Origin of the sequence: Curtobacterium luteum (assembly GCF_014646995.1) — a bacterium.
GTDB classification, from domain to species: Bacteria; Actinomycetota; Actinomycetes; order Actinomycetales; family Microbacteriaceae; genus Curtobacterium; species Curtobacterium luteum.
In genome coordinates this window covers 1-49,503 of record NZ_BMOI01000020.1, presented here as the reverse complement: position 1 = coordinate 49,503, position 49,503 = coordinate 1, and the positions used below count along the sequence as shown (strand labels likewise).

The window sequence follows — 49,503 nt, the reverse complement described above, 5'->3', positions numbered from 1 at the left end:
CCGCCGCCTGCGCGAGGCCCGGTCCCTGGTCCGCGACCACCACCGCCTGCCCTCCGTCCGCCGCAACGCCCACGTGGCGTAGCGGCCGACGTCAGTGGTCGCGGAGGGCGGCGATCAGCTCGCTCTTCCGCTTCGACGAGTAGCCGGTGAGTCCGAGTTCCTTCGCGCGCTTCCGCAGGTCGGCGACGGTCCAGTCGTCGTAGGAGCCGGACTCACCGCCCTTCTTCCCGACGGCCTTCGTCCCTCGGGCAGCCGCGGCGTTGCTGATGCGCGCGGCCTTCTCCTTCGAGGCGCCCTCCTCGCGGAGTTCCTCGTACATGTCCGGTTTCTTCAGCTGGTTCGGCATGGCCCGGAGGCTACGCCGGGGTGGGCCGGGGTCTCGCAGCCGGCTCAGTCCTTCTCGGGGTCGTTGCCCCAGTTCATCAGCGACCACCGCCACTTGGTGTCGTGCACGTCGCCCTTCGGCCGCTGCTTCGAGTGCCGCGCCACGTACCCGACGACCTTCTTCATGTGGGCGTAGTCGTCGTCGGTGTAGTCGCCCTGCTTCTTCTCGAGGATCCGCACGATGTGCCGGCCGCTCTCGTGCCCGGTCGACTCCCCGCCGCCGTCGGACTTCTGCCCGACCTCCTTCGACTCGTCGGTGTCGAGCCACTGCTTCAGCTCCGAGGCGGTCATGTTCACGGCGTCCGCGAAGTCGTCGCGGATCTCCTTCTGGTCGTCGCTCATGCCCCGACCCAACCCGGTCCGCCTGACCACCGGCTCCCGGTGCGCCGAGCGGACTGACGCTCCGGGTCTTCGGAGCCGGTGCCGCGTTGAGTGGTCCGCGCAACCCACGACGGAAGAGGAACACATGCGCGCAGTCGTCTGGCACGGCATCGGGGACATCCGCCTCGACGAGGTCCCGGAACCGACCATCCAGCACCCCGAGGACGCGATCGTCCGCATCACGCGGAGCGCGATCTGCGGGACCGACCTGCACTTCGTCCGCGGCACGATGGCGCCGATGCACGAGGGCACGATCCTGGGGCACGAGGCCGTCGGCGTCGTCACCGAGGTCGGAGACGCCGTGCGCGGGTTCAGCCCCGGCGACCGGGTCGTCATCAACTCGACCATCTCGTGCGGCGCATGCCGGTACTGCCGGATGGGCAAGACCGCGCAGTGCGACGTCGCGAACCCGAACGGGCCGCAGGCCGGCACCAGCTTCTTCGGCGGCCCGCAGTCGACCGGTCCGGTGAACGGCCTCCAGGCGGAGTACGTCCGGGTGCCGTGGGCGCGGAACACGATGCACCCGCTGCCCGAGAACGTCAGCGACGAGCAGGCGATCCTGCTGTCGGACATCTTCCCGACCGGCTGGTTCGGCGCCGAGCTCGCCGGGGTCACCCGCGGTGACGTCGTGGTCGTCTTCGGTGCCGGGATCGTCGGGCAGTTCGCGGCGGCATCGGCGTACAAGCTGGGTGCCGCACGGGTCATCGTCGTCGACGGCGAGGAGACCCGTCTGGCAGCGGCGCTCGCGCAGCACTGCGAGGTCGTGGACTACAACCGTGAGGACCCGGTGCAGACGATCCTGGACCTGACGAACGGCATCGGCGCGGACTGCGTCATCGACGCCGTCGGGGTCGACGCCGAACGTCCGAAGCACGGGCCGGCCGCCGTGTCCGACGAGGACGCCGCGGCGTTCGACGCCGAGGTGCAGCAGGTCGCCCCGGACGCGTCCCCGGACGGCTTCGGCGACCAGCAGCAGTGGAAGCCCGGCGACGGCCCCTCGCAGGTCGCGCAATGGGCGGTGGCCGCGGTCGCGAAGTACGGCCGGATCGGCATCATCGGCGTCTACGGGCCGACCGCCCAGCAGTACCCGATCGGCGAGGCCATGAACAAGAACCTCACGATCCGGATGGGCAACTGCGACCACCACTCGGTCACGCCGCCGCTCATCGACATGGTCGCCGCCGGGCAGTTCGACCCGACTGCGCTCATCACGGAGCACGAGCCGATCGGCTCCGCGATCGAGGCGTACGAGGCCTTCGACCGCCGCGAGCCGGGCTGGATCAAGGTCGAGCTGGAGCCGGCCCGATGAGCGCCCCCGAGGACCAGTACGCCTTCGGCGACCCGCGGAGCCGGTACCCCGACGTCTCCCCCGAACCGCAGACCCAGGAGGAACCGGGGCTGCAGTCGCAGATGGACCCGGTCCCCGACCTCGGCGAGTCGAGCTACCGCGGGACCGGTCGGCTGGCGGGCCGGAAGGCCCTCGTCACCGGCGCGGACTCGGGCATCGGCGCAGCCGTCGCGATCGCGTTCGCCCGGGAGGGCGCGGACGTCGCGCTCGCGTACCTGCCCGACGAGCAGTCGGACGCCGACCACGTCATCGAGCAGGTCGAGGCGGCCGGACGCACCGCCGTCGCGATCCCGGGCGACCTCCGCGACCGGGCCTACGCGAACGATCTCGTCGAGCGGGCGGTCGCGGGACTCGGCGGGCTCGACGCGCTCGTCAGCGTCGCCGGCAAGCAGCGGTGGCAGCCGGACCTGCTCGACATCACCGACGAGCAGTTCGAGGCGACGTTCGACGTCAACGTGTTCGGCCTGTTCCGGCTCGTGAAGGCGGCACTCCCCCACCTGCGCCCGGGCTCGACGATCACGACCACGGCCTCCATGGAGGCGTACAAGCCCGCACCCGACCGCCTCGACTACGCCGCGTCGAAGGGCGCGATCAACAACTTCTCGAAGGGGTTGTCGCAGCTGCTCGTCGAGCGGGGCATCCGCGTGAACGTCGTCGCCCCCGGGCCGACGTGGACGGTGCTGCAGCCGAGCGGCGGGGTGGACCCGTCGACGCTGCCGGAGTTCGGGTCGAGCGAGTCACCCATGGGCCGGGCCGCGCAGCCGGCCGAGCTGGCGCCCGCGTACGTCTTCCTCGCGTCGCAGGAGTCGAGCTACGTCGCCGGCGAGACGCTCAACGTGAACGGCGGCATGGTCACGCCCTGACGCGGAGCGCTCCTCGATTCCGCAGCGGGCAGTCCCGGTGCACGATCCTCGACGTTCGTGCACCGGGACTGCCACGTGGCCTCTCAGGAACCGCCGCGCGCCGCCGACGACCGCCCTCCGCTGAGCACGACCGCCGCCCCGTCGGTAGCGTCGGTGCGGTGACGACGGGGTCCGGCCCGTTCCACCGCCCACGACCCCGAGGACGTCATGCCCTTCCTGCACCGCTCCCCCGCTCCGATCGACGGCCGGGGGTCGGTGTGGTCCGACGGCTTCGGGCGGCTGGCCGTGCGCTGCCTGCAGGTGTCGGTCGTCCTCGTCGTGGCGGCCGTGGTGGTCCTCGCAACGGTGCGCCTGAGCCTCGTGTCGATCCCGGTGCTGCTCGCGCTCATCGTGGCGTCGGCGCTGTACCCGCTGGTGTCGTGGCTCCGCCGGCACGGGGTGCCCTCGGCCCTCGCGACGATCGCGTGCTTCCTCGCCGTGCTGGCCGTGATGGCCGGCGTCACGTGGCTGCTCATCGCGGCGGTCGCGAACCAGTGGTCGAGCCTCCAGTCCTCCGCGGTCGACGGCCTGCAGCAGCTGCAGGACGTGCTGCACGACCTCCCGGTGCACGTCACGGACGGCCAGATCGACGACGCGGTCGACGGCGTGGTGTCCTTCGTGACGAGCCCGCAGTTCGGCTCCGGTGCCATCGCCGGCATCTCCGCCGTGACGAACTTCGCGACCGGGGCCGTGCTGATGGCGGTGATCCTGTTCTTCTTCCTCAAGGACGGTCCGGCACTCTGGGAGTTCCTGCTCCGACCCTTCACCGGCGCGCAGTACGCCCGCGCTCGTCGCGTCGGGGACCGCGTCGTGCAGACACTCGGCGGCTACGTCCGCGGGACCGCCGCGATCGCCGCGTTCGACGCGCTCGCCATCGGCACCGGTCTGGCGATCCTCGGGGTGCCGCTGACGATCCCGCTGGCGGTCGTCGCGTTCGTCACCTCGTTCATCCCGATGATCGGCGCGCCCATCGCCGGCACCCTCGCCGCGCTCGTCACCCTGGTGTCCGTCGGGCCGGTGCAGGCGGTCGTCGTCGTCGGCATCGTCGTGCTGGTGAACCAGGTCGAGGGCAACCTGCTCCAGCCGGTGCTGATGGGCAAGACCCTGAGCCTGCACGGGCTGGTCATCCTCGTCGGCCTCACCGCCGGGACCGTCCTCGGTGGCGTGTTCGGCGCGATCATCTCGGTGCCGCTCCTCGCCGCGGTGTGGGGCGTCGTGCAGGTGTGGAACGGGCCCGACCAGCCTGCGGAGCCGTGGCGGCAGAAGCGCCGCGAGGACGTGCCCGTCGGCTGAACGCAGCGGGACCACGGGGATCCGGGTCCGCGACCTCGCGCAGGGCGCCGCTCCGACGGCGGCGACCGCCCGTCATCGCGACCAGCAGCCAGGAGGCGCGGTGCACGTCGGACGCGCACCGCGCCTCCAGGCCGTGGCCGCTCTGGTCAGGACCGCGCCGGCCGCGCGACGGGCGCGACCACCAGGAGCACCAGCGCGACCCCGATGCACGCGAGTCCCGCCCATCCGGGGGCGGTGAGCCGCTCCCCCACGACGAGCACCGCGAGGACCGTCGCGACCGCCGGTTCGAGGAGCGTCACCGTCGTGGCCGTGCTCGGGCGGATCGTCGCGAGGCCGATGCCGAAGAGCAGGTAGCCGAGGAACATCGGGACGAGCGCCAGGTACAGTCCCGCCAGCACGTTCGTCCACGAGGTCAGGAACGCGCCGCCCGTCAGGACCAGGACCGGCAGCAGCAGGACGCCACCCGTGCCGAAGACCGCCCCCATCGACGCCGCACGGCCCGCGCCGACGACCATCAGCCGGTGGGCCGCCCACGAGTACACCGCGTACGTGACGCCGGCGACGAGTCCGAGGAGGATCCCGAGGACCGTGCCGCCCGACCCGATGTCGGTGCCGGCGGGCGCGTCGGTCGGGGCCTGCCCGCTGTCGACGCCGGACAGGCAGAGCACGGTGCTGCCGAGGACCCCGAGCGCCGCGGCGGCCACCCACGCACGTCCGAGCGGTCGGCGGTCGACCACGCGTTCGAGCACGCCCGACGCCAGCGGGGCGGATGCGAGCGAGACCACGGAGCCGATCGCGACGCCCGCGGTGTGCATGGAGCTGTAGAACGCGAGCGGGTACACCGCGACCGCGATGCCGCCCAGCAGGACCAGCCCGAGGTGGCGGCGGAGCACCGGCCGCGCCCTCTGGAGCGGCCCGACGGCGACGGCGGCCTGGAGGAGTCCGCCGATCCCCAGTGCGGCCGCACCGATGGCGAGCGGGCCGACCGCGGCGGTCGCGGCGGCGGTGCCGGTGGTGCCCCAGAGGACCGCGGTGACGACGACGGCGACCAGGCCGGTCCGGGGCGACGGGGTGGTGCGCACCGGTCGCACCTCCGCTCGCTGGGGTGGTCTCTGGCTCTGGCTCTGGCTCTGCGGAGCGGTCCCCGCGGGGTGGGCCCTGACGGACTCGAACCGCCGACATCTTCGGTGTAAACGAAGCGCTCTACCAACTGAGCTAAGAGCCCCTGTTCGACCATCCTAGGGGGCCGCCGCGGACCCTTCGTTCGACACTCCATCTGAAGAGTCGTTCAGTGATCGGGGCGGTGCGTCTCGCTGACCAGGGCTTTCTCGACTCCCCCCTCGAACGTGTGGCACGGACCGGAGCCCCGAGGACCCCTATGCTTCGCGAACGGACAGCAACGCCTGGTGTCCGATGACCGAGGGGGACTCCCGTTGCCGAACCGCACTCCGAACCGTCGTCGCGCCTGCACGGCGGGGACACTCGTCGCCGTCATCACGCTCGGTGGCCTGCTCGGGGTGGCGGGCCCCGCTGCCGCAGTCGCCGCAGACACGACCTCCGGGACTGACGCGGACGTCGCGGTGGTCGGGCAGCAGGCGGACCCGGCTGCCGCGGACACGGGGAGCTCCGGCGGAACAGCGGCAGACGCAGGAGCGGCGAGCGACACCGGCGCCGCTGGCTCGGGCGCCGCCGACTCGGGTGCTGCCGGCACGGGTGCCGCCGGCTCGGGTGCCGCCGGCTCGGGTGCCGCCGGCCCGGATGCAGCGACGCCTGCGGATGCCGGGACCGCGGCCGGCACTCCCGCGACCTCGGACCCGACCACACCCGCGGCCTCGTCGTCCCCGGACCCGTCCGACACCGCGTCCCCCTCGGCCGACGCGACCGCCGTGACGATCGACGGCGCGCCGACGGTCGGCGCCACGCTGACCGCGCGTGCGACGGGGTTCACCGGCCCCGTCACGTACTCCTGGCGCGCCGGGGACACCACCCTCGCGGCCGACGGAGACTCCTACACGCCGACCCGCGCGGACGCGGGCCAGGTCATCACGGTCACCGTCGACTCCCTCACCGACGACCCACGGTCGGCGAGCACCACCCGGGTGACGGCGCCGCCCGCGTTCGACGACCAGTCGACCCCGGACGACCCGGTCACGCTGACCACCGGCGCCGGCGAACGGTTCCGCCACGCGTTCGCCACCACCGGGTTCCCTGCTCCGACGTACTCCGTGCAGTACTGGGACGCCGACGCGTCGCCCGAGGAGTCCGACGGCGACGACTCGTCCTTCCTGCCGTACGGGATCACCCTCGACCACACGACCGGCGTCCTGTCCGGCACCTCGGACTACGCCGGGACGTACGCCTTCCGGATCGTCGCGACCGACGGCACCACGAGCGTGTCGCAGTACGTCCACCTCACGACCACCCCTGGGGCACCGCTCGGCATCGAGGTCACCGCCGAGGACCGGTCCACCGTCCTCACCGCACACTCGACCAGCTGGGTCATCGAGCGCGACGGCACCGTGTGGACGTTCCAGAACGAGACGACCCGTGACGGCGACGGCTACATCACGTTCGGGTCCGGTTTCGAGGGCGGCCAGCCGACGATCGACCAGGGCGGCACCCTCCTCGTCGGCGGCGACCTCGTCGACCGGTTCGGCAACGCCGTGCACGCCGACGACTGGACGCCCACGCCGGTGACCGTGACCTCCGACCACGCCTCGGACGTCATCGCGCCGGACGAGGAGTGGACCGGCCGGGCCGACGTGACGTTCCCGCAGGCGTCGACCCACCGACTGACGGTGTCGGCGCAGGACTTCGCGACGGCGTTCAACGTCGCCGTGCGACCCACCGCGGTCACGACCGTGCGGACCGTCCCGACGACGACCCGCACCGAGCTCGCCTACACCGGTTCGGACGCGCTGGGCCTGCTGCCCTGGGCAGCAGGCCTGCTCCTCGGTGGCGCCGCGATCACCGCCGTGCGCGGAGGCGTCCGCCGCCGGCGCTGACGAGACAGCCGCATCCGCGGTAGCGGCGTCACCGGTGTTCTGCGGCGCTCCGGTGTCGTGACCGGCCTTGCCGCCGGTGCTGCCCGGTGGCAGGGTCGGTTCCATGACGCTGCCCGCCGACGCGCACGTGCACAGCGAGTTCTCATGGGACGCCGGATCGGACCCGTCGTCCGTCGGCTCGATGCGGCGGACCTGCGAGCGGGCGGTGCGCATCGGACTGCCGGCCCTCGTGTTCACCGAGCACCTCGACCTCGAGGACCACTGGGTGGCCGGGCCGGAGGACCTCGGATCGCACGCCCACACCCTCGTGGGCGTGGACGGCCGGGTGCGATTGCCGCCGCTCGACCTCGACGGGTACCTCGCCGCCATCGACCGCTGTCGGTACGACTTCCCGGAGCTCACGATCCTGACCGGCGTCGAGTTCGGGCAACCGCACCTGTGGGACGCTGCGGCGGCCGACGTCGTCCGCCGGGTCGACCGGGTCAACGGGTCGCTGCACATGCTGCCGTTCGAAGAGGGTGACGCGGGTGCAGGATCGGGCGCGGACGGCGCTGCTCGAGGTGCCGCACACGATGCCGGGGCCCGGACCGAACCGTCGACGCTCTACCGGTACCGGCCGCCTGCCGACGTCATGTGGGCGTACCTCGCCGAGATCCCGCGCATGGTCGCCGGCTCGGTCTCCTTCGCGGTCTTCACCCACATCGACTACGCCGTCCGTTCCTGGCCGAGCGCCACCGCCGGCCCGTTCGACCCCCGCGAGTTCGAGGAGGGGTTCCGCTCGGGGATGCGCGCGATAGCATCGTCCGGTCGGGCCCTCGAGATGAACACCCGACGGCTCTGGTCGTGGGTCCCGCAGTGGTGGGCGGAGGAAGGCGGCCGGGCGGTCACGTTCGGGAGCGATGCGCACACCGCGGACGCCCTCGCCACCGGGTTCCCCGAGGCGACGGCGATGCTCGAGTCGTTCGGGTTCCGGGCGGGGCGTCGGCCCGAGGAGTTCTGGACGCGGTGACCCGGGGCTCACGGGGAACGCGGCGTCGCGGAGCGAGCTCGAGGACCGCTCCTCCCCACGCAGCCCTCGCGCACCTGACCATGAACCGTTCGTTCGGTCTCCTGTGGATCGCCCAGGCGCTGTCGTCCATCGTCAACGCTCCCGACCCGGCATCGTCACCGCGCCCTGCCACACCCACACCCGGTACCGCGATCCGTCCCGCCGGATGACCTCCACCTGCACCGCCCGGTCCGTGTACGCGACGACGACCGCCCGCTCCTGCACGCGCACCTCGACGAACCGCAGCCAGACGTCGACGGTGTCCCCGTCCGAGACCGGGACGGGTGCATCCGGGCCGATCTCCTCGCGCGTGAGGCTCACCGGGTACGGACGGGTCAGGAACTCGTTGACCGCAGCCCGCGAGACATCTGCCGGCACTGTGCGGTATTCGCCTGTGCGGAGTTCGCTGCTCGGCCAGCGGTCGGCGCGGCGTCGACTCATGGCATCTCCAATCGAACGTGTGTTCGAATGATAGACCGAGCCGGAACTGAGTCGTCACGACCACCCGCGCTCGCACGGCCCCAGGGCTCCCCGTTGAACTCCCGGGCCTGGCTCCCCATCTCCATCCGAGTCGGGTTCGGCTCGGGCAGGTCCTCGGGAAGGAATCGCCCGTCCTTCGGATGCAGGAAGAGCCATTTGCTCGCGAATCCCACGGTGTGTTCGTTGAAGAAGCGCTCCATCTGAGTGCTCCCGAGCGGGAGTGTCATGTCGAGCTCGCCAGCTGCCACGCGATCGACCGAGATGTGCTCGGCGAAGACCATCGGGTCCCCCATCACCAGGCCGAGCTCGCGCGTCAGCGGCATGATGATGCCTGCTGCAGTGGCGTAGCCGACACCTTCCCAGGGGGACGCATCGGCTGGCGTGACGAGGGACACGGGATGATCAGAGGTCACGAGCGATCTGCGATCGAACCGGACGAGCGTCCACGGACGTCCGAGGATGTACGGGAGGATCTGGGTCGCGCTGGAGAGCATCTGGTCGGCGAACTCGATGCTGCTCACCCGCAAGGGCGGCCCTTCGGGGCGTATCGCTTCGGCCCACATCCGATCGACGGTGTCGTTCGTGACTTGCGGGTCCGCTCGTTGGAGCTGCTGCGTGAAGAGCTCGCGTCCGCCGACACCGATTTGCAGACGCGCCAGCTGTGCTTCGAGTGAATCCACGGTGCGGCGCTGCGTCTGTGTGCGAGTGCTTTGCAACGCGATGAAGAAGGCGAGCGCCTGACGGTCCGCCGATGGGAGCGGCCACACGCCTGACGCGATCTGCGCGATGATCGCAGCCGTCGGGGCCTCGACTTCCGCAAGCGCCCGCTCGAGGACGTCATCGCCACCGTCATGCCCCGGCAGGGCGTAGAAGTCGGTCTCAACGGCAGCACTGTTCACGGACTGCTTGTACCGCCGTTCCCCGGGCAGCGGGACCGTCAGGAGCGTGTCACCGTCCGCGAAGCCGCGCAGGTAGAACTTCGGCACGGTGTGATGCCGTCGAGACGTTTGCCGACCTCCGTCAGTCATGAACTCAGCATGAACGAACCGGCCGACACGCTACGTCGCTCTACCGAACGGTCGAGACTCCCCCGATGAGCGCACCGACCGATTCGAGGGCGCCGGGGACGAGGGAGAAGTAGGCCCAGGTGCCCCGCTTCTCGCGGTGCAGGATGCCGGCATCGACGAGCACCTTGAGATGATGCGACACGGTCGGCTGGGACAGCCCGAGCGGTTCCTGCAGGTCACAGACACAGGCTTCGGCGCCGTCATGCGCGGCCACCATCGAGATCAGTCGCAGGCGAGCGGGGTCTGCGATCGCTTTCAACGACTTCGCGAGGACCTCGGCGGACTCCTGCGTCATCGCTTCGGTTGTGACGGGCGAGCAGCACGCAGTGACGTCCTGGATGGGAAGCAGCTCGATCGTCGTCATCGCATCATCATCCCACGGACTTCGACACGCGTCTATATTTGCGTTCATCTATATCGACGTGCTTCGATGTTCCTGTTCGACTTCCGATCGACCTGCAGAGGACCGACTCCGATGACTCACCTCGTTGCCGTTGGGGGCAGTGACGCCGGTATCGCCGCGGCGCTGCGCGCCCGTGAGCTGGACCCGTCGACCGACGTGACGGTGGTTCTCGCCGACGAGTTCCCGAACTTCTCCATCTGCGGCATCCCGTACTGGGTCTCGGGCGACGTCGCCACAGAGGCGTCTCTCGCGCACCGCACCCGCGCTGACCTGGAAGCCGTCGGGATGACGGTCCGCTCCTCGACATGGGCCTCCGCCGTCGACGTCGACCGCCAGCTGCTCTCTGTCACCGGCCCGGCTGGTGAGGAGCAGATCGCCTACGACGAGCTGCTGATCGGGACTGGCGCGGAGCCGGTCCGTCCGGCTGGGATCCCGTTCGGTGAGCCGGGCATTCACCTACTGCACTCGATGACCGACGCGGAGCAGCTCGTTGCCGCCCTGGACCTTCTGCCTGCCGGCAGCCGTGTCGCGGTCGTCGGCGCCGGCTACATCGGCCTCGAGATGACCGAAGGCCTTGTCGCCCGCGGCTTCGACACGACGCTGATCCAGCGCGGACAGGAAGTGCTCTCCACCCTCGACCCGGAACTCGGTTCCCTCGTCACCGCGGAGGTCCGCCGACATGGTGCAACCGTGCTGACCGGGGCGACGGTCACCGGCATCACCCCGGCCGGAGCTGGGCAGTGGCGGGTGGCGACGACGACGGCTGCCGGGGATGCGGAGGGCACGTTCGCGCTCGTGGTGGTCTGCGTCGGCGTACGGCCCGTGACGGACCTCGCGGCTGCGGCAGGCGCGCAGCTCGGGCGGGCCGGCGCGATCGTCGTCGACGAGCAGATGCGTACCGGGGTGCCGCACGTGTGGGCGGCTGGTGACTGCGTCGTGACGCATCACCGGCTCCTCGGCACGACGTGGCTCCCCCTCGGGACGACGGCGCACAAGCAGGGCCGTGTCGCCGGGGAGAACATGCTCGGCGAGTCCCGGACCTTCGCCGGTTCGGTGGGGACGCAGGTGGTGAAGGTGTTCGACCTGGTCGCCGCCCGCACCGGCCTCCGCCACCACGAAACAGCACCGCTGGACGTGTCCCCGTTGACCCGGGTGACGGTCGCGGATGACCACAAGCGGTACTACCCGGGTGCGGTGCCGTTGACGATCAGTGTCACCGGCGACCACACGTCCGGGCGGCTCCTCGGCGCGCAGATCGTCGGGGAACGGTCCGCGGAGATCAGCAAGCGCATCGACACCTTCGCCACCGCCCTCCACGCCAGCTTCACCGTCGACGACGTCATCGACCTGGACCTGTCCTACACGCCGCCGCTCGGGTCCCCGTGGGATGCCGTGCAGGTCGCCGCGCAGGGCTGGGAGCGCGCCGCCGCGGCAGCGAACCAGGCCGGGGTGGGCGTCTGATGGTGCTGGCGGTCGTCGCCGCGGCGATCTTCGTCGCGACGCTCGTGGTGGTGATCTGGCAGCCCAAGGGCTTCCCGATCGGCTACACCGCCCTCATCGGCGCGGTCGTCGCCCTCGCGACCACGGTCGTCGGGCTCGGGGACGTGCCGACGGTGGTCGGGATCGTGTGGAACGCGACGCTGACGTTCGTCGCGGTGGTGCTGATCTCATTGATCCTCGACGAGGCCGGCTTCTTCGAGTGGGCAGCGCTCCACGTGGCCCGGTGGGGTCGCGGGAACGGTCGGCTGCTGTTCGTGCTGATCGTCGGCCTCGGCGCGGTCATCGCGGCCGTGTTCGCCAACGACGGGGCCGCGCTGATCCTCACTCCGATCGTCGTCGGGATGCTCCGCGCGTTGAACATGCCGGCGAAGGCGGCGCTGGGGTTCATCCTCGCCACCGGGTTCATCGCCGACACCGGCAGCCTGCCGCTGGTGGTGTCGAACCTGGTCAACATCGTCTCCGCCGACTACTTCGGCCTCGGGTTCGCCGAGTACGCCGCCGTCATGGTGCCCGTCGGCATCGTGTCCGTGCTGGCGTCTCTCGGGATGCTGCTGGCGTACTTCGGTAGGAGCATCCCGAAGTGGTACGACGTCCTCGCTCTCACCCGTCCGGCCGCCGCGGTGAAGGACCGGGCGACATTCCGAGCCGGCTGGGTGGTCCTCGCCGTGCTGCTGGTCGGCTACTTCGCCGCCGACCCCGTCGGGGTGCCCCTCGCCGCGGTCGCGGGTGTCGGCGCGGTCGTGATCGTTCTCGTTGCCGCCCGGCAACCCGCGTTCCTCTTCGCCCGCCAGGCTGCGTCCCCGGTCCTCGTCACGACCGGCGGCACCGCCGCCGTCACCGCTGGCAGTAGTGGCACCGGTGGCGGGTCGGGGCGGGTGATTCCGGTGTGGAAGACGATCCGGGAGGCGCCGTGGCAGATCGTGCTGTTCTCGATCGGCATGTACCTCGTCGTCTACGGGCTGCAGAACCAGGGCCTCACCGACTACCTCGCGAAGCTGTTCGATGTGTTCGGGGACCACGGGGTCCTCGTCACCGCGCTCGGGGTCGGGTTCGTGATCGCGATCCTCGCGTCGCTGATGAACAACATGCCGACCGTCCTCATCGCCGCCCTCGCGATCGGCGGAGCCGGTGCGACCGGGCTGACCCATGAGGTGATGATCTACGCCAACGTCATCGGTTCCGACCTCGGGCCGAAGATCACCCCGATCGGGTCGCTGGCGACGCTGCTGTGGTTGCACGTGCTCGATCGGAAGGGCATCCACATCGGCTGGGGGCAGTACTTCCGCACCGGCATCGTGCTGACCGTCCCCGTCCTCGCCGTCACCCTGACAGCCCTCGCCGGCTGGCTCACCCTCATCCGATGACCGCCCGAACCGAAAGCACCGCCATGACCGCGACCCCCACGATCCTGTTCGTCTGCGTCCACAACGCCGGCCGCTCCCAGATGGCCGCCGGCTACGCGAAGGCCCTCGGCGGCGACCGCGTCCAGGTCCTCTCCGCCGGCAGCGCACCGAAGGACCAGATCAACCCCGTCGCGATCCAGGCGATGGCGGAGGACGGCGTCGACATCGCCTCGAACCAGCCGAAGATCCTCACCACCGACGCTGTCCGCGAGTCCGACGCAGTGATCACGATGGGCTGCGGCGACGCGTGCCCGGTCTTCCCCGGCAAACGGTACGAGGACTGGGACCTCACCGACCCCGCCGGGAAGGGCATCGACGACGTCCGCCCCATCCGCGACGAGATCAAGACCCGCGTGCAGGCGCTCCTGGCCGAGCTGCTGCCCACCGAAGCATCCGCCTGACCACCGGAAGGACCACCCCCATGACCCTCACCCTCACCCTCCCACCCCAGGCCGACGCGGACCGCCTCACCGGGCTCCCCGTCGCAGTCATCGGCGCCGGCCCCGTCGGACTCGCCGCCGCCGCGCACCTGCTCGAGCAGGGCCTGCCCGTCGTCGTCTACGAAGCCGGCGACACGGTTGGTACGTCTGTCCGTGCGTGGGGGCACACCAGGCTGTTCTCCCCGTGGCGGTACGTCATCGACGACGCCGCCCGCCGCCTCCTCGAACCCACTGGCTGGACCGAGCCCCGCCGGTCGTCGCTGCCGACCGGGCACGACCTCGTCGAGCAGTACCTCGAACCCCTCGTCCAGACGCCGGAGCTGGCGCCGGTGATGCGGTACGGCGTCCGCGTGAAGGCGGTGTCCCGGCAGGGCATGGACCGCACGCGCTCCACCGGCCGCGCCGACACCCCGTTCCTCCTCCGCCTCCACGCGGCCGACGGTGTCGAGGACGTCACCGCCCGCGCCGTCGTCGACACGTCCGGCACGTACACGTCCCCGAACCCGCTCACCGCCGCGGGCCTCGCACCCGCTGCGGACCTCGGGGACCGGGTGATGCACGCTCTCCCGGACGTGCTTGGTGCGGACCGTGACCGGTTCGCCGGGAAGCGGGTCCTCGTCGTCGGGGCCGGGCACTCGGCCGCGAACACGCTCATCAAGCTCGCCGCCCTCGCGAAGGACGAACCGGGCACGACGCTGCTGTGGGCGATCCGGAACGCCGGCACCGCTCGCCTCGGTGCGGACGCTGCCGACGGGCTCGCCGCCCGCGGGCAGCTCGGCTCCAACGTGCACGGTCTCGTCGAGTCCGGGCAGGTCGAGCAGCTCGCCTCGTTCGAGATCGACGACATCCGCCCCGACGGCGACCAGGTCACCGTCATCGGCCGCCGCGCCGAGGAGCCGTTCACCGTCACGGTCGACGTTGTGGTCAACGCGACCGGGTTCCGGCCCGACCTCGACATGCTCCGCGAGATCCGCCTTGGCCTGGACGACATCGTCGAAGCGCCCCGGGCGCTCGCGCCGCTGATCGACCCGAACCTGCACTCCTGCGGCTCCGTCCCCCCACACGGTGTCGCGGAGCTGGCGCACCCGGAGCCGAGCTTCTTCATCGCCGGGATGAAGTCCTACGGCCGCGCCCCCACGTTCCTGCTCCTCACCGGCTACGAGCAGGTCCGCTCCATCGCCGCGGAACTCGCTGGCGACCACCAGGCCGCCCGCGACGTGCAGCTCGTGCTCCCCGAGACGGGCGTCTGCGCCACCGATGTCGGCGGCTCATCCTCCTGCGGTGTTCCCGCTACGACCGAAGCGGCCGAGGGGTCGTCGTGCTGCGCGGCGCCCGTGTCGGCCGCTCCGCCCGCCAGCAGCTCCTGCTGCACGAACTGAACCGGACCCCGCATGACCGACAAGCCCACCGTGCTGTTCATCTGCAAGCACAATGCCGGCCGTTCCCAACTCGGCGCCGCCCTTCTCGAACTCGCCGCCGACGACCGCTACACCGCCACCTCCGCAGGAATCGCTCCCGCCGACGAGGTGAACCCGTCGATCGCCGCGACCGTCGCGGAACTCGGCCTCGACATCAGCGACCACACCCCGCGGAGGGTCACCCCGGAGCTGCTGGATCAGGCCGACGTCGTCGTGCTGATGAAGCCCGGCCTCGACCTGCCCGCGACGCCCCGCGGGACGGTGTTGCAGTGGTCGTTCCCGGACCCGGAGTCTTGGTCCCCCGACGACGTCCGCCCCATGCGCGACGCCGTCGCCGCCCGCATCCAGGACGAGCTGCTGCGCCCATGACCGACGACACCCCGGTCGCCATCCGGCCGATGGTCGCCGCGGACTGGCCCAGTGTCGAGGCGACCTACCGGGAGGGTATCGCCACCGGGAACGCGACGTTCGAAACGGAGCCGCCGACCTGGGCGGCGTTCGACGCCGCAAAGCTGCCCGAGCATCGGTTCGTCGCCGTCGACGGTGATGAAGTCCTCGGCTGGGTAGCGGTCTCCCCGACCTCCGCCCGGCCGGTGTACCGGGGTGTCGTCGAGCACTCCGTCTACGTCGCCGCAGCAGCCCGCCGCCGAGGCGTCGGGCACGTCCTCCTCGACGCCCTGATCGCGTCAACCGAAGCCGCGGGGATCTGGACGATCCAGTCCGGGATCTTCCCCGAGAACACCGCATCCCGTGCACTCCACGCTCGGCACGGCTTCCGGGAAATCGGCATCCGGGAACGCGTCGGGCTGATGATGTCCGGGCCCTGGGCCGGCCAGTGGCGCGACAACGTCCTCATCGAACGGCGCAGCAACCGAACCGGCATCTGAGCGGCACGAGCACGATCGAGCGCCGCGGACATGCGCACGCCGACCTACCGCACGCCGCGAGATCCGTGAGCTCAATCGAACTCCCGAGACACTGGGCCGCCCGGTCGGGTACCCGCCAGGCGGGCCCACGTCGAAGCGGTCGCGATGCTGACGCCGAGCACACGTGCGACGACAGCCGATGGGACCTGCGTGAGACCTGGCTCGCAGAAAGCGTGATCCCACGCTCGGCAAGCAGCGGGATGAGTTTCGTCGTGCTGAACAGGCCGGCGGCAGCCATCTGCTCGCGCAGCCGCCATTCGTAGCTGAGCTGATGAGTCACGGGGTTCCCTTCAAGCTGAGGAGATGCGGCACACGATCGAGTGCATCCCGCAGGATTCGGTTGGCGAACTCGGCCGAGACGTGCGTGTAGATCCCCGTCGTCGACTGGTACGCGTGTCCGAGCTGCCGCTGCACGAACATCGGGTCGTGACCGTCCTCGATCAGGTGCGTCGCGTAACTGTGCCGGAGGCAATGCGGTGTCAACGCCCGATCCAACCCGAGCTCATCGCGGTACTGCGCGAAGCGGTCGCCGAGCGCGCGCTTCCCTACCCGCGCGCCACGCTCGGATGGCCGCAGCGCACGTGTCGAGGTAGCCCCTCGCATCATCGGCAGGACGTTGTCGAGGTAGTCGCGGACCGCGTCAACCGCCCATGGCATCACGGTCGCGACGGCACGCGGTTTCGGTGGCGAGCCATGGGACGCCTTCCCGGAACGGACGCGAAGGAACCCGAACCCATCGAAGATCGGCACCTTGGGGTTCCGGTAGAAGTCGTGCACCTCGAGCATGACGGCTTCGTTCGCTCGGAGCCCCCAGCCGTAAGCGACCTTGAGCATCGTGGCGTCATGGTACGCGGCGATGGCGCCCTTGCGGCCAGCGTCGAGGCGCCGACTGACTTCCCCGTCGGCCCGATCGAACACAGCCTGAAGCTCGTCGCGGGTGAGCGGCCGCCGTGCAGGATTTGCCTCGGATTCCTGCACGTGCGCCGGAGTGTCCCACTCGTGACAAATCTGGACCGGGTGGGTTCCGAACCGGGTCTCGCATTCCGCGACCCACCCGTAGTGCGGCGAGCAGACGAAGTCGCAGAACTGCCGGATCGTGTCCTGATAGCGGCGCAGCGTCGACGCCGCGAGCCGGTGCGTCGCGACCAGGTCGGTCATCCACTCGTCGAGCATCGCCGCGGACCACGTCCACGGCCACTCCCCTGCGTGCCGCTGGAACTGTCGCACCACCTGGATTCGGTTCGTCACGGTGGGCATCCGCAAGCTCCGGCCCCCGACCATCTGCGAACACCACCCGTCGAGCATCGCGTCGAACACGGCTGCGTCCTCATTGAGCAGCAGCACTCCGGAAAGCAGATGCAGCTCCGCCGAACCGTACCGCTCTCGCACCACAGCACCTCCTCCGTGCAATGCACACATCATGCATCAAACGCGAAATCCAGGCTCGAGGTCAAGCACGACTTGCCTGCCCGACGGTGATCAGGAGAACTTCGCATATCAACGCCGACGGTCAACTCGCACCGGACGCAACTCCGCACGGAACGTTCCGTACCGCCGGTTCTGACCCATGGCCTCCTTGCTGCCATGGATTCGAACACACGTTCGAACATCCGCGCTACCCGTCAGCCGGCGAGGAAACCCTCGATCGCGGCGATGGTCTCCTCGTTGCGGACGTGCAGCACTGCGCGGATGCCGCACCGCTCCGCGCCGAGGACCGGGCCCTCGTTGTCGTCGACGAAGAGGACCTGCTCGGGCGAGGCACCCATCCGCGCGAGGGCCGTGGTGTAGGCACCCGGGTCCGGCTTCGCCACGCCCTGCTCGTGGCTGTAGCAGATCGGATCGAAGACGCTCGAGAAGCCGAAGCGGCGCTCTTCCTCCTCACGGGCACCGTCGCCGGAGTTCGACAGGATCGCCAGCTTCGCCCGGTCGCGCAACGACCGGGCGTGCTCGAGGAGCTCCACGTTCGCCACGCTGCAGTAGGCGTCCCAGAACTCCGCGTGCATCGTCACGACCTCGGTCGGGGTCGCCCCGAGCGCGGCACCGAGCTTCCGCCAGTACTCGTCTGCGACGCCCGTCCGCAGCGCCGTGTCGGGGAGATCGGCGTCGCGCAGCCGGGTCCGCACCTCGTCGACCGTCAGCCCGAAGCGGGCGCCCCAGGTCTCCCGGAGGACGTCGGGCCACCGGTCGTCGTCGACGAGTTCGAGGACGCCGCCGACGTCGTAGAGGATCCACTGCTCCATCGCCGAAGGCTAGCGGGGCTCCCCGGACTGCGGGAGCGGATCGGGGCACGCGGCGGCGCTCGCCGCCGCGGACGCGCGGACACACATGCGCTGCCGCGAACAGGCCGACGAGGGATGTGCCGGTCTGGAGGCGCGGGTCGGGCCCGCCCCGTGCCTCCAGGCCGACATCGCCGACCGTCTGTCCCCGAGGGGTCCCGACGGCAGCCGACCTCGTCTGGGTCGTTCGTCGGCGGATCGCCGTGACGAGGTGCGGTTTCTTGGCGAAGTCTTGCGGCGCGCTCCCTACCGTCGTGATCCCCCGTGCCGCACCGACCGCGACACCACCGACCGACGAGGAGAACGCCGTGTCCAACTCGCCCGCAGTGCCCGTCGCCGCTCGATCACGACGGAACAAGGTCCCGGACCCGACCGCGTCCTTCTGGATCATCAAGGTGCTCGCCACGACCGTCGGCGAGACCGCCGCGGACCTGCTCAGCGACACGGTCGGACTCGGTCTCCCCCTGACGACGCTCATCATGGCGGTCGCGCTCGTGGTGTTCCTCGTCCTGCAGTTCCGCGCTCGGACCTACCGTCCGGTGCTGTACTGGGTCACGGTGGTGCTCATCAGCATCGTCGGCACCTGCGTCACCGACAACCTGACCGACGGACTCGGGGTCCCGCTCGTGGTGAGCACGGCGGTGTTCGGAATCGCGCTGCTCGCGGTCTTCGTCGTCTGGTACCGCGTCGAGGGCACCCTGTCGATCCACAGCATCGACATGGTCCGCCGCGAATCGTTCTACTGGCTCGCCATCCTGTTCACGTTCGCGCTCGGCACCGCTGCCGGGGACCTCATCGCGGAACAGACCGGGCTCGGCTACTTCCCGGCCCTGCTGCTCTTCGCAGGCGCCATCGCGGTGACCGCTGCCGCGTGGGCGGTCGGCCGGCGGGGCCCCGTCGTCTGCTTCTGGATCGCCTACATCCTCACCCGTCCGCTCGGTGCGTCGACGGGCGACCTCCTCTCCTCCCCGGTACAGGACGGAGGCCTGGGCGTCGGGACCATCACGACGAGCATCGTGTTCCTCGTGGTGATCGTCGCCATCATCAGCTGGCTCGTGGTCCGCATGCGCCGCGACGACACAGCACGCCCGCAGCCCGCCGTCTGAGCCCGTCCTGCTCGTCCTGCTCGTCCTGCTCGTCCCCGGAAGGACCCTCGTGCTCTCCTCAGTCCCGCTCGCCGTGAGCCTCTTCGACGCAGCGTCCGTGCTCCACGCCTTCGGTCCCGACGTCCTCGCCGGCATCGCCGTCCTGATCTTCATCGAGTCCGGGGTGCTCTTCCCGTTCCTGCCAGGGGACTCGCTGCTCGTCACCGCTGCGATCATCAGTGGCACCCTCGGCATCGCGCCGTGGCAGGTCGCGATCGTCGCGTCCGTCGCCGCGGTCGCGGGTGACCAGGTCGGGTACTGGCTCGGGAAACGGTACGGCCGGCGTCTCTTCCGGGACGACGCGCGGATCCTCACCACGGCGCGGCTGGAGGAGGCCGAGGCGTTCTTCACACGGTGGGGCGGCCTGAGCCTGGTGCTCGGTCGCTTCGTCCCCATCGTCCGCACCTACGTGCCGCTCGCCGCCGGGACCGCGCGGATGCACTACCGGCGCTTCCTGCTGTTCAACCTGATCGGAGCGATCTCCTGGGCGGTCGGGCTCACGGTCGTCGGCGTCCTCCTCGGCGGCATCCCGTTGGTCTCGCACAACATCGACGCGCTGATGATCGTGATCGTCGTCGTCTCGGTCCTGCCGATCGTGATCGGTGCGCTGCGTCGCCGGCACGTCGCCCGCCGCACCCGACGCGACGAGCAGGCGGGCCGGGGCGTCCCGACGGACGCGCAGGCCCGCGCCGCAGCGGGCGACGAGCGGTGACCGCCACCGGTCCGCTGCGGAACCGCGTCCCCGACCCGTCCGTCTCGTTCTGGGTGACCAAGGTCCTCACCACGGCCATGGGCGAAGCGCTCTCGGACTTCCTCGTCACCCGGTTCGACCCGGTGCCGACCGTGCTCCTCACCGCGGCCGTGTTCGGCATGGTCCTCGCTGTCCAGCTCCGCACCGACCGGTACCGCCCCTGGCTGTACTGGGGTGCCGTGTCGATGGTCGGCGTGTTCGGCACGATGGTCGCTGACGTGGTCCACGTGGCGCTCGGCGTGCCCTACACGGTCTCCACGCCGATCTTCCTGATCGCCCTGGTCGCGGTCTTCGTCGTGTGGCGCCGTGTCGAGGGCACCCTCGACGTCCACCGAGTCACGAGCACGCGGCGCCAGCTGTTCTACTGGGCCGCCGTGGTGGCGACGTTCGCGATGGGGACCGCTGCCGGCGACCTCGCCGCGGGCGGGTTCGGTCTCGGCTACCTCGGCGGCGGCCTCGTCTTCACCGGCCTCGTCCTGCTCGTGGCGCTCGCCGCCGGCGTCCGGGTGCTCGGTCAGGTCGCGGGGTTCTGGACCGCCTACGTCCTGACCCGACCGGTCGGCGCGTCCTTCGCGGACTGGGTCGCGGTCCCCCAGGACCGCGGCGGGCTGGACGTCGGCACGGGCGTGGTCAGTCTCTGCCTGCTGGTGGTGCTCACGGGCGCGGTGGCGTGGACGAGCGTGGAGCGCGGACGGCGGCGATCACGACGGCCGGCACCCGATCACCCGGCGCAGCCGGTGACCGGTCCCTGAGCCGACGACGACCGGCCTGGAGGCACGGGACGGGCCCGCCCCGCGCCTCCAGGCCGGCACGGCCCGGCAGGGCGGTGAGCGCACTTCAGCTCTTCATCCCTCCGGATGATGCGCGCGCTCCGCGCGCCGGGCCATGCTGGTCTCGGTGAGGGGAATCCGGTCGTCCGCGACCGCGGTCGTGGGGGCCGCGGTCGCGGCTCCGGCTCCTCGGGGTCTCGCTGGTGGTCCGGTTCCGGCCCGGGCCAGCGCTACTTCGTGAGCACCGCCGCGACCTCCGGGATGCGGTCGACGTACCCGCGCACGAGGTCACGGGCGACGGACACGCTGTCGACGAGCGGGTGCAGCGCGAACGCCTTCACCGCCTCGTCCTTCGACCCGGTGAGCGCCGCGGCGATGGTGTGCCGCTCGACGGCCTTGACCTGCGACATGAGTCCGATCTGGTGCAGGTCGGGCTGGTCGGTCGTCATCGGGTGCACGCCGTTCGCGTCCACCATCGTCGGGACCTCGACGACGGCGTCACGGGGCAGCCCGGCGATGGTGCCGTTGTTCCGGACGTTGAGGATCATCGTCTGGCGCTCGTTCCGGCTGATCGCCGCCATCACGCCGAGTGCGACGCCGGCGTACCCCTGGTGCGACGGGTCGGTCTCGCGCTCCTTCGGGTCGAGCGGCTCGTCCTGGGTGCCGCCCTTCGCCTCCGCCATGTACGAGGCGCTCCGCCGCTCGACGGTCTCGCGCCAGAGCTCGGCGACACCGTCGCCCGCGGCGCTCGCGCGGTCGTAGAACGCCGACTGGCTCTCGGCGAGGAAGTCACCGCGCGTCTTCCCGGAGCCGATGATGGAGCGCACGGCGTCGCGGTTGAAGTAGTAGTAGAACAGGTACTCGTTCGGGATCGACCCGAGGGACCGGATCCAGTCGAGGCCGAAGACGTGGCCCTCCTCCATCGCGCCGAGGCGGTCGTCGTCGGCCATCAGCTCGGGCAGCACGTCACGGCCGTCGTACATGACCCGTCGCATCCAGCCGAGGTGGTTCAGCCCGACGTAGTCCATCTGGACGCGGGTGTGGTCGAGTCCGAGCATCCCGGCGACGCGGCGACCGAGGCCGGACGGGGTGTCGCAGATGCCGAGCACGCGGTCCCCGAGGACGGACTGCATCGCCTCGGTGATGATGCCGGCCGGGTTCGTGAAGTTCATGACGTAGGCGTTCGGTGCGAGGTCCTTGATGACCTTCGCCGCCTCGACCATGACCGGGACGGTGCGGATCGCGTAGGCCAGACCGCCGGGACCGGTGGTCTCCTGCCCGATGACGTTCAGGTCGAGTGCGACGTGCTCGTCGCAGCGGCGTCCTTCGAGCCCCCCGACGCGGAGCGCCGCGAACACGTAGTCACTGCCCTCGACGGCACGGTGCAGGTCGGTGGTCGGTTCGAGGACCGGTGCGTCCGGGAAGTCGGCGGCGAGCTCCGTGAGGATCGCGACCATCGCGTGCAGTCGGACTTCGTCGACGTCGTAGAGCGCGACCCGCTCGACGCGGGGGGAACCGGTGTCGCGGAGCAGTGCCTGGTACACGTACGGCGTGCGGAACCCGCCGCCTCCGAGGATGCAGAGCTTCATGTGGTGATGACCTCTCCGCCGGCGTTCCGGCTGTGGGCGAGTGTGTCGTCGGGTGCGCCGGTCGTGGTGATCAGCACGTCGACGTCGGTGAGGGAACAAAGCCGGAGCGCGCCTGTCCCGGGGAACTTCGCTTCGGAGGCGAGGAGCACGACGCGTTCGGCCGCCGCGATCATCGACTGCTTGATCGGCGCCTCGACCGCCATGTTGTCCACGACGTGACCGTTCGCGCGGACGCCCGTGCACGACAGGAACAGCACGTCCGCGCTGACCTGGTCGAGCGCGGCCTCGGCGAGCGAGCCGACGAGCGTGCGGTAGTTGCGCCGCACGACACCGCCGAGCAGGACGAGCCGGACGGCCTCGTCGTCGCGGAGCACGTCGAAGACGGCGAGGTTCGTCGTGATCACGGTGATGTCGCGCCCGCGGAGCAGCTCAGCGACGAGCGGCGTCGTCGTGCCGATGTCGAGGATGACCACCTGACCGTCCTGCACCATCGCGGCCGCGGCGACGGCCATGCGGTGCTTGAGGTCGTAGTCGCCGGCCGCCTCGAACGGCGCCTCCACCACCTCGTCGTCCTCGGTCGCCCGGGGTTCGTCGCGGGGGACGTCGCGGGCCGTCTGGCGCGGCGCGAGGACGGCGCCACCCCAGGTGCGCACGAGCTCGCCGTTGCGGTCGAGCATCTCGAGGTCACGTCGGATCGTCGCCGCGCTGACCGCGAGCGCGGCGGCGAGCTCCTGCACGGAGGCGGCACCGTCGTCGTGCAACGCCTTGATGATGCGGTTCTGCCGCTCGCGCAGGATCATGCCGCCACTGTAGCGCGACTCGCGCACGATCGTGCAAGAGTGCGCAGAACACCGGGCTGAATCGAGCACACTTAACAAATCTGGTGCAATCGAGTAACGTCACCGCAACACCGATCGCGCAGGCTTGAGCAACCGCGGTCGTCCCCTGATCCGCGACGACGAGGAGCAGCCGTGACCCGTACCGACCCGACGCCGGCCCGAGGAGCGCTGCTCTTCGCGGGCGACGTCTACTGCGACCTCGTGTTCGCGGGGGTGACCGCGCCGGAGCAGGGCGCCGAGGTCTACGCCGACGCCTTCACGGTGACGCCGGGTGGGGTCGCGAACCGCGCGGTCGCGGCCGCACGCGCCGGAGCACCGACCCGGTTGCTCAGCCGCCTCGGCGACGACGTCCTCGGGCGCCACGTGCACCGGGTCCTCACCGAGGAACCGTTCCTCGACACGAGCCTGCTCGAGCTCGTCCCCGGGCACCAGAGCCCGGTGTCCGTGGCACTGACCGGCCCCGAGGACCGGAGCTTCATCACGTACGAGGAGCACCTCGGCCCGCTCGTGGTGCCCGACGACCTCGGCCCGGTGTCCGCGACGCACGTCGGCATCGCGCGACCGCTCCCGGCCTGGGTCGCCGCACTCCGCGCCACCGGCACCACCGTGGTCGGCGGCGTCGGGTGGGACCACACGGGCGAGTGGTCCGGCGACGTGCTCGACCGGCTCGCCGAGATCGACGTCTTCGTCCCGAACGACGTCGAGGCCATGCGCTACACCCGCACCGACACCGCCCTCGACGCGGCGAAGGCCCTCGCCGAGCGCGTCCCGCTCGCCGTCGTCACCCGCGGTGCGGACGGCGTTGTCGCGGTGGACTCGGAGCACGGCGTCGTCACCGCGAGCACGATCCCCGTCGACGTGGTGGACCCCACGGGCGCCGGTGACGTGTTCGTCGCGGCGTTCATGGCCGGAGCGCACCACGGCTGGGACCTCGCCACGCGGCTGCGGTTCGGTGCCGCCTCCGCCGCGTTCGCCGTCACCGGGCTCGGCGGTGCGGCGAGCGCCCCGCACCCCGCGCAGCTCCGCGCGTTCCTGCAGCGGGCCGCTCCCGACGACGACTGGTCGTTCCTCGACCCGGTCGCGCTCGCTGGAGCCTGACCCGTCCCGTCCCCTCCCTCGCATCCCTCCCCTCGCATCCCCTCCCTCGCATCCCTTCCCTCGCATCCCTTCCCTCGCAGAACGGACCACCATGAAGCACTCCAGCAAGGCGACGCTCCTCCTCGGCGTCGCGGCGGCCGTGGCCATCGGCCTGACCGGCTGCACCCCGGGCGGATCGGCTGCCCCGGCCGCGTCCCAGAGCCTCGGACCGGTGTCGAAGGACGTCGGATCGGGCAAGACCACGCTGACCGTGTGGGACCAGAACACCGACACGGGCATCAACGATGCGCAGCAGGAGCTCAACGACGAGTTCGAGAAGGCGCACCCGAACATCACCATCAAGCGGGTGTCGCGGTCCTTCGCCGACCTCAAGACGACGCTCAAGCTCGCGCTCTCCGGCAACAACCCGCCGGACGTCGTCCAGGCGAACCAGGGGTACCCGGACATGGGTGCCTTCGTGAAGGCGGGGTTCCTCCGCCCGGTCGACGACTACGCGAAGCTGTACGGCTGGGACTCGTACTACCCGTCGAGCCTCCTCAAGCTGAACTCGTTCTCGTCGGACGGGAAGACGTGGCAGGGTGACGACCTCTACGGCGTCTCGCAGACCGGCGAACTCGTGGGCCTCTACTACAACAAGGCGGTCCTGCGGAAGGCGGGCATCGACTCGCCCCCGAAGACGGTCGCCGAGCTCACCGAGGACATGCAGCAGGTCAAGGCGTCGGGCACGCTGCCGCTCAGCTACGGCGACGTCGAGAAGAGCCCGGGCATCCACCTCTACGGGCTCGTGCTCTCCGCCCTCGCCGGGCACGACGCGGTGAACGACCTCGTCGCGGGCAAGTCCGGCAGCTGGACCGGTTCCGACGAGGTGCAGGCCGCGAAGACGATCACGGGCTGGGTCGACAAAGGCTACGTCACCGAGGGCGCCAACGGTGTCTCGCGTGACGACGCCGTCGCCGCGTTCGGGAAGGGCCAGTCCGCCTTCCTCATCACCGGCACCTGGTACCAGGCCACACTCGAGGCGGCCGCCTCGGCGAAGGACATCGGGTTCACCGCCCTCACCCCGGACGGCGCCAGCGGCCCGGTCACGATGGGTGGTGAGGGCCTCGCGTGGGCGATCACGTCGAAGACGGGGAACGCGAACGCCGCCGCCGCGTACATCGACTTCGTCACGAACAAGGACGCCGCGAAGGTGCTCGTCGACAAGGGCAACCTGCCGACCGTCGTCCCGGACGGCGACTCCCCCGCGTCGGGCACGATCGCCGGTGACATCACGAGCGAGTACGAGTCGATCTCGTCGTCGAACAGCATCACGCCGTACCTCGACTACGCGACCCCGACGTTCTACGACACCATCACGGCGGCGATGCAGGACCTCGTCGCGGGCAAGGCCAGCCCGGAGCAGTACACGAAGACGCTCCAGGACGACTACGCCGGCTTCGTGAAGCAGTAGGCAGGAGCACCCGTGAGCCAGTTCACCGGCACCACGGCGAGCGCTGCCGACCGCAGCGCCCGCCGTGGCCGGACGCGTCGGGCGACCGGCAGCGTCCGCAAGCGGCGGCGGAGCCTCGTCGCGTACCTCTACGTCCTCCCGGCGTTCATCGTCTTCGCGGTGTTCCTCGGGGTGCCGTTCCTGCAGAGCATCCAGTACTCGTTCTACGACTGGGACGGCCTGTCGGTCGCGACGTGGGCGGGCTTCGCGAACTACCTCGACGTGTTCGCCGACGCGCAGCTCCGCGCATCGTTCGGGCACGCGCTGGTGTTGATGGTGTTCTACGCCGCGGTGCCGGTGGCCCTGGCGCTGTTCCTCACGGCGTTGATCTCGCGGGCGAACGGGCTGCGGGGCATGTCGTTCTTCCGCACCGTGCTGTTCCTGCCGCAGGTGATCGCGTCGGTGGTCGTGGCGACGATCTGGGTGTCGATCTACTCGGCGGACGGGTTGGTCAACGACGCGCTGCGCCTGGTCGGGCTCGGGCAGTTTGCGCAGGTGTGGCTCGGTGGCTACGACACGGCGCTGCCCGCGATCGGGTTCGTCGGCACGTGGCTCAACGTCGGCCTGTGCCTGGTGCTGTTCCTGTCGGGCGTCGGGAACATCCACCCGAGCCTGTTCGAGGCGGCGCGCATCGACGGCGCCGGGGCGGTCCGGGAGTTCTTCTCGATCACGCTCCCCTCGCTCCGCGGGCAGATCGCCGCCGCGCTCACGCTGACCGTGGTCTCGGCGTTGAAGACGTTCGACCTCGTCTACGTGACGACGAGCGGCGGTCCGGGCAACTCGACGTCGGTGCCGGCGTTCGAGGCGTACAACCGGGCGTTCCAGACGGGGCAGGTCGGGTCGGCAGCCGCCGTCGCGGTGTCGCTCACCGTGGTGATCATGATCGTGACGGCGCTCATCAGCCGTCTCCAGCCGAAGGACGTCGCATGAGGCTCTCGATCCGGGAGAAGACGGTCGACTACGTCATCCTGTCGCTCTTCGCGCTGTTCGCGATCATCCCGCTCGTCGGGGTCCTGCTGTCGTCCGTGACCCCGTCGGCGGAGAACTCCGGCGGGTTCACGGTGCCGACCACGATCGACCTCGGCAACTTCGGCGCCGCGTGGAACCAGGGCCACTTCGCGTCGTACATGTTCTCGAGCGTCCTCGTGACGGTCTCCGTGGTGGTGCTGACCGCCGTGCTCGCGGTGTTCGCCGGCTTCGCGTTCGCCCGGCTCGACTTCTTCGGCTCGAACGTGATCTTCTTCGTGATGCTCGCGGGGCTGATGCTGCCGGCGGAGGCGTTCATCATCCCGCTGTACTTCAACCTGCGCTCGGTCGGCCTGACCGACACCTACACGAGCCTGATCCTGCCGCAGACCGCGCAGTCGCTGGCGTTCGGGATCTTCTGGATGCGGAACCAGTTCCGGAGCTTCCCGGGCGAGGTCATCGAGGCCGCCCGGCTCGACGGCGCCCGGGACGTGCGGCTGCTCTGGCAGGTGATCGTGCCGTCCTCGGTCGCGCCGATCATGACGATGGCGCTGCTCATCACGATGTGGACGTGGAACGAGTTCCTGCTCCCCCTCGTGCTCATCACGAGCGAGGACCACCGCACCGCGCCGCTCGGGCTCGCGTTCTTCAAGGGCGCGCACCTGACGGACTTCTCGCTGCTGTCCGCGGCGGGGGTGATCGTGGCACTCCCGATCGTGCTCCTCTACTTCTTCCTGCAGAAGCGGTTCATCTCCGGGATGCTCGGCGGCATCGCCGATCGCTGAGCGGGCCGCGGCGTGGGCGCCACCGCGTCCGTCAGTCCCTCATCATCCGGTGCAGGTGCTCGAGCACCTCGGCCATCCCCGGATTGACGAGCCGCGCATCGTCCGGGGCACGGTCGGCGGCGACGTCGTCGAGGAACCGACGGTCCGCGTCGAGCCGCTCGAGGGCGTCGGCGCCCGGTGCGCCGTGGCCGGGGACCACGACGGCTGCCTGCTCGGCGTACCGGGTGAGCCGATCCAGGGCGGAACGGTACGCCGGAAGGTCGTCGGGCCAGAACGGCAATGGGAGCTCGACGTCGCTCAGCATGTCCCCCGCGAGCAGGACCCGCTGGTCCGGCAGCCAGAGCGCCGTGTGCCCGGGCGCGTGACCGTCATGGACCACCAGCTCGACCACCGTGCCGTGCGGGAGCACCGCTCCGGGGACCTGCTCGACGCCGATGACCCGACCCATGAGGTCGACGAGGTCCCCGGGGAAGTCGGCTCCGAGCGCTGCCACCAACGCCGGCCGCTCGGTCACCGCGAGCGCAGCGGTCGCCGGAGAGGCGAACCGCGGCACGTCCCCGAACCCCGGGCGCCAGAGGAGGTGGTCGTGGTGCGCGTGCGTCGCGAAGCCGCCCGTCACCGACAACCCACGACCGCCGAGGGTGGCCGCGAGCGCGGCGAGTTCGTCGGGCAGCCACGCGGGGTCGACGAGGAACGCACGACCTCCGTCGTGGAACACCGTGGACGTCGTCGACATCCTCCGGCTCGTCGCGACCAAGACCCCGGGAGCGACTTCCGTCAGTTCGCGCACGTGAGCAGCCTGACAGATCCTGCGCAGCGCAGGATCGCACCCCGCGGAGGACGTCGCGCCCCGTCATGTCGGGGCGCGACGTCCGTGGCGGCGCGTTGTGTCGCCGGGACGCGCACACGCGCCGGACGGGAGGCACGGTGCGGGCTTGCACCGTGCCTCCCGTCCGACCTGTGCGGACCTGCGACCCGTGGTCGCGTCCGAGCATCACTCGCGTCAGAGCGCGCGGGCGTAGTCGACCGTCGGGTAGCCGACGAAGCCGAGCGACTCGTAGAGCGCGCGGGCGGACGCGTGGAACGCGTCGCCGCCCGTGCCGATGTGGACGACGCGGACGCCGCGGGCGCGGAGCCGGTCGACGACGGAGGTGCAGAGCGCTCGTCCGACCCCGCGACGTCGTGCGCCGGGGCGGACGGCGACCATCTCGAGTCGGCCCGAGGTGCCGCCCGTCACGGTCCAGCCGACGTAGCCGAGCAGGAGTCCGTCCCCCTCGGCGAGGGTGATGAAGCGGTCCTCCGCCGGGGCGAGCAGGGCGGGCACCTCGGCACGGTAGTCGTCCTCCCACCGGCCGTGGTCGTGCGCGGTGACGGCGGGGCGGGCAGTCGGCAGCGACTCCGTGAAGAGCGGGCGGAACACCTCGATGGTGAGGTCGGTCAGGGCAGGCAGGTCTGCCGGGGTGCAGTCGCGGATGAGCATGGGGTTCCTTCGGGTCCGTACGCGTGCTGAGGGTTCCCGACGGCGACGTCCGCGGTCGGGAGTGGTGCGACGGCCATGCACGGTCGGCCTGGTGCAGTCGACCGGGGCCGTCGTCTCAGCGGCGGGTACGCCAGCTCGCGAAGCACTCCATGCCGGCACGGTACGCCCCACGCGCGTCGGTCGCAGCACCTGGGCCCTGCGCGCGTCCTGGTGGGGCTCGGCGACGACGGGTACGGTCGACTCCGTGCAGGGCATCGGGATGATCGACGAGGCGGGTCGCCTCCGGCTCATCGGTGCCGGGGTCGCCGGAGCGGCGTTCGGCGTCGTCCTGGTGGTGCTCGTGCTCTCCTCGTGGACGCCCGCGACCACGACCGTGCTGGTCGTCGCCGGGGTCCCCGCCGGTGCTGCCGGTGCCGCGGTCGGCGTGTTGACGACGATGCGGTCGTGGCGGCTCGACGGCGGCTACGAGCACTCCGTCGAGGCGCAGCGGTGGGTCGCGGACGGCCGCGTGCCCGCCGACGTCCCGGCAGACGTCTGGATACCGATGCTGCAGGCACAGGCCGACCGCGAGGGCGCCGGGTGGGGCAAGGTCCTGCTCGGAGTGCTCTGGATCGCGATGTCGTGGTCGATGCGCGACCAGCACGGCCCGCTCGTCACGACGATGCTCATCGCCCTCTGGGTCGGGCTCGCACTGTGGGGAGGCGTGGTCGTCATCCCCCGGGCGCGGGCGGCGCGGGCGCTGCTGCGCGATCGGGTCGCCGCGCTGTCCTGAGACGGCGGGGCGGCGGCGCGCGGGGCCGGCGGGCGGCGGGGCCCAGGCCGTGCCGCACGGTGCGAGGTTCCGCGCACGGTGCGAGGTTCCGCGCACGGTGCGAGGCTTTTCTCCTCGCACCGTGCGCGCAACCTCGCACCCGGCGCCCGGGGACGCACCGACCTCGCACCGTGCGAGGCCCCCGAGGCCACGCCGCGCATCCACGGGCGTCGGCACCACGGTGCGAGGTTCCGCGCACGGTGCGAGGTGTTTCTCCTCGCACGCTGCGCGCAACCTCGCACCACCGGGCCGCGCCGACCGCCGACCGCCGACCGCCGACCTCGCACCGTGCGACCGGCCCCTCGCGGCCGTCCGCCCTGCGCGCTCACCGCGAGTGCGGCACCAGCGCGTGACTACGCTCGGGAGCATGCAGAGTCGCACCCTCGGCCGCACCGGCCGCGCAGTCTCCCCCGTCGGCCTCGGCACCTGGCAATTCGGCGGTGACTGGGGTCCCGTCAGTGAGCAGGACGCGAACGCCGTGATGGACGCCTCCGTCGAGGCCGGCGTGACCCTCTTCGACACCGCAGACGTCTACGGCGACGGCCGGAGCGAGCAGCTCATCGGCTCCTGGCGGGCTTCGAACCCCGACGTGCCGCTCACGATCGCCACGAAGATGGGCCGTCGCGCCGAGCAGGAGCCGTCCAACTACGTCGCCGCGAACTTCCGCGAGTGGGTCGACCGCTCGCGCCGCAACCTCCGCCAGGACACCCTCGACCTCGTGCAGCTGCACTGCCCGCCGACCGCCGTGTTCGACGACGACGCGGTCTACGACGCCCTCGACGCGCTCGTCGCCGACGGCTCGATCGCCGCCTACGGCGTCTCCGTCGAGACCGCCGACCAAGCGCTCACCGCGATCGCGCGGCCGGGCGTCGCGAGCATCCAGATCATCCTCAACGCGTTCCGGCTCAAGCCGCTGGACCGCGTCCTCCCCGCCGCACGGGAGGCAGGGGTCGGCATCCTCGCGCGCGTCCCGCTGGCCTCGGGGTTGCTCTCCGGCAAGTACACGCCCGAGACGACGTTCCCCGAGCAGGACCACCGCAACTACAACCGGCACGGCGAGGCGTTCGACCAGGGCGAGACCTTCAGCGGCGTCGACTTCGAGGACGGCGTCCGCGCTGCCCAGGCCTTCGCGGCCTGCCTGCCCGAGGGCGTCTCGGTCCCGCAGGCGGCCATCGCGTGGGTGATCGCCCAGGACGGTGTCACGGCAGCCATCCCCGGCGCACGGAACCCCGTGCAGGCCCGGTCGAACGCCGAGGCCGGATCGCTCCCGGACGTGCCCGGCCTCGACCGGACGGTCCACGACCTCTACGACCAGTGGTTCCGCGCCGCGGTCCACGACCGCTGGTGATGCACGCCGCACGGGGTGGCCGCCCGGCGGTCGCCGACTCCACACCGTGGAGGGGCGGGCGCGCGAGCCGCGCGATCGTCGCCGCGGCCGCCGCCGTGCTCCTGCTCGCAGGGTGCAGCTCCGGTGCGGTCGTCGGATCGGCGGCCGGCACGACGACCGACGCGCCGCCGTGGCCCGCCCCGACCGACCTCACTGCCCGCGCCGACGCAGCCGGCCTCTCGAACGTGTGGGGCGAGCGACTCGCGGAGCACGTGCACACGCACCTCACCATCCTCGACGGAGGCGAGCCCGTCACGGTGCCCGGGAACATCGGACACAGTGACCGGGCCAAGTTCGCGGCGCAGATCCACACGCACGACACGTCCGGGATCATCCACGTGGAGTCGCCGACGAAGGACACGTTCACCCTCGGCCAGTTCTTCGACGAGTGGGGCGTCTCGATCGGCCCAGCGCACGTCGGCGGCCTGCACGGGGACCTCACCGTGTGGGTCGACGGCCGACGGTTCTTCGGCAACCCGAGGTCGATCGAGCTGACGAACCTCCGTCAGGTGGTGCTCGAGGTCACGACGATCGGAGAGGCTCCGCACCGCCCGGCCCCCTTCGACTGGCCGCCGCAGTACCACTAGCGCGCCGCGCGCCTCGGGTCTCCCGCACGAATGCCCGCCGTGCGGCCGCCCGCCCGCCCGCTCGCTCGCCGGCACGCCCGCTCGCCCGTCTGCCCGCACAACCAAAGTCACTCCGAACCGCGGGCTTCCGCAGTTCGGAGTGACTTTGGTTGTGCGAACGGCACCGAGACCGGTCCCCGGCGTCGGCAACGCGAGCGCTCACGCCTCCTTCGGCGCGGTCCAGGAGAGGTCGAGGTCCCACTCCGCCACAGCACCGGCGCCGAGCTGCCACACGTACTCGTTCTTGAGCTTCCGCCCGTCGTCGCGGAACGGCCCCGTCCGGTACGGGTAGAACGCCACGGTCGGCAGCGTTCCCGGAGGCGCCGTCCGGATGGCGTTCGAGAAGTCCTTGTTCAGCCGGCGCAGTTCCGCGACCACGGCGGGACGAGCGGCGTCGGCGTCGAACCCAGCCGCGCCGGCAGCCAGCTGGAACGCGATGTGCAGCTGCCGGTCGCCCCGGTCGTCCTCGTAGCTGATGAGCCGGTGGTTCTCCACCGCTTCGAGCAGCGCCGGGTCGCCGTACACGACGTCCCGCACCACGTCGGGCGCGACCACGGCACCGTTGTAGTCGACGGAGAGGTCCGACCGCCCGTAGTGGAACAGCAGCGGCAGGTCGAGCTCGGCGGATTCCGCGAGTTCGTCGAACCCGTGCTCACGCAGCGTCTGCCGCAGCGGACCCATCCGGACCACGTGTCCCCGGTCGTGGATGTTGTACCGGATGCGGGGGCTGATGTTCTCCGACCGGGCGATGGTCACGACGAGTTCGCCGTGCTCGTTCGTCTCGATGAGGTACCCGAACGGGTTGAACTGGAACACCATCGGGAGCACGCCGTACTCGGCCTGCCTCGTCAGGGCACCGGAGAGCGCCGGCGACGCCGCGATCGCCCGCCGCAGCGCGACCGAGAAGGGCGTCTCGATGCCGAGGTTGATCTCGAGGTCGCTCGCGCCGTACGAGCCGAGCACCGCCTGCGCGTACTGCTCGATGTGGGCGCGCATGTTCTCGCTGATGCCCTCGCCGCCGAACGCCGCGACGATCGTGTACCGGCTCCAGTCGAGCCGGTCGTCCTCGAACAGCGCCTTGAGGAACGGCGGGTAGCTGCAGATGACGTACGTGAAGTCGGGTCCGAACTCCCGCATCGTCTGGACGATCTTGTCGCGGTCCGGCCCGATCGACTTGATCATGGACGACTCGGTGAGCGACGCGGTCACGTTCATGCCGGTCGCCCACGCGCCGAGCGAGAACGCGTTGAGCACGAACGGCTGCTTCGGCAGGTCCTTCGCCGTCCGTGAGAACCCGAGCTGCAGCAGCTGCCGGGTGGCTTGCCGTTCGTCCGGGCCGCGCACCCAGCTGGTCGGCGTGCCGCTCGACCCGCTGGACTCGTCGACGACCACCCCGCGGCGCGGCAGCCGCCCGTCGAGGCAGCGTTCCGGGATGCTCCACCGCTTGACGTAGGACTCCTTGTCCATCTCGGGCAGGCCCGAGAGCGCGGCGGCGATCCCGCCGCGGGTGTCCAGCCGGGAGGCACGCCCCTGCTCCGCCAGGAACGCCCGGTACGCGGGCACCCGCTTCGCCGCGCGCTCCGCGGTCCGCCACGCCCGCCACCGCCCGAGGGTCCAGCGGAGTGGCTCGATCCCCGGGGTCAGCAGGAGCTTGTGGGTCTGCACCCGCGGCATGAACAGCGCGACGAACGTCTCGACGACCCACACCACGGAGAACACCGCCGCGCGCTTCACCGGTCCGTCCCGATCGTCATCGCCGACGCCGGACGCCGGTGCGCCAACGGCGGCGGCGCGCTGTGCCCGAACCGGAACAGCATCCACGCCATCCGCCCGTCGGACTCGTCCACCCCGGCCCGCTCGACGAACGCGGCGTGCGAGCGCGGGTTCGTGATCACGGTGCCGAACGGGTGCAGGGCGATCCCCCGCGCGGTGAAGTCCAGCCAGACGCGCATGAACACCCGGCCGGCCTCGACGTACTCGGCCGGGGTGCTGAACGGCCCCTCGAGCCATCCGAGCTGACGCACGCCGCGCATCGTCGACAGGTACACGCGCTTGAACACCCCGCCGACGCCGGGCGCCTCCCACAGCCCGCGGTGCTCCATCGCGAACCGCAGTACCGGACCCGGCATCAGCATCGTCTCCGCAGAGAGCCCGTCGCCGGTCTCCGCCGCCTGCCGCTTCGAGAACCGCAGCCAGTGCAGGATCTCCTCGTGCACCGCGTCGTTCCGGAGGTCGTCGAACAGCGTCTCCTGGTTCACCCGGACGATCTCGTCGACGGTCGCCCGATCGGCGGTCGTGCGGAACCGGTGCCCGGAGGCAGCCGCGATGTCCACCGCAGCCGACACGGCGGACTCGTCGACCAGGGTGGCGTCGTAGGGCCTGCGCGAGGTGCGGCGCGCCGTGAACCCGGCCAAGGCCTCCCGGTCGTCCGCGGTGACCGCGTGCGGACGCAACGCGACCCGTCCCAGCCGGTGCAGGTGGTCCGCCGGGTCACGGTCGAGCCGCGTGAAGTCCATCTCGGCGTGGTCGAGGGTCTCGGTCACGGCGAACCCGTGCGCCCTCGCGACCACGTCGAGCCCGGCGAGGAACACCCCGGCGCAGACGTGGCCGAACGGGATGCCGAACGACTCGGCCGGCAGCCCCCGCCGCAGGTCGTAGTACACGGTCGCCGTCCGGTCGTCCTCGACGCCGAGCACGATCGGCTGCGAGTTGTGCGGTGACGGGTAGTGCCGGGCGTCCTCGACGATGCCGGTCCACGGTGATGCCATCGTTCCCCCTCGGTGGTCGTGCGCCGATGCTACCCATGCCCGCTGACGCGCATGCCCGCGGCGACATGCACCCTGCCGCCGGAGCGCAGCGACACGCACCCTGCCGCCGGAGCGCAGCGACACGCACCCTGCCGCCGGAGCGCAGCGACCACGGCGGAGCGCCCGCCCGACCGGCGCGTACCCTGTCGGCATGACCGTGATCCGGACGGGGACGGACCTCACCGCCGTCGACGACGTCGTCCGCGGCATCGCGACGCACGGCGAGCGCTACCTCGCACGCATCTTCACCGACCGCGAGCGTGCCGACAGCGGGGACGACCCCGAGCGACTCGCAGCACGGTTCGCGGGCAAGGAGGCCGTCGTCAAGCTCCTGCGCCCGTCCCGCGCCGACCCCTGCCTCTCCGGGACGTCGCCGTCGTGCTCGACGAGGACGGCGCACCCACCGTGGAACTGACCGGCGCAGCGGCGGCGCTCGCCGAGGCGATCGGCTGCGGCCCCGTCTCGGTGTCCCTGTCCCACGAACGCGGCCTGGCGGTCGCCACCGCCGTCGCGCTCGCCGAACGCTGAGGCCGACGGGCCGCGCGGTCACGGAGCGGCCACGGTCCCGCCGGACGGTCGTGCGGTTCCCCGCAACCGGCAGGCGGCTTTCCGGGGAGCCGTCCTCATTACGGTTGCCGTCATGGACCAGGACCAGCAGACCCGCGCGACCGCCGTCGCGCTCGCCGACCCGACGACCGAACACGCCGTCCGCCGAGCGCTCGCCGACCACGGGCACCTCTCCGTCGATGCCTGGGACGTGGCCTCGATCGCGGACCTCTACGCACTCGGGCTGACGTCGCACGCCACCGTGAACGTGATGCTCGCGGTGGAGGACGAACTCGACGTCGAGTTCCCGGACGCCGTGCTGAACCGGTCGACCTTCGCGACGGTCGAGTCGATCGTGCACGCCGCCGGTACGGCGTCGTGACCATCCTCGACGCAGCGCCGCCGACCGCGCCCGTCCCAGTCGTCGCGCCGGCCGGCCCGACCCGGCGCGGGCGACGCGCGGCAGCGGGAGCGGCCACAGCGGCGACCGGCTCGGCGACGACCGGCACCGCCGCCGGCAGCGGCACCCCGACCGCAGCGACCGGCACCGACGCCAGCGGCAGCAGCACCGCGCCCACCGGCGCCGTCGCCACCGCCGCCGCCGGCACGGACCCCCGCGGCCGCTTCGCCGCGCGGACCGCCCTCGTCGCCGACGTCGCCCGCCACGTCGCCGACGAGGTCGACCGCGACGCCAGGCCCCCGCGCGAGGCGATCGCCGCCATGCGCGAGCACGGACTCCTGGCCGCCGCGGTCCCGACGGAGCTCGGCGGCGAGGGTGCGACCCTCGCCGAGCTGTCCGTCATCGCGACCGAGCTCGGCCGCGCGTGCGCCGCCACCGCGATGGTCTTCGCGATGCACCAGGGCCAGGCCATGGCGCTCTGGCGGCACGGTGGTGACGGTGCCGGCGTGACGGAGCTCGTCGCCGGGGTCCGCGACGGCGCGCTGCTCGCGTCCTCCACGACCGAGCGCGGCATCGGCGGCGACGCCCGTCGCAGCACCTGCGCGCTCGAGCCGGACGCCGCGGGCCGGATCCGTCTCCGCAAGGACGCGCCGGTCATCTCCTACGCGACCGAGGCCGACGCGATCCTCGTCACCGCACGCCGCTCGGTCGACGCGGCCGCCTCGGACCAGCGCGTCGTCGTCTGCCTGCCCGAGCACACGACGCTCACGCAGACCTCGACGTGGGACACCCTGGGCCTCCGGGGCACTTGCAGCAACGGCTGGCTGCTGGATGCGGAGACCACGGCCGACCACGTCCTCCGCGACGACTACGCCACGGTCAGCGCCCGGACCGTCCTGCCGGTCTCGCACGTCCTCTGGGCGTCGGTGTGGCTCGGGATCGCGGCCGACGCCGCGGACCGCGCCCGTGCCGCCGTCCGCAAGCAGGCCCGCGCCGCCGTGGGGACCACCCCGCCCGGTGCACTCCGGCTGGCCGAGCTGCTCGTCGAGCTGCAGGCGCTGGCCGACTCCGTCCGGCACGCCGCGGAACGGTTCGACGTCGTGGCCGAGGACGCCGACGTCCTCGACTCCACGGCGTTCGCCCTGTCCGCGAACGCCCTCAAGATCGGTGCGTCCGAACGCGTCACCGACCTCGTCACCCGGTCCCTGCGCATCGTGGGCATCGCCGGGTACGCCACGAGCGGTCCCTCGAGCATCGCCCGACACCTCCGAGACGCCCACGGTGCCGCCGTCATGGTGAGCAACGACCGTCTCCTGCACAACGACGCCGGCATGGCGCTCATGACGGGAGCACTCCTGTGACCATCCACCTCGACACCGAACGCACGACGCTCGACGCCGCACGAGCTGCCCTTCGCGGACGCCTGCTCGCGGACGGGGTCCTCATCGACCTCGGCTCCCCTGGGCTCTACGGCCGGACCGGCGTGTTCGAGCGCGTGTACGGCGCGGTCGACGCCGCCGCCGTCCGCAGCCAGTCCGACCTCGACGCCGAGGTCCTGCGGTTCCCCCCGGTCGAGCCCCTCACGGCGTTCGAACGGACCGACTACATCGCCTCCTTCCCGGACCTTGCCGCGTCGATCTCCGGGTTCACGGGGGACGACCGGACGCACCGGGCGCTCCTCGCCGCCCGCGAGCGCGGGGAGCGCTGGGAGGGCTTCCTCGAACCCGCGGACCTCATGCTGACGCCGGCCGTCTGCCACCCGGTCTACGGCCTCGTCGGTGACGTCGTCCACGCGGGCGGCCGCTTCTTCGACATCGTCGGCGACTCGTTCCGCCGTGAACCGTCCCTCGACCCGATGCGGCTCCAGGCGTTCCACATGCACGAGTTCGTGCACATCGGCACGCCGGAGTCCGCGAAGGCGCACCGCGACGGACGCATCCCGGTGATGCGCGCGCTGCTCGAGTCGTTCGGGCTCGAGATCGACGTCGTGCCCGCCAACGACCCGTTCTTCGGGCGCGTCGGGCAGATGCTCGCCCGCAACCAGGTCGAGCAGGCGCTCAAGTTCGAGTTCGTCACCCCGGTGTACGGGCCCGACCACGAGGCCACGGCCATCAGCTCCGCCAACCTGCACGAGGACCACTTCGGCACGGCGTTCGGCATCCGCAGCGCCGACGGCGGCGTCGCGCACAGCGCGTGCATCGCCTTCGGCCTGGAGCGCATCACGATCGCGCTCTTCGCCGCGCACGGCACCGACCCCGACGCGTGGCCGACCGCGGTCCGCTCGGCACTGGCGCTGTGACCACCCTGCACGGCTGGTCGGGATCGCCCGCCCTCCGGGTGGCCGTGCACCTGCCGCCCGCCGCGCGGGCCGGGGTGGTCATCGTGCCGCCCCTCGGCCAGGAGGGCGTCATCGCGTACCGCACGCTGCGCCTGCTGGCGGACCGCCTGGAGGCCCGTGGCGTGGCATCGGTGCGCTACGACCCGTCTGGACGTGGGGACGCAGCCCCCGACACCGACCCGCACGCACAGGTCCGGTCGGCGGGACACGCGGCCGCGCTGCTGCGCAGCACGGGCGTCCGACGGATCGGTTTCGTCGGGCTCGCGTCGGCTGCGATCGTCGCCGCCGAGGCCGCCGCGGACGACGATGCCCTCGTCGTGTGGGACCCGCCGGCTTCCGGGCGCGCGTGGCTCCGCGGGCAGCGGGCACTCGCCACGATGACGATCGGGTCCGACCGTGTGCTCGACGGCGTCGAGTCCCTGGTCGGGATCGACGTGGACGAGGCCGAGGCCGCCGTCCTCGGCGCCCTCACGTTCACCCCGCGCGCGGCCCCGACCGTCGCCTTCGTCCGCCCCGGCGCCCCGGCTCCGCGGAAGCTCGGGGCCGTCGATCGGATCGAGGTGCACGGCACCGACGAACTGATGGACCGGACGAGCATGCACGCCCGCATCCCGGGTCCGGCGGTCGACGAGGTCGTCGCGTGGATCGACACCTGGGCCCCCGCGGTCGCCGAGACGCCGCGGACGCCGGTGCTCGACGAGGTCCTCGACGTCGACGGCCGGGTGTCCGAGCGCATGGTGCGCCTCGGCCCGGAGGCCCTGTTCGGCATCGAGACGGTGTCGTCGGCCCAGGGACACGACGCGCCCACGGTCGTGCTCCACAACGGGTCCGCCGAGCACCGAGTCGGGGCGTCCGACTACCAGGTCGCCCTCGCACGGGACCTCGCCCGCGACGGCGCCCGGGTGCTCCGGATCGACCGACGCGGCACGGGCGAGAGCTCCGTCGTCCGCGCCGACGAGCGCGACTTCATGTTCGCCCAGGAGTGGATCGACGACCAGGCCACCGTGCTCGACGCGCTGGAGGTGCCGCCGGACCGACTCGCCCTCGTCGGCATGTGCGCGGGCGCGTGGCTCGCCGGTCGGGCGGTGGACCAGACCCCGCGGCTCGTCGTCGAGATCAGCCCGAACGACTACCGCCGGACGCCGGCCGCGCCGGGCAGCTACGCCGACCACGTCCGCGCGGTGGACTCCCCGTCCCCGCGGCGGCAACGGTTCCGGACGCTCTACAACCGGTGGGTGCCGGAACGACTGCGGACGCGGATCGCCCGGCGCGACAGGGTCGGCGGCGTCGTCGGGCACGTGCGGCCCCTCGTGCAGCACGGCACCGAGGTCGTGCTCGTCGTCGCGCCCGAGGACGCCGAGCTGTTCGACCGGCTCGGCGGCCGACGTGCCGTCCGACGGTGGTCGGGGCAGGTCGAGGTCGTGCGGGTGCCGGACGGCGACCACGCGCTGTTCTCCCCGACGATGCGGGCAGCCGTCCGCGCCGAGGTGCGGGCACGCGTGGCGGCCACCTTCCCCGCGCACGTGTGACGCCCCCGCGGCTCCGGCCGGTCCGGGTGTCCTCGCGGGTCGACCCTCAGGGGGCGAGGAGCGCGGCGACCTCGGCGGGGTGCTCGACGTGGGCGAAGTGGCCGCAGTCGTCGAGGAGCACCGTCCGTGCCTGCGGCATCGCGGCCCGGAGCTCGTCGAGGTCCGCCGGCCGGGCGAACACGTCGTCCCGGCCGAGCACCGCCACGACGGGGCACCGGACGCCGCGCCAGCGCTCGGTGTCGTAGCGGGCAGCGGAACGGGCGGCTGCCGTGAACTCGCGCGGCCGCAGCTCCCGGACGAACGCGTCGAGCACGCTGCGGTCGAGCCGGCGCACGTGCGTGAACACCGGGGCGGCGAGCAGTCGGAGGAGCCCCACCGCCGCCAGCCCGCGGAGCAGCGGCAGCGCAGCCCGGCCGGTCACGAGCAGACCGCCCCGGAGCAGCGTGTACGCCGGCAGGTGTCCGAGCGCACGCCACGGGTGCCGAGCGGCACGGACCGTCGCGGTCGTCGTCGGGGACACCAGCGACAGCGAACGGACCCGTCCGGGCAGCACGACCGCGAGGTGCAGGGCGACGAACGCGCCCATCGAGTGCCCGACCACGTCGACCCGTCCGACACCGAGGGCGTCGAGGACCACCGTCACGACCTCCGCCGCGCCGTCGACCGTGAGCGGCTCCGCCGGCGTCGAGGAGGCGCCCCAGCCGGGCAGGTCGAGGAGCACCACACCGCGTCCCGCAAAGTCGTGCGCCGCGTCGAGCAGCGGCGTCCAGGTCGTCCAGGAGCCCGCGACGCCGTGCAGGAGCAGGACGGGGTCCGGGCCGGGGCGGTGGTGGACGACGACGACGCCCGCCGTGGTCTCGACGGTTCGGCGGACGAGCGACCACCGCTCGGGCTGGTCACGGAGCGGGAACGGCGCGTAGGCGCCGCTGTCCGTCGCGACCGCGTCGCCGACCGAGCGTCCGTCGATGACCCGCACCGTTCCTCCCGTCCGGACCGCGCGTGCGCGCGCCCGAGGAGGATTCGGAACGCTAGGCGACCGGGACGGGTGCCGAGCAGGCGGCGAGGCGGTCGAGCGCGGCCTGGTACTCGGCGACGTCGCGCTGCAGACCGGGCTCGGTGATGATGGAGGCCTTGATCCGACCTTGCACGTCGATCACGAAGGTCGCGCGGGTCGCGAAGCCCTTCTTGTCGAGGAACACGCCGTACTCCTTGGAGACCGCGCCGTGCGGCCAGAAGTCGGCGAGGAGCTCGAAGTCGTAGCCGTTCGCTTCGGCGAAGGACCGCAGCGTCGCCTTCGAGTCGACCGAGATGCCGATGAGCTCGACACGCTGGTCCTCGAACATCGCGATGTTGTCCTGGAGGGCGCAGAGCTCGTTGGTGCAGCCGGACGAGAAGGCGAGCGGGAAGAAGACGAGGGCGACGGGGCGAATGCCGCGGAAGTCGCTGAGGCGGACGTGCTCTCCGAACTGGTTCGGGAGTTCGAAGTCCGGCGCGAGTGAGCCGATCTCCAGTGCCATCGGTGCGTGTGCTTCTTCCTCGGGCGTGGTGTGTGCCCGTGTCCCGTGCAGGCGCGGGTCACGCGTGCACGATCGGCAATCGTACGCCGACGTCACCCGAATGCAAGCGCCTGTCCGCGTGCACGTCACCATCAGCATGGCGGTCGGTGGTGGGGCCTAGAGTGGTGGGGGTTTCCCTCAGGTCCGACCGACCGCCGGAACCCACCATGTCCACCACCACGAGAACGAACGAGGTCAAGGGTGACGGTGAACGACCAGGACCCGTACAGCGCCGGCAGCAACGACCAGGACCCGGAGGAGACCGCCGAGTGGCGTGAGTCCCTCGACGGCCTGGTGCAGACCCACGGCCACCAGCGTGGCCGCGAGATCATGCTCAGCCTGCTCAAGCGGTCCAAGGAGCTGCACCTCGGTGTGCCGATGGTCCCCACGACGGACTACGTCAACACCATCGCGCCGGAGAACGAGCCCGAGTTCCCGGGCGACGAGGAGCTCGAGCGCCGCTACCGCCGCTGGATCCGCTGGAACGCCGCCATCACGGTGCACCGTGCACAGCGCCCGGGCATCGCCGTCGGTGGCCACATCTCGACGTACGCGTCGAGCGCCGCGATGTACGAGGTCGGCTACAACCACTTCTTCCGCGCGCAGGACCACCCGTCCGGCGGCGACCAGGTCTTCTTCCAGGGCCACGCCTCCCCCGGCATGTACGCCCGCGCCTACATGGAGGGCCGCCTCAGCGAGGACCAGCTCGACGGCTTCCGGCAGGAGAAGTCCCACGCCGGCGGCGGACTGTCGTCCTACCCGCACCCGCGCCTCATGCCGCACTTCTGGCAGTTCCCGACCGTGTCGATGGGCATCGGCCCGATCAACGCGATCTACCAGGCGCAGCAGGCCAAGTACCTCTCCAACCGTGGCATCAAGGACGCCTCCGACCAGCAGGTCTGGGCGTTCCTCGGCGACGGCGAGATGGACGAGGTCGAGTCGCGCGGGCAGCTCCAGGTCGCCGCGAACGACGGCCTCGACAACCTGAACTTCGTGATCAACTGCAACCTGCAGCGGCTCGACGGTCCGGTGCGCGGCAACGGCAAGATCATCCAGGAGCTCGAGGCGTTCTTCCGCGGTGCGGGCTGGAACGTCATCAAGGTCATCTGGGGCCGCGAGTGGGACGACCTGCTCTCCCGCGACACCGAGGGCGCGCTGCTCAACCTCATGAACGCGACGCCGGACGGCGACTACCAGACGTACAAGGCCGAGAACGGCGCGTACGTCCGCGAGAACTTCTTCGGCCGCGACCCGCGGGCGCTCGAGCTCGTCAAGGACTACTCCGACGACCAGATCTGGAACCTCAAGCGCGGCGGGCACGACTACCGCAAGGTGTACGCGGCGTTCAAGGCCGCGACCGAGCACAAGGGCCAGCCGACGGTCATCCTCGCGAAGACGGTCAAGGGCTACGGCCTCGGCCCGAGCTTCGAGGGCCGCAACGCGACCCACCAGATGAAGAAGCTCACGCTCGACAACCTCAAGCAGTTCCGTGACGAGATGCGCATCCCCATCTCGGACGCGCAGCTCGAGGAGAACCCCTACACGCCGCCGTACTACCACCCGGGGAACGACGACGAGGCGATCCAGTACATGCACGAGCGTCGTCGCGAGCTCGGTGGCTACGTGCCGGAGCGCCGGACGAAGTACACGCAGGTCACCCTGCCGGACGACTCGAAGTACCAGGTCGTCAAGAAGGGCTCCGGCAAGCAGGAGGTCGCCACGACGATGGCGTTCGCCCGTCTGCTGAAGGACCTGCTGCGATCGCCCGACTTCGGCGACCGCGTGGTGCCGATCATCCCGGACGAGGCGCGCACGTTCGGCATGGACGCGTACTTCCCGACCGCGAAGATCTACAACCCGAACGGGCAGCACTACACGTCGGTCGACCGTGAGCTCCTCCTGGCCTACAAGGAGAGCCCGCAGGGCCAGATCATCCACGTCGGCATCAACGAAGCGGGCGCCCTGGCGGCGTTCACCGCGGTCGGCACCTCGTACTCGACGCAGGGCGAGCCGCTCATCCCGGTCTACGTCTTCTACTCGCAGTTCGGGTTCCAGCGCACCGGCGACGCCATCTGGGCAGCGGGTGACCAGATGACCCGTGGCTTCATGATCGGTGCGACCGCGGGCCGCACGACCCTGACGGGCGAGGGCCTGCAGCACGCCGACGGCCACTCGCTGCTCCTCGCGGCGACGAACCCGGCCGTCGTGTCGTACGACCCCGCGTACGGCTACGAGATCGGGCACATCGTCAAGGCCGGTCTCGAGCGCATGTACGGGACGAACGAGGACGGCTCGCCGAAGCACGCCGACCCGAACGTCATGTACTACCTCACGGTCTACAACGAGCCGCTCGTGCAGCCGGCCGAGCCGGAGGGCGTCGACGCCGAGGGCATCGTCAAGGGCATGTACCTCCTCAAGCCGAGCGAGCAGGACGGCCCGAAGGCCCAGCTGCTCGCATCGGGTGTCGCCGTGCCGTGGATCCTCGAGGCGCAGCAGCTCCTCGCAGAGGACTGGGGCGTGTCAGCCGACGTCTGGAGCGTCACGAGCTGGGGTGAGCTGTACCGCGACGGACTCGACGCGGAACAGCACGCGTTCCTCAACCCGAACGAGGCCCCGCGGACGCCGTACGTCACCGAGCGCCTGCTCGGGACCGAGGGGCCGGTCGTGGCGGTGAGCGACTTCATGCACGCCGTGCAGGAGCAGATCCGTCCGTTCGTGCCGACCGACTACGCCACGCTCGGCGCCGACGGCTTCGGCTTCTCGGACACCCGTCCGGCGGCCCGCCGCTTCTTCCACATCGACGGTCCCTCGGTCGTCGTGCGGACGCTGCAGCAGCTCGCGAAGCAGGGCAAGGTCGACCACGCCCTCGTCCAGCAGGCGATCGACAAGTACCGTCTGCACGACGTCACCGCCGGCACCACCGGCAGCGCGGGCGGCGAGAGCTGATCCCCGCGTGACGACACCCCGCACCGACCCTGCCGTGAGCCGGGAGAACGACCGCGAACGCGCGCTCTCCTGGCTCCGGCAGGTGTCGGGCGAACTCTCCACCGCGACCATCAAGCGGCTGGAGGACACGCTCCCCTGGTACAGCGAGATGCCCCCGGGCCGGCGCAGTGCCGTGGGGCTGGTGGCCCAGGCCGGCATCACGTCGTTCATCGGATGGCTCGAGGGCAGTTCCTCGACGCCGTGGATCGCCGCGGCCGACGTCTTCGGCTCCGCACCGCGGGAGCTCCTCCGCTCGGTGAGCCTGCAGCAGACCCTGCAGCTCATCCGGGTCGTCGTGACCGTGGTCGAGGAGCGGGCGAAGGACGACGAGATGCTGCAGGAGGCGATCCTGCAGTACTCGCGCGACATCGCGTTCGCGGCGGCCGACGTCTACGCGCGTGCGGCCGAGGCCCGCGGGCTCTGGGATGCCCGGCTCGAAGCGCTCGTCGTGGACTCGATCCTCTCCGGCGAGTACGACGACGAACTCCCCTCCCGCATCGCGGCGCTCGGGTGGCACGGCCACGGCGAGGTCGCGGTGCTGGTCGGTACGGCGCCGAAGCAGCTCGAGGTCGACCAGATCCGCCGCACCGCGCGGCACATGGACGCCGACGTGCTGATCGGGGTGCAGGGCTCGCGGTTGGTCGTCGTCATCGGTCGGGCGACCCCGCGCGACGACGTCCCCGAGGGCGAGGACCCCGTGTCCTTCACCGCGATCGCCCAGGCGCTCGAACCGTCGTTCGGCGAGGGCCACCTGGTGCTCGGCAACGAAGTGCCCGGTGTCGTCGACGCCTCCACGAGCGCGAAGGCCGCCCTGGCCGGCTTCGCGGTCGCTCGCGCCTGGCGCGGCGCCCCGCGTCCCGCGCTCGCGGACGACCTCCTGCCGGAGCGGGCCCTCGCCGGCGACCCGCTCGCCCGGTCGGCCCTCGTCCAGCGCATCTACGTGCCGCTGAAGGACCAGTCGACCGAGCTCCTGCAGACGCTGTGGTGCTACCTCGACACCGGGCGGTCGCTCGAGGCGACGGCACGCGAGCTCTTCGTGCACCCGAACACCGTCCGCTACCGGCTGCGGCGCGTGGCCGACATCATCGGGTGGGACGCCACGCACGCCCGGGACGCCCTCATCGTGCAGTCGGCGCTCATCCTCGGCGCGATGTCGGAGTCCGCATCCGGGCGACGGCGCCTGCCGCACCGTCGGTGACCCGAGCAGCGCTCGGTCGCGCGTCGTTCGCATCCCAGGGTGTATGAATTCGCACAATGTCGCGCGCGGTTTCGTGTGGGAAGCCCACACGGACCGCGCGCGCCCGGCCCGGCAGGATTGTCCGGTGATCGTCGTCGTCGCGCCCGGACAGGGCTCCCAGACCCCCGGCTTCCTCGCCCCCTGGCTCGAGGACTCCGCCGTCCGTGATCGTGTCGGAGCCTGGTCGGACGCCATCGGCGTCGACCTGGTCGCCCACGGCACCGTCTCGGACGCCGAGACGATCAAGGACACCGCGCTCGCGCAGCCGCTCATCGTCGCCGCGGGCCTGATCACCGCGGACGCCCTGCTCGCCGACGGCCGTCGTGGTCTCGTCGGGGGCGTGGCCGGCCACTCGGTGGGCGAGTTCACGGCGGCGGCCGTCGCCGGCGTCCTCGAGCCGACCGATGCCCTCACGCTGGTCGCAGAGCGCGGCCGGGCGATGGCCGACGCGGCAGCGCTCGAACCGACCTCGATGGCGGCCGTCCTCGGCGGCGACGCCGACGAGGTCGCTGCGGCACTCGAGTCGCGCGGGCTCGTCCCGGCGAACCACAACGGCGGCGGTCAGACCGTCGTCGCGGGCGCCGCGGACGCGATCACCGACCTCGCCGCGAACCCGCCGGCGAAGGCGCGCGTCGTGCCGCTCGCGGTGGCCGGCGCCTTCCACACCCGGTACATGGCCCCGGCGGTCGAGCGCGTCGCTCCCGTCGCGGCGGCCGCCACGGTGCAGGACCCCACGCTCCCGATCTGGACGAACGCCGACGGCTCCCGTGTCGACGACGGCCGACGCTTCGTCGACCTCATGGTCCAGCAGATCGCGAACCCCGTGCACTGGGACGCCGTGATGGAGTCGTTCTCCACCGCGGGCGTCACGGGCATCATCGAACTGGCTCCGGCCGGTGCCCTCGTCGGCCTCGCCAAGCGCGGCCTCCGCGGCACGCCGACCGTGGCCATCAAGACCCCCGACGACCTGCCGGCAGCCATCGAGCTCCTGCAGGCCGCGACGACGGAAGCAGAGGCGACCGCGTGACGGACGCGACCAGCACCAACCCGACCGACAGCACCACCGACACCAGCGTGACGGACGCGACCCGCGCCTCCCGGCCGCTGCTCCAGCAGCGTCGCGGCCACGAGTTCACGCGCATCCTCGCGTTCGGCGCGGCCCGCGGCGAGAACGTCGTCCCGAACGACGACCTGGTCGGCCCGATCGACTCGTCCGACGAGTGGATCCGGCAGCGCACCGGCATCATCACGCGCAAGCGTGCCGGAGCCGGCACCGAGGCGGTCGACCTCGCCGAGACGGCCGCGCGGGAGGCGATCGAGAAGGCCGGCATCGAGCCGTCGCAGATCGGCGTCGTGCTCGTCAGCACCGTGACGCACACGGTCGCGACCCCGTCGATGGCGTCGCTCCTGGCCGAGCGGATCGGTGCCACCCCGGCCGCGGCGTACGACGTCAGCGCCGCGTGCGCCGGCTACGCGTACGGCATCGCCCAGGCCGACTCGTTCATCAAGTCCGGCCTCGCCGACCACGTGCTCGTGATCGGTGCGGAGAAGCTCAGCGACGTCGTCGACCCGACCGACCGCTCGATCTCGTTCCTCCTCGGCGACGGTGCGGGCGCCGCGGTGATCGGCCCGAGCGACTTCCCCGGCATCGCGCCGACGATCTGGGGCTCCGACGGCTCGAAGTGGGACGCGATCGGCATGACCGCGACCTACAACGAATGGGCTGCCGGCGCACCTCGTCCGACCATGCGACAGGCCGGTCAGACGGTCTTCCGCTGGGCGGTGTGGGAGATGGTCAAGGTCGCCCGCGAGGCGATCGAGGCCGCCGGCATCCGCCCCGAGGACCTCGCCGCGTTCGTGCCGCACCAGGCGAACATCCGGATCATCGACGAGTTCGCGAAGCAGCTCGGCCTGCCGGACACGGTGGCCATCGCGCGGGACATCACCACCACCGGCAACACGTCGGCAGCGAGCATCCCGCTCGCGACCCACCGACTGCTCGAGGAGCACCCCGAGCTGTCGGGCGGCCTCGCGCTGCAGATCGGCTTCGGTGCCGGTCTCGTCTTCGGCGCGCAGGTCGTCGTCCTCCCCTAGTCCCACACGGTCGTGCTCCGGCACGACCCCCACGGGGGTCGCTCCGCGATCCCCGGCCCGCCTCCGGGCACCCGCAGCGCGAGTGCCCTAGGCTGGTCCACGGTCAAACGACACCCCCTCAAGGAGAATCCCCATGGCCCTGTCCAACGAAGAAGTCCTCGCCGGCCTGGCCGAGCTGATCAACGACGAGACCGGCATCGCGACCGACACCGTCGCCGCTGACAAGTCGTTCACCGACGACCTCGACATCGACTCGATCTCGATGATGACCATCGTCGTGAACGCCGAGGAGAAGTTCGACGTGAAGATCCCGGACGAAGAGGTCAAGAACCTCAAGACCGTGGGCGACGCCGTCGACTACATCGTCAAGGCGCAGGCCTGAAGCGAGCTTCCTGAGCGCCGCGGCCCCGGTTGACCAGCCGCGGGCCGCGGCGCTCATCTCGTCCACCTCCGGACCGACACAGCTCGGTCCACTCCGGCTCGACGTTCGTCGGGCCGAACCGGCTCCGTCCGGCTCCGCCACGAGCGGCCGGGCGTCCTCACGAAAGAACACGTCGTTCCATGACCAACAAGACCGTCGTCGTCACCGGGATCGGTGCCATCTCACCCCTCGCCGCGACCGCCCCGGAGACGTGGGAGGCGCTGCTGGCCGGGAAGTCCGGCATCACCCGCATCGAAGACCCCCGCTACGCGGAGCTCGAGCTCCCCGTCGAGTTCGCCGGCCAGGCGCGCCGCTTCGTCACCGACCAGCTCACCCGTCCGGAGACCAAGCGCCTCGACCCGTCGTCGCAGCTCTCCCTCATCGCCGCCCGTGAGGCGTGGGCCGACGCCGGCATCGACGCCGAGTCGGTCGTGCCCGAGCGCCTCATCGTCGACTGGGCGACCGGCATCGGCGGCGTCAACACGCTGCTCGATGCCTGGGACACCCTCCGGGAGAAGGGCCCGCGTCGCGTCATGCCGATGACGGTCCCGATGCTCATGGCCAACGGCCCCGCGGCCGCCATCGAGATGGAGTTCGGCGCGCGCGGCGGTGCCCGTACGTACCTCTCCGCCTGCGCCTCCTCGACCGAGTCCCTCGCCGAGGCCTACCGCCACGTCGCGACCGGCGAAGCGGACATCGTCATCGCCGGTGGCGCCGAGGCTGCCCTGCACCCGCTGCCGCTCGCCGCGTTCGCCGCCATGCAGGCCCTGTCGCGGCGCAACGACTCCCCCGAGACCGCTTCCCGGCCGTACGACGTCACGCGTGACGGCTTCGTGCTCGGTGACGGCGCCGCGGCGCTCATCCTCGAGACGAAGGAGCACGCCGAGGCCCGCGGAGCGACGATCTACGCCGAGGTCGCCGGCGCCGGCATCACCTCGGACGCGTTCCACATCACCGCCCCGGACCCCGAGGGCAGCGCGGCAGCCCGTGCGGTGCTCCAGGCGCTCGAGCACGCCGGCGCGTCCCGCGAGGACGTCGTCCACGTCAACGCGCACGCCACCTCGACCCCGGTGGGCGACGTCGCCGAGTACCACGCCATGCGCCGCGTGTTCGGCGACCACCTCGACGACGTCGTGGTCTCGGCCACGAAGGCGTCGACGGGCCACCTGCTCGGCGGTGCCGGCGCGATCGAGGCCGTGTTCACGGTCCTCGCGCTGCACAACCGGGTCGCGCCGCCGACGATCAACCTCACCGACCAGGACCCGGAGATCGTCATGGACGTGGCACGCGAGCCGCGCCAGCTACCGGACGGCGACCTGCTCGCGGTGAGCAACTCGTTCGGCTTCGGTGGCCACAACGCCGTGGTGGCGTTCCGCAACGTGTAGTCGCGTCGGGTGGGCGCGCCGCGTCCGATCCGGTCTGGAGGCCCGCCCCGCGTCGTCGGGGCGGGCCTCCGTCGGTTGCGTGGCCGGCCTGGTCGCGGGTGCCCGGGTGCCCGGGCGCCGAGACTCGCGCTGCGCGACACTGCTCGGGCTGTCCGGCGCGAGAACGGTCGCCCTGCGCGAGACTCGCCCTGCGCG

49 protein-coding genes and 1 tRNA gene are annotated in these 49,503 nt (G+C 71.5%); 33 read left to right on the top strand and 17 right to left on the bottom strand.

Going from position 1 to position 49,503, the window contains the following annotated elements; translation table 11 throughout:
* Nucleotides 1-91 precede the first annotated feature (91 nt).
* On the bottom strand, nt 92-346 hold the full coding sequence (locus tag IEY20_RS16670; protein ID WP_022903882.1) for a DUF7218 family protein: 255 nt from the start codon (nt 344-346) through the stop codon (nt 92-94).
* 44 nt (nt 347-390) lie between these two features.
* Complete coding sequence (locus IEY20_RS16665) at nt 391-726, bottom strand: DUF3140 domain-containing protein (protein ID WP_022903881.1); 336 nt, start codon at nt 724-726, stop codon at nt 391-393.
* 124 nt (nt 727-850) lie between these two features.
* Here IEY20_RS16665 and IEY20_RS16660 point away from each other — a divergent pair, with 124 nt between their 5' ends.
* The 3 genes from IEY20_RS16660 to IEY20_RS16650 all read left to right on the top strand — a co-directional run bounded on the left by IEY20_RS16660 (nt 851) and on the right by IEY20_RS16650 (nt 4,308).
* The gene (locus IEY20_RS16660) at nt 851-2,074 is read left to right on the top strand and encodes an alcohol dehydrogenase catalytic domain-containing protein (RefSeq protein ID WP_022903880.1); all 1,224 of its coding nucleotides are present in this window, start codon (nt 851-853) and stop codon (nt 2,072-2,074) included.
* Nucleotides 2,071-2,976, top strand: a complete 906-nt coding sequence (locus IEY20_RS16655) for an SDR family oxidoreductase (protein WP_022903879.1) — start codon at nt 2,071-2,073, stop codon at nt 2,974-2,976. Before IEY20_RS16660 ends, IEY20_RS16655 begins: the two co-directional genes overlap by 4 nt.
* A gap of 207 nt (nt 2,977-3,183) precedes the next feature.
* Entirely contained in the window at nt 3,184-4,308 is a 1,125-nt protein-coding gene (locus tag IEY20_RS16650) for an AI-2E family transporter (protein ID WP_175327824.1), read from the top strand.
* A gap of 146 nt (nt 4,309-4,454) precedes the next feature.
* Here IEY20_RS16650 and IEY20_RS16645 read toward each other — a convergent pair whose 3' ends face one another.
* Nucleotides 4,455-5,390, bottom strand: coding sequence for a DMT family transporter (locus IEY20_RS16645; RefSeq protein WP_175327823.1), 936 nt, complete (start codon nt 5,388-5,390; stop codon nt 4,455-4,457).
* A 70-nt stretch (nt 5,391-5,460) separates the two neighbouring features.
* Nucleotides 5,461-5,533, bottom strand: a tRNA-Val gene (locus IEY20_RS16640).
* A 208-nt stretch (nt 5,534-5,741) separates the two neighbouring features.
* Here IEY20_RS16640 and IEY20_RS16635 point away from each other — a divergent pair.
* Entirely contained in the window at nt 5,742-7,313 is a 1,572-nt protein-coding gene (locus IEY20_RS16635) for a putative Ig domain-containing protein (RefSeq protein WP_188889327.1), read from the top strand.
* Nucleotides 7,314-7,416: 103 nt separating this feature from the next.
* Nucleotides 7,417-8,322 carry a PHP domain-containing protein gene (locus tag IEY20_RS16630; RefSeq protein WP_175327821.1) on the top strand — a complete coding sequence of 302 codons (906 nt, stop codon included), beginning with the start codon at nt 7,417-7,419 and terminating at the stop codon, nt 8,320-8,322.
* Nucleotides 8,323-8,454: 132 nt separating this feature from the next.
* Here the strand turns inward: IEY20_RS16630 and IEY20_RS16625 are convergent, their stop codons facing one another.
* The 3 genes from IEY20_RS16625 to IEY20_RS16615 form a co-directional block, all read right to left on the bottom strand.
* Nucleotides 8,455-8,802 carry a hypothetical protein gene (locus IEY20_RS16625; protein ID WP_148286173.1) on the bottom strand — a complete coding sequence of 116 codons (348 nt, stop codon included), beginning with the start codon at nt 8,800-8,802 and terminating at the stop codon, nt 8,455-8,457.
* On the bottom strand, nt 8,799-9,827 hold the full coding sequence (locus tag IEY20_RS16620; protein ID WP_175327820.1) for a DUF4238 domain-containing protein: 1,029 nt from the start codon (nt 9,825-9,827) through the stop codon (nt 8,799-8,801). The genes IEY20_RS16625 and IEY20_RS16620 overlap by 4 nt, the downstream gene beginning before the upstream one ends.
* 82 nt (nt 9,828-9,909) lie before the next feature.
* The gene (locus IEY20_RS16615; RefSeq protein ID WP_175327819.1) at nt 9,910-10,272 is read right to left on the bottom strand and encodes an ArsR/SmtB family transcription factor; all 363 of its coding nucleotides are present in this window, start codon (nt 10,270-10,272) and stop codon (nt 9,910-9,912) included.
* Nucleotides 10,273-10,383: 111 nt separating this feature from the next.
* Here IEY20_RS16615 and IEY20_RS16610 point away from each other — a divergent pair, with 111 nt between their 5' ends.
* The 6 genes from IEY20_RS16610 to IEY20_RS16585 are packed head-to-tail and all read left to right on the top strand — an operon-like array spanning nt 10,384 to nt 15,959.
* Complete coding sequence (locus IEY20_RS16610; RefSeq protein WP_175327818.1) at nt 10,384-11,772, top strand: FAD-dependent oxidoreductase; 1,389 nt, start codon at nt 10,384-10,386, stop codon at nt 11,770-11,772.
* Nucleotides 11,772-13,175 carry an arsenic transporter gene (locus IEY20_RS16605; RefSeq protein WP_175327817.1) on the top strand — a complete coding sequence of 468 codons (1,404 nt, stop codon included), beginning with the start codon at nt 11,772-11,774 and terminating at the stop codon, nt 13,173-13,175. Before IEY20_RS16610 ends, IEY20_RS16605 begins: the two co-directional genes overlap by 1 nt.
* 23 nt (nt 13,176-13,198) lie before the next feature.
* Nucleotides 13,199-13,615: an arsenate reductase ArsC gene (locus IEY20_RS16600; protein ID WP_175327829.1), complete on the top strand. Its 417-nt coding sequence runs from the start codon at nt 13,199-13,201 to the stop codon at nt 13,613-13,615.
* Between the two features lie 20 nt (nt 13,616-13,635).
* The gene (locus IEY20_RS16595; RefSeq protein ID WP_175327816.1) at nt 13,636-15,033 is read left to right on the top strand and encodes an FAD-dependent oxidoreductase; all 1,398 of its coding nucleotides are present in this window, start codon (nt 13,636-13,638) and stop codon (nt 15,031-15,033) included.
* Nucleotides 15,034-15,045: 12 nt separating this feature from the next.
* Nucleotides 15,046-15,441, top strand: coding sequence for an arsenate-mycothiol transferase ArsC (locus IEY20_RS16590; RefSeq protein WP_175327815.1), 396 nt, complete (start codon nt 15,046-15,048; stop codon nt 15,439-15,441).
* A complete protein-coding gene (locus IEY20_RS16585; protein ID WP_175327814.1) occupies nt 15,438-15,959 on the top strand; it encodes a GNAT family N-acetyltransferase in 522 nt (173 codons plus the stop codon). Before IEY20_RS16590 ends, IEY20_RS16585 begins: the two co-directional genes overlap by 4 nt.
* Before the next feature lie 315 nt (nt 15,960-16,274).
* Here the strand turns inward: IEY20_RS16585 and IEY20_RS16580 are convergent, their stop codons facing one another.
* The gene (locus tag IEY20_RS16580; RefSeq protein ID WP_229728142.1) at nt 16,275-17,387 is read right to left on the bottom strand and encodes a tyrosine-type recombinase/integrase; all 1,113 of its coding nucleotides are present in this window, start codon (nt 17,385-17,387) and stop codon (nt 16,275-16,277) included.
* 233 nt (nt 17,388-17,620) lie between these two features.
* Entirely contained in the window at nt 17,621-18,238 is a 618-nt protein-coding gene (locus tag IEY20_RS16575) for an HAD-IA family hydrolase (RefSeq protein WP_229728140.1), read from the bottom strand.
* A gap of 344 nt (nt 18,239-18,582) precedes the next feature.
* Between IEY20_RS16575 and IEY20_RS16570 the strand changes: the two genes are divergently transcribed.
* From IEY20_RS16570 to IEY20_RS16560, 3 genes are read left to right on the top strand one after another with little or no spacing between them, the layout of a single operon-like run.
* Nucleotides 18,583-19,380, top strand: a complete 798-nt coding sequence (locus IEY20_RS16570; RefSeq protein WP_175327813.1) for a COG4705 family protein — start codon at nt 18,583-18,585, stop codon at nt 19,378-19,380.
* A gap of 49 nt (nt 19,381-19,429) precedes the next feature.
* Nucleotides 19,430-20,131: a DedA family protein gene (locus IEY20_RS16565; RefSeq protein ID WP_148286281.1), complete on the top strand. Its 702-nt coding sequence runs from the start codon at nt 19,430-19,432 to the stop codon at nt 20,129-20,131.
* Nucleotides 20,128-20,922 carry a COG4705 family protein gene (locus tag IEY20_RS16560; protein WP_204620512.1) on the top strand — a complete coding sequence of 265 codons (795 nt, stop codon included), beginning with the start codon at nt 20,128-20,130 and terminating at the stop codon, nt 20,920-20,922. Before IEY20_RS16565 ends, IEY20_RS16560 begins: the two co-directional genes overlap by 4 nt.
* Before the next feature lie 248 nt (nt 20,923-21,170).
* On the opposite strand, the gene IEY20_RS16555 is transcribed toward IEY20_RS16560, so the two are convergent.
* Nucleotides 21,171-22,529, bottom strand: coding sequence for a 6-phospho-beta-glucosidase (locus tag IEY20_RS16555; RefSeq protein ID WP_188889325.1), 1,359 nt, complete (start codon nt 22,527-22,529; stop codon nt 21,171-21,173).
* Complete coding sequence (locus tag IEY20_RS16550) at nt 22,526-23,329, bottom strand: DeoR/GlpR family DNA-binding transcription regulator (RefSeq protein ID WP_022904748.1); 804 nt, start codon at nt 23,327-23,329, stop codon at nt 22,526-22,528. The genes IEY20_RS16555 and IEY20_RS16550 overlap by 4 nt, the downstream gene beginning before the upstream one ends.
* A 171-nt stretch (nt 23,330-23,500) precedes the next feature.
* On the opposite strand from IEY20_RS16550, the gene IEY20_RS16545 reads away from it, so the two are divergent.
* From IEY20_RS16545 to IEY20_RS16530, 4 genes are all read left to right on the top strand, one after another.
* Nucleotides 23,501-24,466 (top strand): carbohydrate kinase family protein, encoded by a 966-nt coding sequence (locus IEY20_RS16545; RefSeq protein ID WP_175327811.1) that lies wholly within the window; start codon nt 23,501-23,503, stop codon nt 24,464-24,466.
* Nucleotides 24,467-24,557: 91 nt separating this feature from the next.
* Nucleotides 24,558-25,916, top strand: coding sequence for an extracellular solute-binding protein (locus IEY20_RS16540; RefSeq protein ID WP_175327810.1), 1,359 nt, complete (start codon nt 24,558-24,560; stop codon nt 25,914-25,916).
* Between the two features lie 12 nt (nt 25,917-25,928).
* Complete coding sequence (locus IEY20_RS16535) at nt 25,929-26,885, top strand: carbohydrate ABC transporter permease (RefSeq protein ID WP_175327809.1); 957 nt, start codon at nt 25,929-25,931, stop codon at nt 26,883-26,885.
* Nucleotides 26,882-27,706 carry a carbohydrate ABC transporter permease gene (locus IEY20_RS16530; protein ID WP_175327808.1) on the top strand — a complete coding sequence of 275 codons (825 nt, stop codon included), beginning with the start codon at nt 26,882-26,884 and terminating at the stop codon, nt 27,704-27,706. Before IEY20_RS16535 ends, IEY20_RS16530 begins: the two co-directional genes overlap by 4 nt.
* A gap of 31 nt (nt 27,707-27,737) precedes the next feature.
* Here the strand turns inward: IEY20_RS16530 and IEY20_RS16525 are convergent, their stop codons facing one another.
* Complete coding sequence (locus IEY20_RS16525; RefSeq protein WP_217504194.1) at nt 27,738-28,442, bottom strand: MBL fold metallo-hydrolase; 705 nt, start codon at nt 28,440-28,442, stop codon at nt 27,738-27,740.
* Nucleotides 28,443-28,709: 267 nt separating this feature from the next.
* On the bottom strand, nt 28,710-29,186 hold the full coding sequence (locus IEY20_RS16520) for a GNAT family N-acetyltransferase (RefSeq protein WP_229728138.1): 477 nt from the start codon (nt 29,184-29,186) through the stop codon (nt 28,710-28,712).
* A gap of 244 nt (nt 29,187-29,430) precedes the next feature.
* Here IEY20_RS16520 and IEY20_RS16515 point away from each other — a divergent pair, with 244 nt between their 5' ends.
* The 3 genes from IEY20_RS16515 (at nt 29,431) to IEY20_RS16505 (ending at nt 31,971) form a co-directional block, all read left to right on the top strand.
* Nucleotides 29,431-29,958: a hypothetical protein gene (locus tag IEY20_RS16515; RefSeq protein ID WP_148286280.1), complete on the top strand. Its 528-nt coding sequence runs from the start codon at nt 29,431-29,433 to the stop codon at nt 29,956-29,958.
* Between the two features lie 406 nt (nt 29,959-30,364).
* Nucleotides 30,365-31,345 carry an aldo/keto reductase gene (locus IEY20_RS16510; protein ID WP_175327805.1) on the top strand — a complete coding sequence of 327 codons (981 nt, stop codon included), beginning with the start codon at nt 30,365-30,367 and terminating at the stop codon, nt 31,343-31,345.
* Nucleotides 31,345-31,971, top strand: coding sequence for a hypothetical protein (locus IEY20_RS16505; protein ID WP_175327804.1), 627 nt, complete (start codon nt 31,345-31,347; stop codon nt 31,969-31,971). Before IEY20_RS16510 ends, IEY20_RS16505 begins: the two co-directional genes overlap by 1 nt.
* A 198-nt stretch (nt 31,972-32,169) precedes the next feature.
* On the opposite strand, the gene IEY20_RS16500 is transcribed toward IEY20_RS16505, so the two are convergent.
* Both IEY20_RS16500 and IEY20_RS16495 read right to left on the bottom strand, forming a co-directional pair.
* A complete protein-coding gene (locus IEY20_RS16500) occupies nt 32,170-33,744 on the bottom strand; it encodes a phenylacetate--CoA ligase family protein (RefSeq protein WP_229728137.1) in 1,575 nt (524 codons plus the stop codon).
* Entirely contained in the window at nt 33,741-34,778 is a 1,038-nt protein-coding gene (locus IEY20_RS16495; protein ID WP_175327803.1) for a nitroreductase family protein, read from the bottom strand. The genes IEY20_RS16500 and IEY20_RS16495 overlap by 4 nt, the downstream gene beginning before the upstream one ends.
* Nucleotides 34,779-34,968: 190 nt before the next feature.
* Between IEY20_RS16495 and IEY20_RS16490 the strand changes: the two genes are divergently transcribed.
* From IEY20_RS16490 to IEY20_RS16470, 6 genes are all read left to right on the top strand, one after another.
* Nucleotides 34,969-35,232 carry a 4'-phosphopantetheinyl transferase superfamily protein gene (locus IEY20_RS16490; RefSeq protein WP_175327802.1) on the top strand — a complete coding sequence of 88 codons (264 nt, stop codon included), beginning with the start codon at nt 34,969-34,971 and terminating at the stop codon, nt 35,230-35,232.
* A complete protein-coding gene (locus IEY20_RS17325) occupies nt 35,223-35,345 on the top strand; it encodes a hypothetical protein (RefSeq protein WP_268239172.1) in 123 nt (40 codons plus the stop codon). Before IEY20_RS16490 ends, IEY20_RS17325 begins: the two co-directional genes overlap by 10 nt.
* 112 nt (nt 35,346-35,457) lie before the next feature.
* The gene (locus tag IEY20_RS16485; RefSeq protein ID WP_022904736.1) at nt 35,458-35,745 is read left to right on the top strand and encodes an acyl carrier protein; all 288 of its coding nucleotides are present in this window, start codon (nt 35,458-35,460) and stop codon (nt 35,743-35,745) included.
* The gene (locus tag IEY20_RS16480) at nt 35,742-37,124 is read left to right on the top strand and encodes an acyl-CoA dehydrogenase family protein (protein WP_204620510.1); all 1,383 of its coding nucleotides are present in this window, start codon (nt 35,742-35,744) and stop codon (nt 37,122-37,124) included. The genes IEY20_RS16485 and IEY20_RS16480 overlap by 4 nt, the downstream gene beginning before the upstream one ends.
* A complete protein-coding gene (locus IEY20_RS16475) occupies nt 37,121-38,062 on the top strand; it encodes an amino acid--[acyl-carrier-protein] ligase (protein ID WP_022904734.1) in 942 nt (313 codons plus the stop codon). Before IEY20_RS16480 ends, IEY20_RS16475 begins: the two co-directional genes overlap by 4 nt.
* Entirely contained in the window at nt 38,059-39,630 is a 1,572-nt protein-coding gene (locus IEY20_RS16470) for an alpha/beta hydrolase (RefSeq protein ID WP_175327801.1), read from the top strand. Before IEY20_RS16475 ends, IEY20_RS16470 begins: the two co-directional genes overlap by 4 nt.
* A gap of 46 nt (nt 39,631-39,676) precedes the next feature.
* Here the strand turns inward: IEY20_RS16470 and IEY20_RS16465 are convergent, their stop codons facing one another.
* Together IEY20_RS16465 and IEY20_RS16460 are read right to left on the bottom strand one after the other, a co-directional pair.
* Nucleotides 39,677-40,606, bottom strand: a complete 930-nt coding sequence (locus IEY20_RS16465) for an alpha/beta fold hydrolase (protein WP_175327800.1) — start codon at nt 40,604-40,606, stop codon at nt 39,677-39,679.
* A gap of 52 nt (nt 40,607-40,658) precedes the next feature.
* Complete coding sequence (locus tag IEY20_RS16460) at nt 40,659-41,147, bottom strand: peroxiredoxin (RefSeq protein ID WP_175327799.1); 489 nt, start codon at nt 41,145-41,147, stop codon at nt 40,659-40,661.
* A 240-nt stretch (nt 41,148-41,387) separates the two neighbouring features.
* Between IEY20_RS16460 and aceE the strand changes: the two genes are divergently transcribed.
* The 6 genes from aceE (at nt 41,388) to fabF (ending at nt 49,308) form a co-directional block, all read left to right on the top strand.
* Nucleotides 41,388-44,132 (top strand): pyruvate dehydrogenase (acetyl-transferring), homodimeric type, encoded by a 2,745-nt coding sequence (gene aceE / locus IEY20_RS16455; RefSeq protein ID WP_175327798.1) that lies wholly within the window; start codon nt 41,388-41,390, stop codon nt 44,130-44,132.
* A gap of 34 nt (nt 44,133-44,166) precedes the next feature.
* The gene (locus tag IEY20_RS16450; RefSeq protein ID WP_175327797.1) at nt 44,167-45,369 is read left to right on the top strand and encodes a PucR family transcriptional regulator; all 1,203 of its coding nucleotides are present in this window, start codon (nt 44,167-44,169) and stop codon (nt 45,367-45,369) included.
* A gap of 124 nt (nt 45,370-45,493) precedes the next feature.
* A complete protein-coding gene (locus IEY20_RS16445; RefSeq protein WP_022903299.1) occupies nt 45,494-46,435 on the top strand; it encodes an ACP S-malonyltransferase in 942 nt (313 codons plus the stop codon).
* 47 nt (nt 46,436-46,482) lie between these two features.
* Nucleotides 46,483-47,502, top strand: a complete 1,020-nt coding sequence (locus tag IEY20_RS16440; protein WP_175327825.1) for a beta-ketoacyl-ACP synthase III — start codon at nt 46,483-46,485, stop codon at nt 47,500-47,502.
* A gap of 133 nt (nt 47,503-47,635) precedes the next feature.
* A complete protein-coding gene (locus IEY20_RS16435) occupies nt 47,636-47,884 on the top strand; it encodes an acyl carrier protein (RefSeq protein WP_022903951.1) in 249 nt (82 codons plus the stop codon).
* A gap of 179 nt (nt 47,885-48,063) precedes the next feature.
* Nucleotides 48,064-49,308 (top strand): beta-ketoacyl-ACP synthase II, encoded by a 1,245-nt coding sequence (fabF, locus tag IEY20_RS16430; protein WP_175327796.1) that lies wholly within the window; start codon nt 48,064-48,066, stop codon nt 49,306-49,308.
* The last annotated feature ends 195 nt before the right edge of the window (nt 49,309-49,503 follow it).

What these genes read in the sequence shown, in the direction of transcription:
- IEY20_RS16670 (WP_022903882.1), bottom strand. Translation starts at nt 346, where the DNA reads ATGCCGAACCAGCTGAAGAAACCGGACATGTACGAGGAACTCCGCGAG.
- IEY20_RS16665 (WP_022903881.1), bottom strand. Translation starts at nt 726, where the DNA reads ATGAGCGACGACCAGAAGGAGATCCGCGACGACTTCGCGGACGCCGTG.
- IEY20_RS16660 (WP_022903880.1), top strand. Translation starts at nt 851, where the DNA reads ATGCGCGCAGTCGTCTGGCACGGCATCGGGGACATCCGCCTCGACGAG.
- IEY20_RS16655 (WP_022903879.1), top strand. Translation starts at nt 2,071, where the DNA reads ATGAGCGCCCCCGAGGACCAGTACGCCTTCGGCGACCCGCGGAGCCGG.
- IEY20_RS16650 (WP_175327824.1), top strand. Translation starts at nt 3,184, where the DNA reads ATGCCCTTCCTGCACCGCTCCCCCGCTCCGATCGACGGCCGGGGGTCG.
- IEY20_RS16630 (WP_175327821.1), top strand. Translation starts at nt 7,417, where the DNA reads ATGACGCTGCCCGCCGACGCGCACGTGCACAGCGAGTTCTCATGGGAC.
- IEY20_RS16625 (WP_148286173.1), bottom strand. Translation starts at nt 8,802, where the DNA reads ATGAGTCGACGCCGCGCCGACCGCTGGCCGAGCAGCGAACTCCGCACA.
- IEY20_RS16615 (WP_175327819.1), bottom strand. Translation starts at nt 10,272, where the DNA reads ATGACGACGATCGAGCTGCTTCCCATCCAGGACGTCACTGCGTGCTGC.
- IEY20_RS16610 (WP_175327818.1), top strand. Translation starts at nt 10,384, where the DNA reads ATGACTCACCTCGTTGCCGTTGGGGGCAGTGACGCCGGTATCGCCGCG.
- IEY20_RS16605 (WP_175327817.1), top strand. Translation starts at nt 11,772, where the DNA reads ATGGTGCTGGCGGTCGTCGCCGCGGCGATCTTCGTCGCGACGCTCGTG.
- IEY20_RS16600 (WP_175327829.1), top strand. Translation starts at nt 13,199, where the DNA reads ATGACCGCGACCCCCACGATCCTGTTCGTCTGCGTCCACAACGCCGGC.
- IEY20_RS16595 (WP_175327816.1), top strand. Translation starts at nt 13,636, where the DNA reads ATGACCCTCACCCTCACCCTCCCACCCCAGGCCGACGCGGACCGCCTC.
- IEY20_RS16590 (WP_175327815.1), top strand. Translation starts at nt 15,046, where the DNA reads ATGACCGACAAGCCCACCGTGCTGTTCATCTGCAAGCACAATGCCGGC.
- IEY20_RS16585 (WP_175327814.1), top strand. Translation starts at nt 15,438, where the DNA reads ATGACCGACGACACCCCGGTCGCCATCCGGCCGATGGTCGCCGCGGAC.
- IEY20_RS16575 (WP_229728140.1), bottom strand. Translation starts at nt 18,238, where the DNA reads ATGGAGCAGTGGATCCTCTACGACGTCGGCGGCGTCCTCGAACTCGTC.
- IEY20_RS16555 (WP_188889325.1), bottom strand. Translation starts at nt 22,529, where the DNA reads ATGAAGCTCTGCATCCTCGGAGGCGGCGGGTTCCGCACGCCGTACGTG.
- IEY20_RS16550 (WP_022904748.1), bottom strand. Translation starts at nt 23,329, where the DNA reads ATGATCCTGCGCGAGCGGCAGAACCGCATCATCAAGGCGTTGCACGAC.
- IEY20_RS16540 (WP_175327810.1), top strand. Translation starts at nt 24,558, where the DNA reads ATGAAGCACTCCAGCAAGGCGACGCTCCTCCTCGGCGTCGCGGCGGCC.
- IEY20_RS16530 (WP_175327808.1), top strand. Translation starts at nt 26,882, where the DNA reads ATGAGGCTCTCGATCCGGGAGAAGACGGTCGACTACGTCATCCTGTCG.
- IEY20_RS16525 (WP_217504194.1), bottom strand. Translation starts at nt 28,442, where the DNA reads ATGTCGACGACGTCCACGGTGTTCCACGACGGAGGTCGTGCGTTCCTC.
- IEY20_RS16520 (WP_229728138.1), bottom strand. Translation starts at nt 29,186, where the DNA reads ATGCTCATCCGCGACTGCACCCCGGCAGACCTGCCTGCCCTGACCGAC.
- IEY20_RS16510 (WP_175327805.1), top strand. Translation starts at nt 30,365, where the DNA reads ATGCAGAGTCGCACCCTCGGCCGCACCGGCCGCGCAGTCTCCCCCGTC.
- IEY20_RS16505 (WP_175327804.1), top strand. Translation starts at nt 31,345, where the DNA reads ATGCACGCCGCACGGGGTGGCCGCCCGGCGGTCGCCGACTCCACACCG.
- IEY20_RS16495 (WP_175327803.1), bottom strand. Translation starts at nt 34,778, where the DNA reads ATGGCATCACCGTGGACCGGCATCGTCGAGGACGCCCGGCACTACCCG.
- IEY20_RS16490 (WP_175327802.1), top strand. Translation starts at nt 34,969, where the DNA reads ATGACCGTGATCCGGACGGGGACGGACCTCACCGCCGTCGACGACGTC.
- IEY20_RS16485 (WP_022904736.1), top strand. Translation starts at nt 35,458, where the DNA reads ATGGACCAGGACCAGCAGACCCGCGCGACCGCCGTCGCGCTCGCCGAC.
- IEY20_RS16460 (WP_175327799.1), bottom strand. Translation starts at nt 41,147, where the DNA reads ATGGCACTGGAGATCGGCTCACTCGCGCCGGACTTCGAACTCCCGAAC.
- IEY20_RS16435 (WP_022903951.1), top strand. Translation starts at nt 47,636, where the DNA reads ATGGCCCTGTCCAACGAAGAAGTCCTCGCCGGCCTGGCCGAGCTGATC.
- fabF (WP_175327796.1), top strand. Translation starts at nt 48,064, where the DNA reads ATGACCAACAAGACCGTCGTCGTCACCGGGATCGGTGCCATCTCACCC.